Origin of the sequence: Ruegeria sp. HKCCE3926 (genome assembly GCF_017872515.1) — a bacterium.
Classification (GTDB): domain Bacteria; phylum Pseudomonadota; class Alphaproteobacteria; order Rhodobacterales; family Rhodobacteraceae; genus Ruegeria.
Genome location: NZ_JAEDOU010000001.1, coordinates 505,949 through 561,283 on the forward strand (window position 1 = coordinate 505,949; position 55,335 = coordinate 561,283).

A 55,335-nucleotide genomic window follows, 5' to 3' on the forward strand; every position below is an offset into this window, starting at 1 on the left:
ACTGATCGGGTCGCCCTGGCCGGTGGTCATGCTGGTCATCTGTGTGACGGCCTGGCGTGCGGCAGGACCAAGGGTTGCCATCTTCACCGCGTCTTCTCTGGCTTATATCGCATTGCTGGGGTATTGGGACGTGGCGATGGAAACGGTTGCTCTGGTCGGTGCGGCGGTGCTGCTTTGCGTCGTTTTCGGCATTCCACTGGGTATCTGGTTCGGCAAATCGCAGCGCGCGTATCGCGCGGCGGAACCGGTCCTGGACCTGATGCAGACGCTTCCCGCCTTCGTCTACCTGATCCCGATCATCGCCTTCTTCGGCACCGGCAACCCGCCGGGGATTCTGGCCACCATCATCTTTGGCATGCCGCCGGTGATCCGCCTGACGGCACTGGGAATGCGGGGCGTGCCTGAAAGCATCAAAGAAGCTGCCGTCGCCTTTGGCGCGTCGAAATGGCAACTGTTGAAGGATGTTGAAATCCCGCTGGCGCTGCCATCGATCATGACCGGTGTGAACCAGACGATCCTGATGTGCCTGTCCATGGTCGTGATCATCTCACTGATTGGCGGGGGCGGTTTGGGCAAGGAAATCCTCGAGGCGCTGCAATACGCGGCCAAGGGGCCGGGCCTGCTGGGGGGCTTTGCGATCCTGTTCCTTGCCATGGTCATGGACCGGATCGTGCAGGGCGCGTTCCGACGAGAAGACGAAAAACTCTGAACGCAAACGCCCCCGGTTCTGATCGGGGGCGCTTTTCTTTGATCCGAGGAAACCATGACAGATCCGTATGAACAATCGATGATGGACAACCTGTATTGGTGGGGCGTGCCCACACTGTTCCGGTGTCCCAATGTCGGGCCCGAAGGGCAGGATATCGCACTGGCGGGCGTGCCGCATTCGACGGGCAACGGCACGACCGAAAGGGACCAGCACCTGGGACCACGCGCGTTGCGGCATGTCTCGGCAGTACAACGCAGGGTGCATTCGGTCTTTGAAATTGATCCCTGGCAGAGTGCGCGGATCGCGGATGTTGGTGATGTGCCTTTTCCAAAGGCCAACGACAACGAAGATTGCATCGAACGCATCACTGAATTCTACAAGACCATAGACACGGCCGGAGCGCGCCCCGTTTCAGTCGGAGGCGACCATTCCATCACCGGTGGCATTGTTCAGGCCCTGGGTTGCGGCAAGCTTGCAGGCGGGCAGCCGGTCAGCTTTCTGCATCTGGACGCGCATACGGACGTCTTCACCAAGGTTGATCACTTTCTGGGGGCCAAGAAATCCGCGGCTCACTGGGGGGCCTATCTGGCTGATCAGGGGCAGGTGGATCCAACCCGGTCGATGCAGATCGGTCTGCGCGGCCATCCACGCAGTCTGGACTGGCTGCAACCGTCTTACGATTACGGGTACAATATCGTCACCATGCGAGAGTTCCGACAGCGCGGATTGCAGGACGTCGTGGCGCAGACCAAAGAGGTTTTGGGTGACCGCCCGGTTTACATCACCTTCGATCTGGATTGTCTTGACCCAACCGTCGCGCCGGCCGTGTCAAATCTGGAACCGGGTGAGAAGGGGTTTGACATCGATGAGGCGGTCGGCATCCTGCGTGCGGCGCGCGGTTTGAACATCATCGGCGGCGATGTCGTCTGCATGATGCCCACCAAGGACAACCCCAACAACATCACCGCGCTGACGACGGCGGCCGTGATGTTCGAGATGATTTCGATGATTGCCGAGAACGTCGCGCGGGCCTAGCGCCGCGCGTCGATCGCCTGTGCCAGAACGCAAAGCAGCTCGAACATCAGCGAGATGCCAAGCCACGCCGTTCCACCTTGGGGGTCGAATGGCGGCGACACTTCGACAAGATCGGCGCCAACAAGGTTCAGGCCGGACATCCTGCGAATGACCTGCTGGGCCTGAAAGCTGTTGGGCCCGCCGATTTCAGGTGTTCCCGTGCCGGGGGCGTAAGTTGGATCGACAAAGTCGATGTCATAGGTGCAATAGGTCGGCTGCATGCCAACGATATCGCGTACCTCGTTCATGACGTCGTCTATGCCCCGGTCGAACAGCTCTTCGACGCGAATGATGCGGATGCCCTGCGCCTCGCCCCATTCGATATCTACAGTGTTGTAGGCCGTGCCGCGGATTCCAACTTGTACAAAACGCTTTGGGTCCACCAACCCTTCCTCGACCGCGCGGCGGAACGGGGTGCCGTGGGTGAATTTGTGACCTCCGAAATAAGTGTCGAACAAGTCCGTGTGACTGTCGAACTGGATCAGGCCAACCGGACCCGAAGCGGCCAGGGCACGCAGGACGGGCAGGGTGGTCAGGTGATCCCCTCCGGCGGTCAATGGTGTGATGTTGCGGGTTCGAAGATCAGTGTAGAAACGCGTGACCCGATCCAGCGTGTCTTCTATGTCGACGGGATTGGGGGCGACGTCTCCTAGATCTGCGCAGTTCACCATTGAAAACGGTGCCACACCCGTAACCGGGTTCATCGCCCTGATCATCGTGGAATAATCCCTTAATTGCCGCGGACCATGCCGGGCGCCGGGGCGATTGGTGGTTCCGCCGTCCCAAGGGATACCGACGATGCCCAGTTCGACTTCCGAGATACGTTCGTGCGCCAGATCCAACATGGGCAGGCGCATGAATGCGGGTATGCCGGCAAATCGGGCCAGTTCCATGGCGGATACCGGTTGAAAAAATGAATCGGCCATGATGCCCCATCCTCTGCAAGTTTCCTCAGCGACCCTAACGGTTCAGGACCAGGCAGGAAATGCCCGCGGCTCTTCAAGACAGGATATGAAAACGCCGGCGGATTTCGGCGTCTTGTTCCGGGGTGAGATATTCGGGGTAATGCGTGCGCAACACCTCTTGAGCGGCGCGCCGTGCGGATGACCACGCATCCATCGCGCCATCGGTTTGCCAGGTGCGGGGCTCCTGACGATCGGCGAGTTTCGGATAGAAATAGTCTCGTTCCATGGCTTCATAGGTTTGCTCGCTGCCCAGAAAATGCCCATCGCCCAAAACCGAATGGCATATGGCGTCAAAGCCAAGATTGGCTTCGGTGACCTCGATCCCGCGCAACACGCGATACGTGTGCGAGTGCATTTCGTTGTCGAGAACGAAGGCCTCGAAGCTGACCCCGAGCAGAGATGCGGTCATGCCCGAGCTTTCATAGATCAGATTGCCTCCTGCCAGCGCTGCCGCCAGCGATGTGATGCCTTTTTCTGCCCCATGCTGGGCGTCGATGGCCTTGGCATCCGCCATCGAGGCGGCCACACCCGACGGCAAACCCAGCCAGTTCGTGATTTGCGCCGACGCCGCATTCAGGATTGCGGTCTCACCGCTGCCCCCTGCGAAAGAGCCGGTCCTGAGATCTACGATGAAGGGCCAGTTGGAAAAGATCATCGGAAAGCCGGGTTTGATCGCATTGACCATCACGAGACTGGCCAGCGTTTCGGCCAGTGACTGCGCCAGAAATCCGGCCAGAGTTGCCGGGGCGGTTGCGCCCGCCTGCGCGGCCGTGATGCAGGACATCGGAATGTTATGGCCGATGCATTCATAAACCACATCCACTGCATCCTCGCCGTATCGCATTGGCGAAATGATCGGACTTATATGCGCTTTCAGGAAGGGGCGTTTGGCGAATTCCCCGACCCCTCCGGCGACGATGTCCAGCATCTTGACGATCGGGCCGACATGTTCCGCCAACGTGAAAGACGTTGCCATTGGCTTGGTTGTGTTGCGTACCAAAGCGTAAACGGTGTTGACGTCCAGATCGAACACATCCGGGACATCGGTTGCCACGCAGCATCGGGTGAACCAACTGACATTGGCCAGCGTGTCCTGTAGCCGGGTGAAATCATGCAGATCGGCCAGGGTGGAGGGGCGATAAAGCCCACTGTTGATATCAAGGGTCTGAACCGCAGCACCGCCGGTGCCAAAATACACGCGGTCGCCACCCACCTCGATGGATCGTTTTTCATCCCGGCCATGAAAGGTAAAGCTCTTCGCGGCCGAGGCGATGGCCTGTTTGACCATTGAACGGGGAAAAACCAGCCGGTTCTGTTCCCGATCCTGGGCACCCGCCGCCCTGAGGTCGATCGCCAGCCTGTCCGGCACGTCTCCCATCCCCAGCTTTTCCAGCAAACGCAGCGCCGTGTCATAGATCTTCTCGATTTCCGATATGCTCAAGGGCTTGAATGCCCCGCCTTTCTGACCGGGGGGGCAAGGATCAATGACGGGCTTGGCCGCACGCTGTGCATGCCGTGCTTTGCGTCCGCTTCGTTTGATGCTGTCGGATGGCATGTGTTTTCGTCACCTAGCGTTTTCCTGCACCGTAGGACCCAAGTTGTCCCGGTATCAAAGAAGAAGTGCCGTTTTCAGAATCCGAAATCGCGGTTTCGATTTTCCGGCACCCGTATCTGCCCTGTTGTCTGCGCATCCCGTTATTCAGCAAGACTGGTGCCGAAGTTGAAGGAGCAATGCCATGAAGTCGCGTACCAGAGCCGTTGTGATAGGGGGCGGGATCGCCGGATGTTCGACGCTCTACCACCTGACCCGGGAAGGGTGGACCGACGTGGTTTTGGTCGAACGGAATGAACTGACCTCGGGCACGACTTGGCATTCGGCGGCGCAGGTCACCAATTTCGGCATGAACCAGACGATGGTCGGCCTGAAATCGCATTCGATCCGTCTGTACAAGGAGCTGGCTGACGATCCGGATTACCCGATCAACTATCATCACGCAGACGGTGGGATCCGTCTGGCCAACACCGAAGGGCAGATGCAGGGCTATCGTCACTTTGCGTCCATGGCGCGGGGGATGGACGTACATTTCGAGGTGATAGACGCGGATGAATGTGCCCGGAGACACCCGTTGATTTCGACCGACAATCTCATCGGTGGGCTTTGGGATCCGCTGGACGGCGACATCGATCCGGCGCAATTGTGCCAGTCCCTTGCGCGCCGGGCACGCAAGGCGGGCGCCGAGGTGTATCGAAATACGCCGGTGACCGCGCTGACACAGCACAGCGATGACACCTGGACCGTGCATACCGAGCACGGGGATATCGACTGTGATGTCGTCGTCAACGCCTGCGGCTACAGGGTCAACGAGGTCGGCGCCATGATGGGTGTTCATCATCCCGTGTCGTCCATGGAACATCAGTATTTCCTGACCGAAGAAATCGAGGCCATCCGGGATGCCGGACACCGGATGCCGCTGCTGCGCTGCCCGATCAGCGATTACTATTGCCGGCAGGAAAAGAACGGCCTGTTGCTAGGGTTCTACGAGCAGGGGTGCAAAACCTGGGGTATGGACGGGATTGATCCGAACTTCGTGAACGCATTGTGCCCGGATGATCTGGACCGCGTGACCGATGTGCTGGAAGGGGCCTTTGCGCGCATGCCCGCCTTGATGGAAGTTGGTATTCACACCGTGGTCAACGGACCGATCACCTATACCATTGATGGTGCCCCATTGGTCGGTCCGATTCCGGGCAAGCGCAACGCGTACTGCATCATTGGACTGCGGGCCGGGCTGGGTGAAGGTGGCGGTCACGGGTGGTTGCTGGCACAGCAGATCGTGCATGGCGATGCATGTTATGACACATGGTGCCTCGACCCGCGGAGGTTTTCGGGTCATGCCAATGTGGAACTCACCGCGCTCAAGGCGATTGAAGATTATCAGAACGAATTCAGGTTCCACTTTCCGCATGAACATCGCCCCGCGGGCCGACCCGCCAAAACGACCCCTCTGACGCCTGTTCTGGCATCCGAAGGGGCCGAGTTCACTGTGGTCAACGGATGGGAAAGGGTGGACTATTTCAAACCCGATCCCGATTTCTCGCCAACGCTCAGTTTCGATTTTGACGAAACCTTCGATTTGGTGGCCGCCGAAGTCGAAAGCATTCGAACCGGCGTCGGGCTTGCAGAGGTAAACGGGTTCAACCGTATCGAGATCACGGGACTGGACAGGCACGCATTCCTGGATCGGTTGTTTTGCGGGCTTGTTCCTCGGCGTGAGGGGCGTGTCGGGTTGGGATACCTGTTGAACGACCATGGTATGATCAAGGCAGAAGCGACGATTGCCAATCTGCCCGCCAGCCACAGGGGTCCGGCCCGCGTTTGGTATGGTTCCGCGGCGGCAAGCGAGTTTCACGACATGGATTGGTTGCGCCTGCATCTGCGCAGCGATGAGGACGTTCAGTTGCGCAGTCTGACAAATGATCAAACCATTCTGGTTCTGGCTGGCCCGAAGTCGCGTTCTGTCTTGTCAGCCTGCGCCAGAGGAGATTGGTCGGCAGATGCGTTCCCGTGGCTCAGCGTGCGCGAGTGCTTTGTCGGTATTGCTCCGGCGACGGTCATGAACCTGAGTTACTCGGGCGAGCTGGCCTATGAAATCCATGTTCCAAATGCCTCGCTCTATGCGGCCTATCTTGCCTTGCGCGAGGTCGGCGAAACGTACGGGTTGAAACTGTTCGGTGCCAGGGCCGTTGAATCCATGCGCATGGAGAAGAGCTTTTTGCACTGGAAAGCCGATCTGATCACCGAATTTGATCCTTTTGAAACCGGGCTGGATCGGTTTGTCCGACTGGACAAGGGCGTCTTCGTGGGGCGTGATGCCCTGTTGAGACGGAAGTCCGAAGGACAACGACGCAAGCTGGTCCCCTTGCGCATCGATTCAACCCTTGGCCCGGCGCATCCCGGCGCATCACTGATGCAGGATGATACTGTCGTTGGCACCATCACGTCGGGCGGATGGGGGTATCGCACGGAGCTGAATCTGGCGCACGCTTTCATTCATCCATCCCTGGCGCAGCTTGGCCGCGAAATGGAGCTGGACAGCTGCGGGAAACGGATTGGTGCGACGGTTATCAGCCCAAGCCCGTACGACCCGGATTTTATGCGAATGAAAGCCTAGAATCGACCGTTTTGATCAACTTCTTCATTGCCGCATGGGCAAAACTTTGCTTCGCTAGTTTCGAACAAATCGAAACAATGGTCGGTTGCCGTGTCCAAATCTCTGAGTCTTCGATGGCTGGAAGTGTTTCAGTTGATCGCCAAATCCGGATCGATTCAGCAAGTCGCATCAGAAACAGACTTGTCAATCAGCACGGTTTCGAACCACCTGCGCAGCCTTGAACGCGCGTTGGGGATTGAATTGGTCGACCATGGGCGTCGCCCGATGGGCCTGACGCCGGCGGGCGAGGTGTTTGCCCGCTATGTGCGTGAGGGTCTGACTGTGCTGAAGCGCGGTGAGGCTGAGATACGAACGGGAAACTGGCAGCATGCGACGGATCTGCGGCTGGCTTTGATCGATGACTTCGACAACCAGATCGCGCCCGACCTTGTTCGTTTTCTGGCGCAGGCTCTGCCGCGGTGCAATTTCCGCCATTTCACGCGCCCAAGCCACGAAATTCTTGCCAAACTTCAGGAACACAAGCTTGACGTGGGCGTCGCCACACGACCGCTGGGTCGTACCGAGGGGCTGATCGAATACCCGTTGATGAGAGACCCCTTCATCGTCGTGGTTCCCAACAAGTTCGAAGGATCCCCGGACGAGCTGTTCAACCCGGATGCCGATTTGCCATTGTTGAGGTATTCGCGTGACTATGTGATCGGCAAGCAGATTGAAACTCAACTGGCCCGAAGCAAGTTCAGCCTGCCCAACCGGTTTGAACTGGAGTGCAACCAATCCATCATCGGCCTGGTCGCGCAGGGCAGTGGCTGGGCAATCACGACCGCGGCGTGCTTTCACCGAACGCAGAGGTTTCACAACAGCGTAAAGGCCATGCCCTTTCCCGGCAGCAACTTCGTTCGCACAGTGTCGCTGTTTACAACCGAAGTATACCCGGCAACGACGTCGGAGCTGATCCAGAAGGCCATGAGCAAATTGATACGTCAGCATTTCACAAGACCGATGTGTGCCCGGCACAATTGGCTGAAGAATGAGTTCCGCACCATGGAGATAGAGGGCGTCTAGCCCAATCTGACCGGGTTGCCGAACAGCTGGTGGTTGAGGACGAATGCTCGGACGGCTTTGACTGGACAGGCCGTGCAGGTGTTTCGGAAAACCGGGCCGATGTTCAAATTGCGGTCTGCGCTGGTTCGGGTTCTTTCTGACGGGGTGTCGAATTCGTCTCGCCTCGGGCTCAAAGCGCTTTTAGTCTCTGAACGACAGGCAATTACGTCAACAGGAAGCCAAATGAGCTGGATCAGAACCATCCCCTTCGAGCAAGCCACAGGCAGGCTTAAGAAACTCTATGACCGCGTCACGGGCCCGGGCAACAATGTGGACAATATCATGATGGCGCATTCGTTGCGCCCGCATTCGATGGAAGGGCACATGGCGATCTACAAGGCGGTGCTGCATCACTCGGGCAACAAGACACCGAAATGGTTTCTTGAGGTGCTGGGCGTGTGGGTCAGCTCTCTGAACCGATGCGGATATTGCGTCGAACACCATTTCGCAGGGTTGCAGCGGTTGCTGGCCAACGAAGAACGGGGAAACGCGATCCGGGCGGCGATCGAAGCTCGCGATCCGGCCGCCGCGCCATTGGATGCAGCGCAGGTGGCGGCCATGACCTATGCGCGCAAACTGACCGAGGATCCGGGCGATCTGGTCGAAGCGGATGTGACGGCGCTGCGCACGGCAGGGTGGGATGATGGAGAAATCCTCGAGATCAATCAGGTCTGTTCCTACTTCTCTTATGCGAACCGCACGGTTCTGGGGCTGGGATGTTCGACGGAAGGCGACGAATTGGGTCTGTCGCCCAACAACTCTGACAACCCTGACGATTGGGGGCATAGATGAAGCCTGAAACAAGGGGATCAGCGATCCGGTGCGCCAAACGGGCGCCAGCTTTGGCCATGTTGGCCGAGGTCGATTAGACGATCCAATTGAGGATTCAGGCAAGGGCCGCTCGGGCATAGCTTGAAAAACGACGTTTGTATCGGACCCTTGTATCCAGTGCGGAATTTGTGGGTTTTTGAGGCATCAATTTGACCCCAATCAAAGCGCATCCATGGCCTCTCTGCTAGCTCCTTTCCGGGACAACAGAAAAGGAAAGATTTCATGGAAGCCATTGCTCGGGTCGAAACAAATTCAACTCAGGTCAAGACCGGGCCGACGCCGGTTGCAGACGTCGCAGAGCCCAGCCCTGAAAAGATCCGGCAGGCGTTTGAAAGCGGCAAGTACCCCTATGGCCGCAAGATGGCGCGGTCGGTGTACGAAGAACAGAAGGCCAAGCTTCAGGCAGAGTTGCTGAAGGTTCAGTTGTGGGCGCAGGAAACCGGGCAGCGTTTCGTTCTGCTGTTCGAAGGGCGCGATGCTGCCGGCAAGGGCGGTACGATAAAGCGCTTCATGGAGCACCTCAATCCGCGTCAGGCCAGGGTCGTGGCCTTGAATAAACCCACTTGGGAGGAAAAGGGGCAGTGGTATTACCAGCGCTATATTCAGGAACTGCCAACAGTTGGCGAAATGGTGTTCTACGACCGGTCCTGGTACAACCGCGCGGGTGTCGAGCGGGTGATGGGCTTCTGCTCTCCCAATGAATATCTGGAGTTCATGCGGCAGACGCCAGAGTTGGAGCGGATGCTGGTACGTTCGGGCATCCAGCTTTACAAATACTGGTTCTCGGTCACGCAGGAAGAACAGCAGCGTCGTTTCAAAAGTCGCGAGACGGATCCTCTGAAACAGTGGAAATTGTCACCGATTGACAAGGCCAGCCTCAGCAAGTGGGACGATTACACCGAAGCTAAAGAGGCCATGTTCTTTTACACCGATACCGCGGACGCGCCGTGGACGATCATCAAGTCGAATGACAAAAAACGCGCGCGGCTGAATTGTATGCGCCATTTCCTGTCGACGCTGGACTATCCGGGCAAGGATCACGACATTGTGGGTGAACCCGATCCGTTGATCGTGGGGCAGGCGCATCACGTGATTCACCGCTCCGAGCATATTCTGGGTACGACACTGCATCCGGACGCTCGTTAATCACGCCGGTGCCCGCCTGGACCGTGCAAGCGGGCACCGAGGTATCATGTTGACATTTTAGCGATCATCTCTTGTCTCGCGCCAAGCCCGCGCATATGGCTGGTGCGATGACAAAAGTGATGACATATCCGGCCCACTTTCGGGCAATTGCCGTGCTTGGCCTGCCGTTGATCGGCGGCCATCTGGCGCAGTTTGCCATCGGCCTGACCGACACCGTCATGCTGGGCTGGTACGGGGTCGAGGCGCTGGCAGCGGTTACCCTGGCCAGCAGCTATTATTTCGTTCTGTTTTTGTTTGGTGCGGGGTTTGGCTGGGCTGTCATGCCGATGGTTGCCACCGCAGCGGCAGAAGGGGACGAAACCAGCATTCGCCGCTCGACCCGCATGGGGCTGTGGTTGTCACTGCTATACGCTGCGGTGGTCATGCCGTTGTTGTGGTGGTCCTATCCGATCCTGATCGCCATGAAACAAGAGCCGCATATCGCTGAAACCGCGTCGGAATATTTGCGCATTGCCGGTTGGGGATTGTTTCCGGCTCTCATCGTTATGGTGTTGAAATCCTACCTTGCGGCCCTGGAGCGAACCCAGATCGTGCTGTGGATCACGGTTACGGCGGCGGTTGTGAACGGGTTTACCAACTATGCGCTGATCTTTGGCAACTGGGGCGCGCCGGAACTGGGTGTGATGGGCGCTGCGATCGCTTCGATCGCGACACAGGTCGTTTCACTGGTCGCGGTTGTCGTCTATGTCGTCCGGACCTTGCCGGAACACAGCCTGTTCCAGCGCTTCTGGCGTCCGGATTGGGAAATGTTCATCAGCGTGTGGAAACTGGGCGTGCCCATTGGCCTGACAACCCTGGCCGAGGTGTCGCTGTTTGCAACATCCGCCGTGATGATGGGCTGGCTGGGTCAGGTCCCGCTGGCCGCGCACGGGATCGCCCTGAATTTGGCGTCGGCCACATTCATGGTGCATCTGGGGCTGTCAAATGCGGCCACCATCCGGGCCGGCAACGCGTTGGGCCGCCGTGACAAGGCGCATCTGGAGAAAGGTGCGATTGCCGTGACAGGCATGTCGCTGGTCATGTCCGTCGTGACCGTCATCCTGTTCCTGACATATGCCGAGCCGCTGATTTCCCTGTTCATGGAGGCCGATGATCCGCAGCGCGGACAAATTCTGGCTATCGGGACAGGATTGCTGGCCATGGCTGCCCTGTTCCAACTGGTCGACGGGGCGCAGGTGATTGCGCTGGGACTGCTGCGTGGTTTGCAGGATGCCAAGATACCGATGGTTATGGCGGCGCTCAGCTATTGGGTGGTGGGAATTCCGGCGTCCTACTATTTCGGCTTCGTCCGTCAGATGGACGGCATCGGTGTCTGGCTGGGGCTGGTGCTTGGCCTGGCTTTCGCGGCGGTGCTGCTGATGGCCCGGTTCTGGATGCATTCGGTGCGGCAGATGCAGGCGCCGGCGGAACCGGCCTAGTCTTTGCTCAACCGGTCGGCCTTTTTCCGAACCAGAACCGTGCGCAGATCGTGCATCGCCATCAGCAACCTGTCGGTTACTTCCTCAAGCTGTTCGTCGCTTGCCTTGGACTGCGCCCATTGCGTTGTCAGATTCAGATAGTCGACAGCGCGGTGAATGTCGTCAATGTCGCGCTGGGCCAGTATGGCCCGGCGCTCGTTCATCCATTGGGCGATCTCTGCCTGATCCCGTTCGGACAAAACCCGTTGCCCGTGTGGCTTGACCTCACCGTTGCGGATGTTGATGACGGCGATCTGGTCCATCTCGATCCGGCGCTGGCGGTTTTCCGTATCGATCCGAAACACCGCGGCCCCGTTTTCACGGATGCGAAAATAGTATTCGGGCAGGTCGGCAGACATGTTTACCTCAGAGATGCACAAAAGCGCTGTATACGAGCGCAGGCTTCGGTCAGGGCTGCGTCGGACGTCGCATAGCTGACCCGGAAGTTGGGTGACAGGCCAAAGGCCGCGCCAAACACGACGGCGACATCCGCCTCTTCCAGCAGGGCCCTGGCAAAGGCTTCATCGTTTTCGATGACAGTTCCCGCGGGTGTCGTTTTGCCAATCAGCCCGGCGATCGAGGGGTAGACATAAAACGCGCCCTCGGGTGTCGGGCAGGTTATACCGTCAATCTCGTCCAACATGCGCACCACCAGATCACGGCGGCGTTTGAACGTTTCATTGTTCGGGGCCAGAAAATCCTGTGTTCCGTTCAGCGCTTCCACCGCCGCCCACTGGCTGATCGAGCAGGGGTTCGAGGTGGATTGCGACTGGATCTTGCGCATCGCCGAGATAAGTTCGACCGGACCGGCAGCATAACCGATGCGCCAGCCGGTCATGGCGTAGGCTTTCGAAACACCGTTGCAGGTAAGCGTCCTGTCATACAGGCCGGGCTCCACCTCGGCAGGCGTGCAGAATTCAAATCCGTTATAGGCCAGGTGTTCATACATGTCGTCCGACATGATCCAGACATGCGGATGGCGCATCAGAACATCGGTGAGGGCCTTGAGCTCATCCCGGCTGTACCCTGCGCCTGTCGGGTTCGAGGGCGAGTTGAAGATGAACCACTTTGTCCTTGGGGTGATGGCGGCTTCCAGTTGTTCTGCCGTCAGCTTGAAGTTGTTGGCCAGCGTTGTTTCAACAACAACCGGCGTCCCGCCTGCCAGCAAAACCATGTCGGGGTAACTTACCCAATATGGCGCGGGGATGATCACCTCGTCACCGTCATTCATTGTTGCCATCAAGGCGTTGTACAACGTCTGCTTGCCGCCCGTTCCAACCGAGATCTGCGCGGGCGTGTAGTCAAGCCCATGATCGCGCTTCATCTTGGCGCAAACCGCCTGCTTCAGTTCCGGAATGCCGTCCGGTGCGGTGTACTTGGTTTTTCCGGCTGCAATCGCTGCAACAGCGGCGTCCTTGATGTTTTGCGGGGTGTCGAAATCCGGCTCACCCGCGCTCAGGCCGATGACATCGCGCCCGGCGGCTTTAAGCTCGGCGGCCTTGGCTGTCATGGCGATTGTGGGCGATGGTTTGACGCGTGACAGTGTCGCAGACAGGAAACTCATGGATGGCCTCGGTTTGTATGTTCAACCCGACTGTCATAGGGTGCGCCGGAATGACGATCAAGCCGAATGGACAATGCGAATTGGAGACCCCGATGAATGATGAAAAAGACTGGTATGGACCTGAGTCTGCGACATTCGGGGACCGTTTGGCAGGCGCGCGCGAAGCGGCCGGAATGACCCAGGCAGAGCTGGCGCGCCGCCTTGGCGTCAAGAAGACGACGATTGTCGATTGGGAAAACGATCTGTCCGAGCCGCGTGCGAACCGGTTGTCGATGATGGCGGGGCTGGTCAATGTCTCGATCATGTGGCTGCTGACCGGTGAGGGCGAAGGCATGGATGCCCCGGTGGAAGAGGGCGAAGGTGGAATGGAACTGTCGACCGCGGTGGCCGAATTGCGCGCCATCCGAGGAGAGATGCGGGTTTGCGCTGAACGTGCGGCGCGACTGGAAAAGAAAATGCGTCTGATGCTGGAGCAGAAGAATTGAGTGAACCCCGGGACGTACGCATCAAGCGAATGAAAATGCGATCCATGCGGCGCGGGATCAAAGAGATGGACATCATCCTTTCCGCTTATGCCGATCGCAACCTGGCCGATATGGATGCCGCCGGGCTGGATGTCTTTGACGCGCTGCTGCACGAAAACGATCAGGACCTGTATCAATGGGTCACAGGTCAGGTGCAGCCGCCGGCGCAGTTTGCCAGTTTGATTTCAAACATAGCGCAGACCTTTCAGAAATAAGACAATACCGGCTTAACCGATTTTTCGGACTTTCAGGTCATCGTGTCTCAAACAGCACGACTGAATCGGAGGTTCGGATGAGTATCGAAATGCAGGTCTCCGGGCTGGGAGCCAAGGGGTTCATGACCAGCTATCTTGAGGCGCTGGCCCTGGTGGAGCGGCTGCACCGGTTGCTGCTGGACGTCATCAAGGATGAATTCGAGCGTGTTGGCGTGCTGGAAATCAACGCGGTTCAGGCGTTGCTGCTGTTCAATATCGGCGATCACGAAGTGACGGCGGGTGAGCTGAAAAGCCGCGGCTACTATCAGGGCAGCAATGTCAGCTACAACCTCAAGAAGCTGGTTGAGATGGGGTATATGCACCACCAGAGATGCGAGATTGACCGCCGCTCTGTCCGCGTGCGTCTGACTCCACGAGGCGGGGAAATCCGCAATATCGTGTCCGACCTGTTTGCGCGTCACGCCGAAGGATTGCAAAGCAGAGGCGTGTTGGAGTTGGAAGGTATCGAAGACATCACCACGTCGCTGCGCCGGGTGGAGCGATATTGGACCGACCAGATCCGATACATCTACTGACCGCAGCTGTGCGTCGCGCAGAACCAAATCCGTCCTGCACTGATGCACAGGCCTGGCGGCCTTGTTCAAATGCGGGTCCAGAGAGCAGGCCCGCAAAAGCAGCACTCAGGCGCGGATTTATTGCGGGTCTTCATCAAGCGCACCAATCTGCAAACCGCTCAATTCCCGTTTCAGCTTTTTCCGCATGGCCCGTTCGAAATCTTCGAACCCCTGAGCGACCTCCAAAAAGGCACCGGGACCATGCAGGACGTTGTTTTCAAAAAACGGGATCAGAAAAAGTTCGCCTTCAAAATCCGCCGCGTTGATTACGAGGCCATTGACCACCACATTCTGAAAAGCGAAGTGCCGATAGGCTATCCGTGGTCCGTAGCCATCATTGTTGGAACCATCTCCGGACAGGTCAATCGTTTGAAACAAGCAGTCGGGTGCCTGGTTCATCAAGGTTGACCCGTAAGCCAGGGCATAGCCCATGGCGGTCGCTGATCCGGTATCTGATCTCACAGAGGCACTTATCTGACCGGAGGCGAAAAGTAGGTCGGCAACATCTTCTATCAGCATCCAATTCAAAATGACGTGCTGGGTGGAACGACCGCTCCATTCGTAAACAGCCAATGCAACCGGCATGGGAGAGGAAAAAAAGGCCTCCTGCACTTCGGGTGCGATCAGCGCAGCCGCCAAACCCTGCCGTTGCAGCACGTCCTCGGCCTCATCGACCGACACTGAAATGTCCATGGCCAATGCAAGGGCCAAACGACACGTTTCGGCCTTGATCGGGCTGGCCAGCACGGCCAGCCCAAGCGTTATGACCCACCGGATCACCAGTGGCCAACGCTTTCCATGCTGGCCCAGGGCTCCTTCGGCTCCAGAGCATCGCCGTTTTGCAAAAGCTCGATCGAGATATTGTCGGGTGAGCGTACAAATGCCATGCGACCATCACGCGGAGGGCGATTGATCGTGACACCATTATCCTGAAGGTGCTGGCAAACCTCGTAGATGTTGTCGACGCCATATGCGAGGTGACCGAAATGGCGGCTGTCGCTGGGAAGGCCGTCATCACCGTCCCAGTTGTAGGTCAGCTCGATCGGCGCATCCTCCTGCCCCGGAGGGGCCATGAAAATCAGTGAAAACCGCCCGGCGTCGCTGTCATAGCGGCGTGTTTCCTTCAAGCCCAGAAGCTTGTAAAACGCCATGGATTTTTCCAGATCCTTCACGCGGACCATGGTGTGAAGATATGTCAGCGCCATTTTGGCCATCCTTTTCGACTCAGTTTGCATTGAGCTTAGCGCGCCGACCTAATGTGTCGAGACCGCCGGGTCTGGCGAATTGAAATTTGCGTGGGTTGCGGCATATATCGCGGTTTCGATGTTGCGGCTGGCGAGATATAGTAGGGGGCGACTCATTGCCAGAAAGGAAAACCTGATGCCGCTGTCCGCTGACCAACAGGCCGAGATCGAAGCGCAACGTGCGCAATCGCATCCCACTCGTCGCGTCGTTTCAGCGGGAATGGAAGATCACCTGTACACCGCGCATCAGGTTCTGGATCACGGCTTTGTCCGCGTGATTGATTACATGGGCGATGATGCGGCCATCTGTCAGGCCGCGCGTGTGTCCTACGGCAAAGGAACCAAATCGGTTCAGAATGACGAAGGTCTGATCCGGTACCTGATGCGGCACTGGCATTCGACCCCTTTCGAAATGTGCGAGGTCAAACTGCATGTAAAGCTGCCGGTCTTCGTGGCGCGGCAGTGGATTCGGCACCGTACGGCCAATGTGAATGAATACTCGGCGCGATATTCGATTCTGGATCGTGAATTCTATATTCCCGCACCCGAACATGTGGCCGCCCAATCAGAGGTGAACAATCAAGGTCGTGGTTCTGCTCTGGAAGGTGAAGAGGCCGCGCGTGTTCTGGACATCCTCAAGGCTGACAGCGCCCGGTGCTATGACAATTACGAGTCGATGATCAGCCAGGACGGGCAACAGGGGCTGGCACGAGAATTGGCCCGGATGAACCTGCCCGCAAACATCTATACGCAGTGGTATTGGAAGGTCGACCTGCACAACCTGTTCCATTTTCTGCGGCTGCGCGCTGACCCTCATGCTCAATATGAGATCCGCGTCTACGCTGATACGATGTGCAAGATCGTCGCCGACTGGGTGCCCTTTGCCTATAAAGCCTTCGAGGATTACCGTCTTGGGGCCGTCAACCTGTCGGCTCAGATGGTTGAAAGCCTGCGCCGCATGCTGACGGGTGAGGACGTCACGCAGGAAAGCTCGGGCATGACGGCTCGGGAGTGGCGCGAGTTCGAAGAGATCATTCGCAAATAGAATTCGAATTACCGCGCGCCGATTTTTTCGGATTGTCATGCCAAGCGATCCATCGCCTAAGCAGAGTGTGGGCTTTTGCGACGCATGCACGATGACCTGAAACCGGAACGAAGGGCGTCGCAACGTGCCAGCGTCGCCCCGAGCGCACAATGAAAGCCTGGGAAGTCCGGTTTGCGGGCGGGGCTGGGATCTGGTTGCGGGAAACCGGGGTATCCGACACCACTGCAACGGATATACACCATTGACGCCGCGCAAATGAAAAATCCGCGCGCGGGTAATGGAACAGGCCCGGTAGGGGGTGGTTGACGGCCGGAAATTGGCCGCCAACCTTAATGGATTCATCCCGCAATCAGCGGGGATGTCGTTACAACGGCTTCAATTCCGCAGCCATTTGTCGGCCGTCGCGCCCGTCCTGCAACTCGTACGAGACTTTCTGATTGTCTGCGAGTCCGGTGAGGCCGGACCGTTCTACGGCCGAGATATGTACAAACACATCTTTGCCCCCTTCATCAGGGGCAATAAAACCATAACCTTTAGTGGTATTGAACCATTTCACGGTGCCGGTTGGCATGTCCCGTGTCTCCTTCTACTTGCGCATTGTCCCACAAATTGGTGGGGCTGTGTTCAGCGTCGCCACAAAAAAGACTGTTTGGCACTTTCTGAACAGTCCGTTTCGTGTGTTTCGCCTTTTTCAACATTGCACGGTGAAGTAAAAAATCAAGAATAACCGCCGGAAACTGGCAAGTTTGCCTAAAATGCAATCAAATGCAGGAGCAGTAAAAACATGCGCCTTTATGGATTGAAAACCTGTGACACCTGTCGCAAAGCATTGAAAACGTTACCAGACGCAGAGTTTGTGGATGTCCGCAGTGATGGCGTGCCGGATGCTGTGCTGTCGCAGGCTCTTGCTGGCTTCGGCGAGGCTTTGCTCAACACCAGGTCAACGACATGGCGCGGATTGGATGACAACCAGCGCGCGAAAGCACCTTTAGAGCTTTTGAAACAGCATCCCACCCTGATGAAGCGCCCGTTGATCGAGAAAGACGGAGAGCTGTTTCTTGGCTGGACCGCGGAAACTCGCACGCAGCTTGGTATTTCTTAAGGAATGCTTATGTGCCTGCAAGCAACAGTGAGGACGTTCAATGCGTAATGCCGCCATGATCTTGGGCGTGATTGCCGGGCTGATCGGGATGATCGTCGGGTTTTTCGGGTATGCGAAGGTGGTCGTCATCGATCACGTCGGCGAGATAGACGGCGTTCTGAGGCAGGTAGACAACCCTGATTTGATTCAGACTGTGTCGATCATTGCGCCTTTGTTGGCCATTGCCGGGGGCGCGATGGCGCCCGCGCGCGCCCTTGTTGCCGGGATTCTGCTGCTGATTTCAGCGGGGGCGATGTATTACGCATTCGGATTTGGTGTGTTCACCATGTTCCCGATCGCGTTTGCCGGGGTTGCCGGGGTGCTTGGGCTGGCAGCAGGTAAACCGGACCAGCCCAAAGCGCATTTCTAGGTCACTTCAGGCGCAGGATCCGATCAAGTGAGATGGGGCCCGCACCGTTGATTACGATCACCAGCATCAGGAACGTCCACATCGTGCGCTGATCCATAATGGATGGCGCCGCGTCGAACAGGCTGCCCAGTTTCACGCCATGGCCGGTGACATCGACCAGGGTCTGCACCCAGATGAAACCGATCATACCCAAGGCCGCCAGGCGGGTGAACAGACCGACCAGCAGCAGCGCGGGAAGGACGAATTCTGCAACCGTGCCAAAGAAAATGACCACCCGTTGAAAGAGCGTCATTTGGGATACGTCGTAAAGGACGGCTTCGGCGGCTTTGGGAAAAATCTGACCGAATGCACCGGCCGAAGGTGAAAAGATCGAGCCGTCGATCTTCAACATCGCCGAGTTCCAGTAGTAGACCAGAAGAACCGCGACAAAGACCAGTCGCGCCAGCGTGGGTGTAAGCCAGTTGGACGCCAGGTCCACTTTTCCCAGAACGTTGTTGTGAAGTGAGATCAGGGCAGTCATGTCTCCAGCCTTTCGATAGTCACAGAAGTTATTGCACCGCCCTGCAAAAGCAGTGCCAGAGTGGTTCCAAGGTCAAATTCAGGTTGCGCCGCAGCGGTTTTTTCAAACGCTTCGCCGATCATGTCGCCGCCTTGCATATTAGCGATCCAATCGGCGCCGCCGGCTGGCAGCAACTGGGCAACCGGGTCGAATTCCGGGCGTGTGATCAAAACATCCTCAGCTCGCGCATCTGGTTTCGGCGCGTTGGTTTCGGTGTTGAAACGCCAGATCGCGTGAATGGGCCAGTCCGAGCGTACCACCCGCATGGCCGGGGCAAAACGCAGCCGGGCTCGCATGACCTGTTCGGGGTCTACGGCCAGCGCGTCTGCCGGGGCGGGTTGGCTGTCGGCGGCGTGGTACGACTTGCGCAACGCAAGTTCCAGCCGCGCCACATCCGGCAGGTAACCAAGATGGGAAAGCTGCTGCATTCCGGCCAGAAATTCGGGAAAGGCTTCACCGTAGAACATCATCAGCGATGATGATGGCGGGTGCTGGCGCAGAAATATCCCGGCCAGCCCGTCCATGTTCTGTGGCCCCAGCAACTTGGTGATGACTGGGAACGCCTGATGCATCGCTTCGGTCAAGGACACGGCGACATTGTTGCGATAGACGCTGAACCGACGACCGGCTGGCTGCGCCTGAGCGTCCAGCAAACCTTCGGGGACAGGGGCTGACGCATCCATCATGGCCGCGCGAAATTCGGATTGCGAAACGCTCATGCCGGGATCCGTTCCAGGGCGGTCTGCGCGCGAACGGCTTCTTCCCGCAAAATGGACCAGTCCGGTACGTCGGTATCCCACTCGATCAGGACGGGTTTCGGCCCCGTACGTTCCAGCACGTAATCCAACAGCGCCCAGACCGGATCGACGACTTCACGCCCGTGGCTGTCGATCAGCAGCGGGTGGCCGTGATCGTCTTCATCCTCGTCATGGCCTCCAAGGTGAATTTCCCAAACTTTTTCAAGTGGATAGGCATCGATGTAACCCTGAGGAGAGAAATCCAGATTGGTGGCAGAGACAAAGACGTTATTGACATCCAGCAACAAGCCACATCCGGTGCGACGTGCAATTTCGCGCAGAAAGTCCGGCTCGGACCAGGTGCTTTCGTCAAAAGCCAAATAGCTTGAGGGGTTTTCCAACAGCATCTGCCGTCCGACGGTGTCCTGAACCTGATCGATATGATCGCAAACGCGCGCCAGTGTTGCGTCGGTATAGGGCAAGGGCAGCAGGTCGTTGTAGAAATGGGTGTCATGTGTGGACCAGGCCAGGTGCTCGGAAAAGCTGGCGGGATTCAGCCAGCCCACCAGATGTTTCAGCCGGGCCAGGTGATCAGGGTCCAGCGCGCCTTCGCCGCCGATGGACAGGCCAACGCCATGGACCGAGATCGGGAATTGTTCGGAAAGGTGGCGCAGCTGCGCCAGAGGCCGCCCGCCGTCGCCCATGTAGTTCTCGGCATGGATTTCCAACCATGCGACGGGCTGTGCGTGTTCAAGTATCTGAGCGAAGTGTTGCGGCTTGTAACCAACGCCCGGCGCTGCGGGCAGACGGTTCGACCGGTGGGCATCATCCAGCATGGGTCAGTTCCTTGATCACGAAAGGGAAGGGGCGGGCGATGGTGCCCGCCCCTGAATTCGTCAGGCCATTCTTATGCGGGCAGATCGCGATCCAGGGCTTCCAGCGAGCCTTTGCGCGGGCTGCCGTCTGCCTGCGCGGGCAGTTCGATATCCGCGCAGGTGCCTGCGTCAACCAGGGTCCATGCATTGCCCTGATAATCAACGGTCGAGGTGCCCGCGCAGGTGGTGCCGGGGCCCGCGGCGCAGTCGTTCTGACCGGCCAGCGATACGCCATAGCATTTTTCCTTTGCCTGAGCGGATGCAGTGGTTGCGGCGCCCGATACGGCGGCTGCGACTGCGGTTGCGATAACCAGGGACTTGGCTGTGTTCGACATCTCGGTAATCCTCTTGATGACTGGGTATGTCTGCTTGTGACAATGACAAAGGTAGTAGCTTGGTAGACAGAGTTGAATTCACGAGCCCGTGTCTCACAAGCACGTCAAAGGGCGGCGCGCCCTCTTGCAGCGTAAAGCATTGTTTTTGATGAAGAAAGAGTGAATTGTTTCAATCTGGCCCCAATTCGGGGGCCAGATTCCCAGCAATATGCTGCCGATTGTTACAGCAAATCCGGTGGGGTGGCTGCCTGCGACAGCTCGTTTGTTACAACGTCAAGCGGTTGAACCTGCGTCTGTTTTTCACCCAGACGTCGGACGCTGACGGTGCGCTCTTCAACCTCGCGGTGGCCGACGGCCAGAATGACCGGCACCTTGCCGACCGAATGCTCGCGGACCTTGTAGTTGATCTTCTCGTTGCGGATATCCGCCTCGGCGCGGACACCCGCAGCTTTGAGCGTTTCAACCACTTCCAGAACATACTCATCCGCTTCGGAGGTGATCGAGGCCACGACGACCTGACGCGGGGCCAGCCAGAACGGCAGTTTGCCCGCGTGTTCTTCGATCAGGATACCGATGAACCGTTCGAAGGATCCCAGCGTCGCGCGGTGCAGCATGACGGGGCGGTGTTTGCCGCCGTCGGCGCCAATATAGGTGGCGTCCAGGCGTTCAGGCAGAACGAAGTCCACCTGGAAGGTGCCGCACTGCCAGTCGCGACCGATGGCATCTGTCAGGACGAACTCCAGCTTTGGACCGTAGAAGGCGCCTTCACCCGGGTTCAGTTCGGGTTCGATCCCGGCTGCTCGGGTTGCAGAGAGCAGGGCGGATTCTGCCTTGTCCCAGACCTCATCTGAACCAGCCCGCGTTTCAGGACGGTCCGAGAATTTCACCGCAAACTTTTCGAATCCCAGATCCTTGTAGATCACGCTGAGGAAACGGATGAACTCGGCGGTTTCGGCCTCGATCTGTTCCTCGGTCGAAAAGATGTGGGCGTCGTCTTGCGTAAAACCGCGCACGCGCATGATGCCGTGCAATGCGCCCGAGGGTTCGTACCGGTTGCACGACCCGAATTCGGCCATACGCAACGGCAGATCGCGATAGGATTTCAGGCCCTGTTTGAAGATTTCAACATGGCAGGGGCAGTTCATCGGCTTGAGCGCGTTAACGGCTTTCTCGCGGGCATGTTCTTCGTCCACTTCGACGATGAACATATTCTCCTGATACTTGTCCCAGTGGCCGGACCGTTCCCACAGCTTGCGGTCAACGACCTGCGGCGTGTTCACCTCGACATAACCGCCCTTGCGCTGCTGTCGGCGCATGTAGTCCTGCAGCAGGGTGTAGATGGTCCAGCCGTTGGGATGCCAGAAGATCTGACCGGGCGCTTCCTCCTGCATGTGGAACAGGTCCATCTCGCGGCCCAGCTTGCGGTGGTCGCGTTTGGCGGCTTCTTCCAGCATATGCAGGTAGGCTTTCAACTTTTCCTTGCCGGTAAAGGCCACGCCGTAGATGCGCTGCAACATCGCGCGATCGCTGTCGCCGCGCCAATAGGCACCCGCGATGGACATCAGCTTGAACGCATCCCCCGGAACCTGCCCGGTATGTTGCAGGTGCGGACCTCGGCAAAGATCCTGCCAATGGCCGTGCCAGTACATGCGCAGCGGCTCGTCGCCGGGAATAGCCTCGATCAGCTCGACCTTGTAGGGCTCGTTATTGGCCTTGTAGAACTCGATCGCGCGCTCGCGGTCCCAGACCTCGGTGGTGACGGGATCACGCTTGTTGATGATCTCTTTCATCTTTTTCTCGATGAGGCCGAGATCTTCGGGCGTGAACGGCTCTTCGCGGTCGAAGTCATAATACCAGCCGTTTTCGATGACGGGGCCGATGGTGACCTTGGTGGCGGGCCAGATCTCCTGAACCGCGCGCGCCATGATATGGGCCAGATCGTGGCGGATCAGCTCATTGGCCTGGGCCTCATCCTTCATAGTGTGGATAGCGATCTGTGCGTCGGATTCGATGGGCCATTGCAGGTCCCAGTGCTGGCCGTCAACGGTGGCCGAGATGGCCTTTTTGGCCAGCGAGGTTGAGATGTCGGCAGCCACCTGCGCGGGCGTGACGCCTGCGGCGAAGGTGCGTGCATTGCCATCGGGAAAGGTGAGAGAGACGGATTGAGAATCCAGGGCCATATCGGCTCTCCTCGTCGGTTTGGCGCCCACTGAACGCCCGGTTGCGGGTTATGTGTGTTCGGCCCATGTGGCAGGTGGATGGGCCTGTGTCAAGAGTGGGGCGAGGGGCCAGCCCCTCGCGCTCCCCGGAGTAATTGGAATAAGATGAAGTGGGCGGAATTGCACTCGGGGGTGGGGCGTGCATGATGCTGGAAAAGGAAAGAGGGTTTCATGGCAGCGACGGATTTTCTGGAGACGCCGCAGGGGCGGCGACTGGCTTATCACAAGACCGAAGGGGCAGGACCGACCATCGTTTTTCTGGGCGGGCTCAAATCGGACATGGAAGGCACCAAGGCCGTGCATCTGGAAGCCTGGGTACAGGCGCGGGGGCAATCGTTCTTGCGGTTCGATTATTCCGGCCACGGGGAAAGCTCGGGCGCGTTCACCGAGGGCTGTATCGGTGACTGGCATCAGGACACATTGGCTGCGGTAAAGGCATTGACGGACGGACCTTTGATCGTGGTTGGCTCATCAATGGGAGGATGGCAGGCATTGCTGCTGGCCAAGGTCATGCCCGAGCGAATTGCGGGCATGGTCACAATCGCCGCCGCGCCGGATTTCACCGAGGACGGGTACTGGGCTTCGTTCAGCGACGAACAAAAAGCTGCGCTGGACTCTGTCGGCCATGTCGAGCTGCCGTCCGACTATATGGAACCCTATATCATCACCAAGCGCATGATCGAAGACGGACGCCAGAATTTGGTTCTGCGGGACGCTCTGGATCTGCCGTTCCCGGTTCGTTTCCTGCAAGGTACCGCAGACACGGCGGTTTCGACCGAAACAGCCGTGCGGCTGCTGGAACATGCTGCGGGTCCTGACATGCGGCTGTTGTTGGTCAAGGGGGCTGATCATCGCTTCTCGGACGAGATGTGCCTGGGTTTGATCGAGACCGCGGTTCTTGAAGTGTTGGGAGAAGCCTGATGCGGCGCTTTGGTTGGTTTCTGGGGCGCGCTCTTCTGGCGCTGGTTGTTCTTGGCGGCCTGGTCTACTGGTTCGGCCCGCGCGAGGAAGTGAACCTGCACCCGACCTTTGATCCTCGGAAATTTGGTGAAGGTGTTCAGGTTTTTTTTGAAAGTACCGAGTCTGCCTATGATGACATCGTTCCGGGTGTCGAAAAGCGCGTGATCTGGCAGGACGGGTTCAAGGAACAGCGCACGCCGTATTCTGTTCTGTACATCCACGGTTTTTCAGCAAGTTCCGAGGAAATCCGCCCTGTTCCTGATCTGGTGGCTGACGCTTTGGGCGCCAATCTGGTCTACACGCGGTTGCAGGGTCACGGTCGGGATGGGCCGGCGATGGCCGAGGGTACGGCCTCGGGCTGGATGCAGGACACCGCCGAAGGGCTGGCAGCGGCGCGTGCGGTCGGGGAAAAGGTGATCGTCATTTCCACCTCGACCGGAGGAACGCTGGCGGCGGCCGCTGCGTTGGATGCCGACCTCAGCCAGGATGTGGTCGGCATGGTTTTTGTCTCGCCGAACTTTGGTGTGAATACCGTCGCGGCGTCGGTGCCTTCGTTGCCTTGGGCAAGAAGTTGGTTGCCCGTTCTCATGGGGCCGGAACGCGATGTGTCAGGGCCGGACCCCGAGAAGAACAGGTACTGGACGTCGGTCTACCCGTGGGAAGCCGTCGTGCCGATGTCCGTGCTGGTGGATACGGTCTATGCGCTGGATTTCTCTGACGCCCTAATACCCGCCTTGTTCTGGTTTTCGGATGATGATCAGGTTGTGCGGCCGGACCGGACGCGCAAGGTTGCCGAGGCCTGGGGCGCTCCGGCAACGGTCAGGCTGGTGACGATGGGGCCGGGTGACGATCCGTCTTCACATGTTATCGCGGGGCGGTTGATGTCGCCGGGTCAAACCGATGCCACCGTTGCTGGTATTCTGGAGTGGCTCAAGGGCTTGGGGGTGGAATAAACCCTGATCGGAAAAAAGGATGCAAGATGCGTAAGCCGGGCAGTATGTGGAGCCTTGAGACCTTGGGTCGTGTCCGCTTGTCCCGGCACTTCTTCATGCGCGATTTTATGTATTCGGAAATCGGCAACTTCCACCAAAAGCAGAATATTCCGGACAACCCGGATCTGGCGATCGAAACAGGCCGCGCCTTTTGCGAAACTCTTCTTGACCCTTTGGAGGAGACATTTGGCCGGGTCGCGGTCAGGTCGGGTTATCGTTCATCGTCCTTGAACCGGTTTGGCAATGAAAACAAGCTGAACTGCGCCCGAAACGATCACCCGCTGGAATGCCACATCTGGGATCGCGGGGAAGGGGATGCGCGGATCGCCGGGGCATCCATCGTCATCCCGTGGTTCGCGGATCAATATGCGCAGGGCAGGGACTGGCGGGATCTGGCGTGGTGGATGCACGATTATCTGGAGTATTCCGAAATCTGGTTCTTTCCCAAGCTCTGTGCGTTCAACCTTGTGTGGCGGCCCAGGCCGCAACGCCGGATCGACAGCTATATTGCTCCGCGTGGGTGTCTGTTGAGGCCCGGCGCTGAGCCCGGTGAAGACCTTGCGGCCCGGCAATCCCGTTACGCCGATTTCCCGGCGTTTCGGGCCATCGCCTACCCGTGAAGTTTTCCTTGCCCGGCTGTGGCAAAACTCTCATCCTGACAACAACTGGAAGGACTCGGACAAACCGAGCAGATGGAGCCCCCGCGTGAAGGAACCGCTGGTTTTATTGCCTGGGTTGATGTGTGATGCCCGGCTGTTTCGACCTCAGATCGAGGTGTTGTCACGGTCACGGCCTGTCACTGTTGCACCTGTTTCCGGAGGCGAGCGCATTGAAGAGATCGCCTCTGGGCTGTTGGATCAGTTGCCACATCGGTTTGCATTGGTGGGCCTGAGCATGGGCGGTGTGGTGGGGTTGGAACTGACCCGGCGGGCACCGGAACGGGTGACGCGCCTGTGTCTGATGTCGACGGACGCACTGGCGGATACACCTCAAATCGCGGCCAGTCGCGAGGACCTGATCATTGGGGCCCTGGGCGGGCGGCTGGAAGAGGTCATGCGCCAACTGGTCGGCACCGATACTTTGGCGCCGGGGCCCCGGCGAATCCCCATTCTGAATGATCTTTTGGCAATGGCGAATGATCTGGGCGCCGAGGCATTCGTGCGTCAAATGCGTGCCTTGCAGCGCCGGCCCGACCAACAGGGAACGTTGCGCCGCATCAAGGTTCCCACTTTGATCATGTGCGGCGCCCATGACACGCTAACCCCGGTCAAACGGCACTCTTTCATGTCTGACCTGATACCAGAGGCCGCATTGGAGATCGTCGAAAATGCCGGACATCTGCTGCCGCTTGAAGCGCCCGATGCCGTCAACAAAGCCTTGGAAACCTGGCTGAATATCCCGCAAAAGTTTGTCTAGGGGTAAAGCGCCGCCCGCGCGTCTTTCGAAATGACATTCGGTACGACCGCAGGATCGCCGGTCTCGGGGTCGAAAAACGGCGTATTCATCCAGCGTCCTGACAGGCGCGATTGCAGGGCGCGGCGCAAAAGGCCAAACGCCGCAAACCTGACCTTTTCGTGTTTTTGTTTTCCATCGGGTCGAGGGACAAACCCACGGGTCGTCACCGGCCCCAATGCGGAAACATCACCGGTAATCCTGCCGACGATAAACCCTGCAAAGGGCAAACGTGCAGTCTGTGGCGTTGTCGCCAGCGGGGCGTTGCAGCAGCTGGCATACCATCGCAGCATACCATTTGGGCTGAGTTTCATGGCCGAAAGGAATTGGCTTCCGGCGGTGATTTCGATTTCATCCGGTGCCATCTGGAAAATGTCCACCGGGCCGGGCGCCGGGTCGGGCTGCCCGAAATACAGTTGCGCCGCACGGCAGTCATGACAAAAACACTCGACATGGGTTCCAAGCCGAACGCCCCGGTCCGAGATTTGACCCTTCAACTGGCCGCAACAGCAGGAAAAGGCGAGGCCACCATGTAATGGCCCGCCCATGTTCATCAGGCTACCTTGTTGGTGTTCGCAGCGCGGCGACGTTTCTTGCGGCTGTTTTCGTTCATGAAATCAATCACAAGCGGGCGAATGTTATCGCGCCAGCTGCGGCCCGCGAAAATGCCATAGTGGCCCGCGCCGGGTTCTACGTGGCTGGCCTTTTTGCTGTCTGGCAAACCGGTGCACAGGTCCAGTGCAGCAATACATTGTCCGGGCGCCGAGATATCGTCATTCGCACCTTCGACCGATTTCACGGCAACATCGGTGATTTTGCCGATATCCACCTTGTGGCCGGCGACAACAAATTCGTTGCGTGCGATCTCGCGGTTCTTGAACACGCGTTCGACCGTCGACAGATAGAACTCGGCCGTCATGTCCATCACCGCAAGATATTCGTCATAGAAACGGTTATGGGCATCCAGGTCCGAGGCTTCGTTGCGGATAACACGCTGAATCTGATCGGAAAACGCCTTGGAGTGGCGATCGGCGTTCATCGACATGAACGACGCCAGTTGCAGCAGGCCGGGATAGACCATACGCCCGACACCTTTGTACTTGAATCCGACCCGTTGAATCATGGTTTCTTCCAGCTGACCCATCGTAACACGTCGTCCAAAGTCGGTGACGTCGGTCGGGGTCGCGTCCGGGTCCACCGGCCCGCCAATCAGTGTCAGAGTGCTGGGTTGAGCCTTGGGTTCGACTTCGGCCAGATAGGCGGTCGCTGCCAATGTCAGCGGGGCCGGCTGACACACCGCCACGACATGCGTGTCCGGCCCCAGTTCCTTCATGAAATCTACAAGGTAGAGCGTGTAGTCTTCGACATCGAACTTGCCGGCAGACACAGGAATATCGCGCGCATTATGCCAATCGGTGATGTAAACTTCGCAATTGACCAGCAGGCTTTTGACAGTCGAACGCAGCAGCGTGGCGTAATGGCCGGACATGGGCGCAACCAGCAGGACCTTGCGCGGTTGTTCTTCCCGGCCGTTGACACGGAAATGAACCAGATCGCCGAAGGGGCGTTCCAGAACGGTCGTAATCTCGACCAGATGGTCTTTGCCGTCCTCGCAGGTGAAGGTTCGAATGCCCCAGTCAGGTTTGACGACCATTCGCTGGAAGGTCCGTTCGGTGACTTCACCCCATGCGGCCATCCAGCTGAACGCCGGGTTAGGTGTCATGGAAAACAGGGGGTAGGACGCCATCGCGCTTGCGGTTGCACCAAGCCATTGGTTGGTGTTACGCATGGACTCCATAAGGTCGTAGGTCATCATGTAGCGCATAAATGGGGCCTCCTGAGTGTCAGCCTGAGAGTTCGGACCATTCGCCGCTTTGCCCCCCAGCACCCACGACGTTATTCTGCATGGCAGCGAGGTTAGGGTGGAATTGTTAAAATGACAACAAGTGAAGACCAAATGCCAAACGTGTCCGAAGAACATATTGAACGCATTAAAGAAAATATGGAAAGGGTCGAGCAGCTCGCGAAGCGCCTGGTCGAGATCATGGCGTCAAAAAAGTCGCACACGCCCGCGCTGGACGGCCCGAATCAAGAGCTTTTTGCACGAGCAGCAACAGCCTATTGGGCCGAGGCATGGCAAAATCCCGCCAAGTTGTTGGAGCAACAGATAGAATTCTGGGGCAAGTCGGTTCTCAACTTTGCCGAAGCGCAGAAAGCGCTGACGACCGGAGAGGTGGAAACCGAGGAAACCAAGCCCGGTGACAAGCGTTTTTCCAATCCCCTTTGGGAGACAAACCCTTATTTCCGACTGATCCGGCAGCAATACCTGACGAACGCGGAAGCGATTGCGCAGGCTGTCTCGTCGGTTGATGATCTGGATGCCAAAGACAAACGACGCCTACAGTATTTCTCGCAGCAGATCATCGACATGATGGCGCCCACGAATTTTCTGGCGACTAACCCGGATGCCCTGCAAAAGGCGGTCGAGACCGAAGGTCAGTCACTGATAAAAGGGTTGGAGAACCTTGTTTCAGACCTTGAGGCCAATGATGGCGAGTTGGTCGTCAAACTGGCGGATGAAAGCGCGTTCGAGGTTGGTGGAAACCTGGCGACAACGCCGGGAGAAGTCATATATCGCAACCGGATGATGGAGCTGATCCAATACAAGCCGGTGACTGAAACGGTTTATGAGACGCCCATCGTTCTGTTCCCGCCCTGGATCAACAAGTTCTATATTCTGGATCTGAAAGCCCAGAACAGCATGATCAAATGGATCACCGAACAGGGCTATACCCTGTTTGTCGTAAGCTGGGTGAACCCGGATGAAAGCTATGCCGAAACCGGCATGGAAGACTATATTCAGGACGGTTTCCTGACCGCAATCGAAACGGCCAAGAAGATCTGCAAGGTCAAACAGGTCAACGCTGTGGGTTATTGCATCGCGGGCACGACGCTGAGTCTGACCCTGTCCTTGCTGAAACAGCGTGGCGACAAATCGGTCAAATCCGCAACGCTGTTCACGGCACTGACGGATTTTTCCGATCAGGGTGAGTTTACGCCATTCCTGCAAAACGACTTCATCGACGGAATCGAAGAGGAAGTAAAAAAGGAAGGCGTTCTGCGATCGTGGATCATGGCGCGCACCATGTCGTTCCTGCGATCACGCGACCTGATTTATGGTCCGGCCATTCGCAGCTATATGATGGGGGAAGTGCCTCCGGCCTTTGATCTGCTTTACTGGAACGGCGATGGTGCAAACCTGCCAGCAAAAATGGCCGTGGAATATCTGCGAGGCCTCTGCCAGCGCAACGAGTTCGCGACCGACGGTTTCGAGTTGATGGGGCACAAGTTGAAACTCGAAGACGTGGATGTGCCGCTGATGGCCATAACCTGCGAAACCGATCACATCGCGGCATGGAAAGACTGTTACCGCGGCGTGCAGAAAATGGGCTCGCGGTCCAAAACCTTCGTGGTTTCAGAATCGGGTCATATTGCGGGTATCGTGAACCCGCCCAGCAAGAAGAAATATGGCCACTACACCAACCCGGATATGAAGTCGGATGCCAGCACCTGGCTGAAAGAAGCTGATTTTCACGAAGGATCCTGGTGGCCCATGTGGGACGCGTGGTTGAAGAAGCGGTCTGGCAAGCAGGTTCCGGCCCGTGAGCCGGGTGATTCGAAGCACCCAAGCCTTGCATCCGCACCCGGGACTTACGTTGTGGCGAAACCAAACGACTGATTTCATTTTGAAACTTAAAAATTCTGCGACGCAGCAAGAAAAAACTTGCAATGCTGCGGTGCAGCAATCATATTGTCCTCAAGCTGATGAAACCCGGGGTGGGCCCGGACCGGCTAAAAGGATTAGGACAATGGCAAAGACCCAAGACTTTACCGCGATCATGAAAGACATGATGGGTGCATTTCCGGTGGACACCACCGCAATGGAAGGCGCATTCAAATCGACCGCTTCGCTGAACGAGAAGCTGTCGGGCGTTGCTCTGGACGCTGCTGAGAAATCGGCCGAGATCTCGAACAAATGGACCAAGGACACCCTGGCCAAGCTGAGCGAGATGTCGAAAGCCAAGGCAGAGCCTGCTGACTACGCAAAAGCCGCAACCGACTTCGCAAGCGCGTCGGCTGAAGTTGCAGCTGAAAACCTGGCCGCTTTCGCTGAAATCGCGAAAAAAGTTCAGACCGAAACCGTCGAGCTGCTGATGGCTGCCGGCAAAGACGCCGCGGAAGAAGCAACCGCTGCCGTCAAAAAGGCGACCAACGAGGTCACCACCGCAGCCAAGAAAGCTGCAACTGCAAAGTAAGAAACGTCCGCGAAGCGCACCCAACCCTCCCATTAGGTGCAATCGCGTTGGGCAGGTCCATTGACCTGCCCTTTCTTTTTGTGCTGCACTCGCATAACCTGTGCTGCAACGCATCATCCTTGGGGAGGGAACCCGGTGTCGGACCAAGAAAAACCGCTGCTTATCAAGCGCTATGCCAGCCGTCGACTATACAATACCGAGACCAGCGATTACGTGACGCTCGAAGATATCGCGGGCTTCATCCGCGACGGGCGAGAAGTGCAGATCATTGATCTGAAAACCGGCGATGACCTGACTCGCCAGTATCTTCTGCAAATCATTGCCGAACATGAAAGCCGGGGTGAAAATGTGCTGCCGGTGAATGTACTGAATGATCTGGTGCGCAGTTACATGCTGCCGGGCGGGGGGGTGATGCCCCAGTTTCTGCAAAGCTCGTTCGAGATGCTGCGCGAAAGCCAAAACAAGATGATGGAAAATATGAGCGCGATGAATCCGATGTCTCAGATGCCGGGTTTTGACGCGTTGCAGGCGCAGCAACAGGCTTTCCTGAAGGCGATGACCAGCGGGCTGTCCAGCGGATGGTCCAGCCCGGAAAAGGAAGAGGACAAGTCCGAACCGAAAGAGGATCTGGACGACATCAAGAAACAGCTGGCCGAGTTGCAGCAAAAACTGTCCAAGCTGAACTGATCCGTTCCGAACAAAGAATCAGGCCCGCATCGTGCGGGCCTTTCTTGTTCAAAGTGCCGCTGTCTTAAGTGCCATAAACCGGCATCGGACCGGTCACTTCGCCAACCGATGCCAGCAGGATGTCTGCAATCACGTCCAGCTCTTCGCGGGTCAGGCGGACTGGCAGGCGCACGTCACAGGCCTTCATCAGCATGTCGCGCGTCTTGGGCAGGTCGAAAGTTTCCGGAAGGAATTGCCAGTTCCAGAAAGCGCGGGCGTTGTCTTCGCTCAGACCAAAAACCTGAACCTTGACGCCGCGTGCTTCGGACGCTGCGGCAAAGGCGCGGATCTCATGTTCCTGCATTCCGACAAGATTGAACTGGATTGAATCCGGCGCACGCTGCTCGGGGGGCAGGGGGGCGGGAACTTCGATATGAGACGAGGTGTTCAGGCGACCGGCCACGTAATCGTGGTTTGCCAGGCCATCGCGGACACGGCGTGCCAGTTCCGGAAGTTGAGGGCGGATCACGGCGGCGCTGAGGTTGCTTAGGCGAAGGTTGTACAGCGGCAGCTTGTTCTGCCAGCGGGCAAAGGCCTCTTCCAGTTCGGGTGAGTTGTCGCCCTGCGGACCTTTGTGCTTCTTCCAATTGTGTTCATACGCGCCCGACATGATGACGGCACGCGCGACAAGATCTGCATCATTCGTGATCAGGGTGCCACCTTCGCCGGCATTGATCATCTTGTAGGATTGGAACGAGAAACATCCGACCTTTCCGATCGTACCGATATTGCGGCCATGCCATGTGGTGCCCAGCGAATGCGCGGCATCCTCGATCACCGGAATGTTTCGTGCGTCGCACAAGGCCATGATCGCATCCATGTCGGATGTATGCCCGCGCATGTGGCTGATGATGACTGCCTGAACGTTGTCCAGCTTGGCCTCGAAATCGGCCATGTCGATGCGATAGTTTTCACCCACTTCGCACAGAACCGGAATGCAGTCGGCGTGGACGACCGACGACGGCACGGCCGCGAAGGTGAAGCCGGGGATCAGAACACGCGCATCGCGGGGCAGGCCCAGTGCTTTGAGCGACAGAAACAGCGCGGCCGAGCAGGACGATACCGCCAAAGCGTATTTCGTGCCCAACAATTCCGCGAACTCGGCTTCCAGCAGGGCCACCGGGGCATCCTGCGGTGCGGTATAGCGGAACAGGTCACCTGATTGCATCAGGGCCTCGATCGCGTCCTTGGCGGCGGCAGGGATGGGTTCGGCGTCGTGAACGTTGGGGGGCAGCGTCATATTTGGAATTCCCGAATTCTATCTTTGGGAAAGATAAAGATAATCAGGAGGCAATCCAAGCCCCTAATCGCCGGGCAGGCAAAAATTTACCAATCTGTCGCAATTTACGTGGATCAGACCCCAAGCCGGTCGCGCAGTGCGAACCATGTCATGGCCAGCACCAGAAGCGGGCTGCGCAGGGCAGGGCCGCCTGGAAAAGACAGCGCGGGCACCCGTGCCATCGTGTCAAACCCTTCGGCCTGACCCTGAATCGCCATCGCCATGAGTTGTCCGGCATGGGTCGCAGTGCCGACACCGTGACCGGAATATCCCGAAGCCGAAAGAATATTAGGTGCGACACGGGCCAGATACGGCATCCGCCGCATGGTGATGGCCAGCGTTCCGCCCCAGGCATAGTCGATCTTCACATCCCGCAAATGCGGGAAAATCTCGGTCATGGGTTTGCGGACCTTGGCGGCGACATCTGATGGAAAGCGATAGCCATAGCTTTCGCCGCCTCCGAACAAGAGGCGACCATCGGCGCTGAGGCGAAAATAGTTCACCACGAATTTCGTGTCCGCCACCGCAACATCCCGGGTCAAAACCTGGGCGGTGTCCTCTCCAAGGGGTTCGGTGGCCGCAATGAAATTGTTGATGGGCATGACCCTGGCGGCGACGGAACGATTGAGGTCGCCCAAATACCCGTTGCAGGCCAGAATGACGTGCTCGGCCCGAACGTTGCCGTGTGCAGTTCGGATCACAGCCGTCTGGCCCTCGTCAATCCCGGTCACTTCGGTGCTTTCATGGACGCGAACGCCCGCTTTGGCCGCGGCTTGCGCCAATCCCAACGCAAAGTTCAGAGGGTGCAGATGCGCCGCACCCATATCCAGATACCCCCCTTGATAGGCTGGTGACGGGCACAGCGAATGACCCGCGTTTTCGTCCAACAGCTCGATCTGGTCGTATCCGTACCGCTCGGAAAGATGGCCGGCGTGGTCATGCAGTTCTTTTTGCTCGGATTTGCTCAGGCCCAGAACGGCGACACCGGGTTTCAGGTCACAGGCGATCTGGTGTTTTGCAATCAGGGATTTGACCAGATCCTTGGCGTCTTCAGCCAGTTCCCAAAGCCTGGCGGCGTCGGCATCGCCTACAAGACGCTCGAGGTCTTCCTGGTCCACCCGCTGCGCGCTGCCCAACTGCCCGCCGTTTCGGCCCGACGCGCCAAAGCCGACGCGGTGCGCTTCAAGCAGCGCGACGTCGAACCCGGCTTCGGCCAGATGAAGGGCCGCGGACAGCCCCGTATAGCCGCCACCGACAACGCATACATCCGCCCTGGTGTCTTCTGACAACGCGGGAAAGCGATCCATCGTATGTGCCGTCGCGGCATACCAGCTGTCAGGGTACTCGCCCTTGCGGTCATTGGAATAGAGCAGGTTCACGGAAGGTCTCAGACGTTGATCAGCAGATGTTCACGTTCCCACGGAGAGATGACCTGTAGGAACTCCTCATACTCGGCCCGTTTGACGATGCCGTAAACGCGGGCGAATTCGGGGCCCAGAACCTCGTGCAGGGCGGTGGCTTCGTCGAACAGATCCAGCGCTTCGCCCATGACCTGCGGGATATCGCCCTCGCCTTCATAAGCGTCGCCATAGAACTGACGACGTGGGCGTTCCTGCTCGACCAGGCCAAGATAGCCGCAGGCCAGCGACAACGCGATGCCCAGATACGGGTTGCAATCCATCCCGGCGATGCGGTTCTCGACGCGCCGCGATTCCGGGCCGGACAGGGGCACGCGAATGCCGGTGGTGCGGTTGTCACGGGCCCATTCCAGGTTGATTGGTGCCGCGTGATCCTTCACATAGCGCCGGTAGGAATTCACATAAGGCGCCATGACCGCCAGACCGGAGGGCAGGTGGTTCTGCAAACCGGCGATAAAGTGGTAAAACGCGTCCGTCTCACCCCCTTGAGGACCAGAGAAGATGTTCTGGCCGGTTTCCATGTCGATGATCGAGTGATGGATATGCATGGCCGAGCCCGGCTCTTCCTCGATCGGTTTTGCCATGAAGGTGGCAAAACAATTGTGGCGCAGCGCGGCCTCGCGGATCAGGCGTTTGAAATAGAAGACTTCATCGGCCAGTTTCACCGGATTGCCGTGACGCAGGTTGATTTCCAACTGCCCGGCGCCGCCTTCCTGGGTGATGCCGTCGATCTCGAACCCCTGATGCTCGGCGAAATCATAGATGTCGTCGATCACCGGGCCAAACTCGTCCACGGCCGTCATGGAATAGGCCTGTCGCGCTGCGGCCGGACGGCCGGAACGCCCCATCATGGGTTTGATGCCCTGCGCCGGGTCCACGTTGGGGGCAACCAGAAAGAACTCCATCTCTGGTGCAACAACCGGCTTCCACCCCTTGTCATGATAAAGCTGGACAACACGCTTGAGCACGTTGCGCGGGCTGTAAGGGATCGGATTGTCATCCCGGTCGTAGGCGTCGTGGATCACCTGCAATGTCCAATCCCCCGTCCACGGCGCAGCGGAAGTGGTCGAGAAATCGGGCTTCAGGATCATATCCTTTTCGATGAACCCGTCATCGCCGGCAGCTTCGCCCCAGCCCCCTGTGATGGTCTGGTAGAAGATGCTGTCGGGCAGGTGGAAATAGGATTGCTTTGCGAATTTTGATGCAGGCACCGCCTTGCCGCGCGCAATACCCGGCAGGTCCGAAATGATGCATTCAACTTCGTCCAGTCGTTGCCCATGGAAATATGCCTTTGCGGCTTCCGGCAGTTTATCAGTCCAATCAGCCATCAGGCTCTCTCTTTCTTTAGAAACTCGGCCATGTGGCGCGCAATTTTGGCGTTGTCGTCCGGGGCCGTCTCGCGATTTGCGGCTTCGCGCATCAGGTCTTCGGGTACCACGCCCTTGCCCCGTGTCCGCATCAGGCCTGTCACGAATCCGTTGGTGAATTCCGGGTGGGCCTGAACTGTCCAGATTGTATCCCCATAAGCCAGCATCGCGTTTTTGCAGAAGGCATTCCGGCCCAGAACCCGCGCTTCTTTCGGCAATTCGACAACCTGATCCTGGTGCCAGGCATTCAGCCATAGTCTGTTGCCGTCATATTCGTATTCCGTACGACCTACGGCCCATCCTTTCGAGAATTTCTCGACCTTGCCACCCAGTGCCTGAGCAATGATCTGATGGCCAAAGCAAACGCCGATCAGGGGTTTTCCACTTTCCCAGATCTCGCGCACCAACGCTTCCAGCGGGGCGATCCAGGGAAGGTCCTCGTAAACCCCGTGGCGCGATCCGGTAATGATCCATCCATTCGCATCATCCGCACCATCGGGGAAGGTGCCGTCCACGACGGCGAAGGTTACGAACTCGAACCCGTTGTCACGCAGCAACGCGGGGAAAAGTTCGTCATAATCCCCGAATTCTTCCTGTAGCACTTCGGGGGTGTGGCCGGTTTGTAGGATACCGATTTTCATGTGTCACCAAATTTGATCAAATTAATCCTAGCCGAGACTGGTTGACGCGGCAAGGGGGTCAAACCGTCTCGAGGTAGCTCAACCAGTGATCCTCGGGTGGGATGTTCGCAAATCGGGTGATCTCTTGACGTTTGGTCATGGTCAGATAGCGGATCAGGTCAGCGGGGAACAGCCGGGCCACCAAAGGATCCGTGGAGAACCTGTCAATCGCGCACGACCAATCCGGCATCAGTTGAGGCAGGTCCGCGATGTCATAGGCGTTCCCCGTAATCGGGGCAGGGGGGATCAAGCCGTCCTCGATGCCGACAAGTGCCGCGCCCAGAACCGCGGTCAACATCAGATACGGGTTTATGTCCCCGCCGGCGACACGGTGTTCGATGCGCCGTGCGGCCGGGGCCCCGCCCGGGATGCGAATGGCAGCGGTTCGGTTTTCATACGCCCAGCAGGCGCCCGTGGGCGCATGTGCACCCGGTATGAGCCGTGTGTAGGAGTTGCCGTGGGGTGCAAATATAAGCGTACTGCCCGGCATGGCCGCGACACAGCCAGCTACGGCAGACCGCAATATCTCGGTGCCTTCCGGCCCGTTGTTGTCGAACACATTGTGCCCGTTCTGGTCCACCACCGAGAAATGCACATGCATTCCGTTGCCTGCGTCATCGGCATAAGGTTTGGACATGAAGGTGGCCGCAAATCCGTGCCTGCGCGCCAACCCACGCGTCAATGCCTTGAAAAGCCACGTATCATCGGCACAGCGCATGGCGCCCTGATGGTTCAGGTTGATCTCGAACTGGCCGATGCCGCTTTCGGAAATCGCCGTCTGCGCGGGGATGCCCATTGCGGCGCAGCCATCGTACAGGTCGGTAAAGAACGCCTCGAACGCGTCCATTTCGGCAACCGACAGAACGGCCTCATCCGCAAGGCGCCGCCCTGTGATCGGATTCACCGGTGGTTGCGGCTGCGCGCCAGAAGCGTCAACGAGTGTGAACTCCAACTCTGTCGCGGCAACAACGGACCAGCCGCGTTGCGCATAGCGGTCGAGTATGGCGGACAGGGCATGCCGCGGGTCGCCCGGGAAGGGCACGCCGTCATCATCATACAGACACATCGGAACCAGCGCTGTTTCCGTATCCAGCCAGGGCACGGGGACCGGGCCGCGTTCGGTCGGGCGCAGCACCCCATCTGCGTCGCCGGTTTCAAAGACCAGCGGGCTTCCTTCGATATCAGCGCCCCACAAGTCTACGTTCAGTGCCGAAAACGGCATTCGCACGGCGCCTTTTCCCAGTTTGTCGGCATAGCCAGGGGGCACGCGTTTGCCACGCATTTGACCGTTCAGGTCACATGCGGCGACGCGAAAATTGTGCAGGGCTCTCAGATCCATTGGGGGCTCCGTCGGTGAAACTCCCCAGTGATTTACTTCAATGGATGTGCTTTGTCACCAAATTTGATCAAATTTTGGCTTGGGTTTTCAAGGAACGCCCCGCGCCGGTACAGACCGGCGCGGAGAGCTGTTTTCAGGCAAAGCTTACGCCATGTTCTTCCATGGGCAATTGCGCCACATGCAAACCTGACAGGGCTTTGATCGCATTGGCCAAAGCCGGTGCTGACGGTGGCGTGCCGGGTTCTCCGACGCCGGTCGGTGCTTCGGCCGATGGCACGATATGCACGTCGATTGCGGCAATATCCCCGATGCGCAGCGGTTCGTAATCCGGGAAGTTGTATTGATCCACCGCCCCACTTGTCAGGGTGATCTGGTCACGCATCACATGGCCAATGCCATAGCCGATGCCGCCTTCCATCTGGGCCCGCACGATATCGGGGTTCACGGCGATACCGCAATCCGCGGCACAAGTGACCTTTTCAATCCTGATGCCATTTTCCGGATCGCCCGAGATTTCGACCACTTCAGCCGCGTAAGACCCAAAGGACTTGTGAACGGCAATCCCCTGCGACCGGCCCTCTGGCGCATTGCCCCAGTTTGCCTTTTCGGCCGCCAGCTTCAAAACAGCTGCTTTGCGCTGCTGGTCCAGGTTGCTGCTGTCGGAAAGATGGGCCAGACGGAATTCCACCGGATCACGACCGGCGGCCTCGGCCACCAGATCCATCATGGTTTCCATCGTATAGGCGGTGTGGGTGTGCCCGACCGAGCGCCACCACAGAACCGTCGTCGCCTTTGGCGTGTCGGTCAGACCCACCGCCATGCCGGGGATGCTGTAGGGGCTGTCCGAAACGCCTTCGACCGAGCTGTGGTCGATGCCGTCATGAACCAGAACAGCCTCGAACGGGGTGCCCTTGATCACGGATTGGCCGGCAATCTGGTGCTGCCACCCGACGATGTTGCCTTCGGCGTCCAGACCCACACGAACCTTGTGGCCAAAGGCCGGTCGGTAATACCCGCTGCGAATGTCGTCTTCGCGCGTCCAGACCAGTTTCACCGGGCGAGAGCGGTCAGTGACGACAAAGGCCAGGGCGGCCTCGACCTGATAATCCGCATCCGGGGTGGCGCGGCGCCCGAAAGACCCGCCTGCCAGCATGGTTTTGATGTGGATCTTCTCGGCGGGCAGGCCAAAGATTTGCTGGTAGGCCATATGAGGACCCGTCGGCATCTGTGCCCCGTCATGCAGAACGATGTCTCCGTCTGCGGTCTGCTCGATGGTGCAGTTCAGCGGTTCCATCGGGGCATGGGCCAGCAGTGGGAAGTAGAACGTTTTTTCGACGACCTTGTCCGCTCCGTCGATGGCGGCTGCCACAGCGGCAAAATCCGCCTTGTTGACATTATACGTGGGCTCAGCCTCCAGCGCGTCCATGATCTCGGCCTTGATCTGGTCCGAGTTGCGGGTTTCCGCGCCGGACATGTCCCATTCGACCTCAAGCGCATCGCGTGCCTGAATCGCGGCCCAGGTGTTCTCGGCGTACACCGCGACGCCCGCCTGATTGGGCAGAACAGCGGCGCTGATATAGCCTTTGACCTCTTTCGATGCGCTGTCATCAAAGCCCAGCGCGATGCCGCCCTTCGCTTCGGGGCGTTTGATCATGGCGATCATCTGGTTGGGCAGGTGAACGTCCATGGCAAACATCGCCTGGCCGTTGCTTTTGATTGCCGTATCCTTGCGGCGCACCGTTTCATTTCCGATCAGACGGAATTCGGACGGGTCCTTCAGGCGTGGCTCTGCCGGAGCGTCCAGTTGCGACGCAGCAGACACAAATTCAGCGATCGGAGCCGACTTGTCGCCTGCCTTCACGATGCCGTCTTCGATGGTGATGCCAGATGAATCCACGCCCCAGCTTTGCGCGGCGGCGTTGATCAGCATTTCGCGCGCGGCAGCACCGGCCTGACGGTATTGCAGCCACGAATTCGCCATCGCGGTCGAACCGCCGGTGCCCTGGAACGGGCCGAACAGCAGGTTGTTGTAGACATTCGGATCCGAGGGGGCGAACTCGTACTCGATCTGATCCATGGTCAGGCCGATTTCTTCGGCAATCAGCGTCGGCAGTCCGGTCGCCGGGCCCTGACCTTTTTCAAAATGTTTGACGATGGCGGTCACGGTGCCATCGGCATCGATCTTCACAAATGGATTGAACTGCGCGGTCTCGGACGAGGCCGCGGCCAGCACACCATCAGGGCGGGCGCCAACCAGCAGGACGGCACCGGCAGCGGCGGCGCCTTTCAGAAACCAACGGCGAGAGGTGTTGATGGTCATGGATCAGGCCTCCAGAATTTCAGACGCGCGTTGGATGCCGGCGCGGATGCGTTGATAGGTGGCGCAGCGGCAGGCATTGCCGGACATGTACTCGTCAATCTCCTGGACCGACGGCTTCGGGTTCTCGGACAACAGCCCGACAGCCGACATCACCTGACCCGACTGGCAATAGCCGCACTGGACGACATCCAGTTCGACCCAGGCCTGTTGTACGGCAGCACCGATCTTGTCGTCACCGACAGCTTCGATAGTCGTGACTTCGGCGTCTTCGACGTCTTCAATGAATGTCTGACAGGAACGGACGGGCTCACCATTCACGTGCACGGTGCAGGCCCCGCAGGATGCCACGCCGCAGCCGAATTTTGTGCCGGTCAGTTTCAGTTCGTCTCGGATCACCCAGAGAAGAGGCGTTCCGGGTTCGGCATCAACCTCGAGGGTCGTGCCGTTCAGGTTCAATTTAAGAGCCATGATGAGGGGGTCTCCTGTTGGTGCTGGTTTCCGTAACTGGTAAACTCGCAGGTTTACTTATGGCATATGGTTTTGCCTCTGTAAACTCCTGCGTTTACCTAGTGTTTGACCAGGGCACGTCAATAGGTCTATAGCTCTGACATGAACGAATGCAGCGCACAGAATGCGTCCAAGCGCGCACAGATCATCGAAGCTGCCGTGGCCGAGTTCCAGGAAAAGGGCTTTGCCGCGGCCAGTATGGATCGCATTTCAGCAAGGGCCGAAGTGTCCAAGCGTACGCTGTACAAGTACTTTGAAAGTAAAGAAAACCTGTTCCGCTCCATCGTGGTCGAATTGTCCAGCCGCTTTGCTGAAGTGCTGGAAATTCGGTATGAAAAAGGTCGCGATATTCGTACGCAACTGACTGAACTGGCCTGGGCCGAAGGGCGCATTCTGATGCGGCCCGATGTTATCGCGATGGCCCGGATGGTGATCAGCGAAACCTTGCGCAACCCGACGCTTGCGGCGGAAGCGCAGGGCAAGCTGGACAAGACAGCGACATTCATTGCCATGCTCAAAGATGCGGCAGAGGATGGGCAGCTTCGGATCGATGATCCGGAACGGGCCGGGCGCGAATTCATCGGCCTGATCAAGGCGCGCGCCTTCTGGCCACTGCTGTTTACGGGTGGGGCGCTCAGCGAAGCCGAGATGACGGAAACGATCGAAAGCAGTGTCCAGATGGTGATGAGCCGATATGGTGTCTAATCGATAGCAACTCACTGATGATGGTCGCAGTCGGGACGGCGTCAGAGGAATGTGTTAGGGCTTTTCGACTTGATTCGGGTGGGCAAAGCCACTGACAGTCCATCGGATTTCGAAGCATAGCAGGACGGAGGCGTTGCTGTGACATGCAAGGCAACACAGGCTGCGCGTTTAAGCGTGGCACCCATGATGGATTGGACAGACCGCCACTGCCGCTATTTTCATCGGCTCCTCAGCGCGGAAACGTTGCTGTATACCGAGATGGTGACGGCGCCGGCGCTCGTGCGGGGCGGGGCGTTGCATCTGTTGGACTACTCTCCCGAGGAACACCCGGTTGCTTTGCAACTCGGCGGCTCCGACCCGGAAGAACTGGCGCAGGCCGCGAGACTGGGGGCTGAGGCCGGGTATGATGAGATCAATCTGAACTGCGGCTGTCCGTCGGATCGGGTGCAATCCGGCACTTTTGGCGCGGTCTTGATGAAAGACCCGGCCCGCGTTGCCGACTGCGTGACTGCCATGCGCGAAGCGGTGAATGTGGATGTCACCGTTAAATGCCGCATCGGAGTCGATGATCAGGAGCCCGAAGATGTATTGCCCGCGTTTCTTGAGCACATCAGCGCGGCAGGTTGCCAAAGGGTGACAATCCATGCCCGCAAGGCGTGGCTGCAAGGGCTGAGCCCAAAGGAAAACCGGGATATCCCACCTTTGGACTATGACCTTGTGAATCGGATGAAGGACGAGTTTTCGGATCTTCACATATCGATCAATGGCGGCATCAACACGCTGGACGAGGCAGCCGCACATCTGGAAGCCGGTCTGGATGGGGTGATGATCGGCCGGGCCGCTTATCATCAGCCGGGCGATGTCCTGTCGGATGCTGACCGACGCATCTTTGGTACCGGAACGACGCGTGATCCGTTCGCGATCGTTCAACATATGGTACCTTATGTGGAACGGCACCTTGCCAATGGCGGGCGTCTGCACCAGATCACGCGTCATATGTTGGGCCTTTTCGCAGGTCGTCCCGGAGCCCGCGCATGGCGGCGCGCCTTGTCGGAAGGGGCTGTGCAGGATGGGGCCGGACCCGAGGTGATGCTGCGGGCGCTGGATCATGTGGCGCCCATGGCAGAAGTTTAAGCGGCAGGGGGAACTATGCCCGAGACGATGTTGCTGGCCCAGATGCTGGGCCTTTTGCTTGCGATCGGAGCGCTGGCCGGCGTGCTTGCCGGATTGCTGGGGGTCGGCGGTGGAATCGTCTTGGTGCCTGCCTTTTTCTATGCGTTTCAAACTCTTGGCTATGGCGGCCCGCAGTTGATGCAGCTGTGTCTGGCCACGTCGCTGGCCACGATCATCGTGACATCGGTCCGATCCGTTCTTGCGCACAACAAAAAGGGTGCGGTGGCTTGGGATATCCTGCGCGGTTGGGGGCCGGGGATCGTCGTCGGTGCGATCATCGGAGTTCTGGTTGCCTCGGCCCTGCGGACCGAAGCCTTGCAGGCGCTGTTCGGCATATTGGGAATGGTGATCGGGGCCTATCTGGGGCTGGGTCGTTCGGAATGGCGGCTGGGTGATGTCATGCCCGGTGGAATAAAGCGGGCCATCCTGTCTCCTGCGGTCGGGTTTCTTTCGGTTCTGATGGGAATCGGCGGCGGCAGTTTTGGTGTGCCGCTGATGAGCCTCTACAACACGCCGATCCATCGTGCCGTCGCAACCGCCGCCGGGTTTGGTGTGATTATCGCCGTGCCCTCGGTCATCGGGTTTTTGTTTCTGGATATCGCACCGGAACACCGGCCTCCGCTGACCATTGGGGCGGTCAATCTGGTGGCCTTCGGTATCGTCGTGGCAATGACGATGATCACCGCGCCCTGGGGGGTGAAGCTGGCCCATGCGATGGATCCGAAACCCTTGAAGCGCGTATTCGCAGTGTTCCTTACGCTGGTGGCGCTCAATATGCTGCGCAAGGCGGTGGGTTTGTGAAGGATTTTGACGTCAGGGGGTGGGTGAAATTCCCGTATGATCCAGTGCTTGCGGCCTGGGTGGGACATGCGCTGCCTGCCGCACGGGCCGCGGTAACGGACCCGGCCCATGCTGACTGGCTGGATTGTGACGGGACGTGGTTCATCGGTGTTGACGCGTTGCCCAATGACGCGCAGGGCAGGGTTGGCCAATCGGGGCCTTTGGCCGGAACCGCCATGTCATTCATTGCAGGGCGTTACGAGCAGTTGCCGCTTCACAAAGGCCAAGTCTCGGTCACGCATCCTGGGTATCCACGCCCGCGTCGGGGGGAAAACGAAGCCGCCGCGCGGTATCGCAGAAATCGGGACGCGGCCCATGTGGACGGTTTGCGCCCGATGGGGCCGGATCGTCGCCGCCGGGTGGATGAACCGCATGCGTGGGTTTTGGGCATACCGCTGACCGAGGCCAGCCCGGATGCGTCGCCCATGGTGTTGTGGGAAGGCAGCCATCATATCCTGGGTGCGGCTTTCAGGCGCGCCCTTGCGGGGACGCCACAAGAGCGCCTGCATGAAGTCGACGTTACGGATATCTACCAATCCGTCCGTCGCGAGGTTTTCGAAACCTGCCCGCGAATCGAATTGCCTGCAAAACCGGGCGAGGCTTACGTGCTGCACCGCCACTGCCTGCACGGGGTTGCCCCCTGGGCGGAAACGGCAAGCGCAGGGCCGGATGGACGGATGATCGCCTATTTCCGCCCGGAATGCGTCGGGGGTGTGGCGGAATGGATCGAATCCACTTAACCTCCTGTCATTGTTTGGCTTTGGAGGTTTTGACCGATGATTACGGTCCATACGAATTCTGATGGTGCGTTGATAGAAGTGGAGTTGTCGGGGCAAGTCACCAGCGCCGACTATGCCGATGTCCTGGTTCCTGCAATCGAAGCAGCGCTGACCGAACATGATTCCGTTCGGCTTTTGGCCATCGTGCAGCCCGAGTTCAAGGGGTATGATTTGGGCGCGGCCTGGTCCGACACCAAGCTGGGGCTCAGCCACTGGCGGGGGTTTGACCGGATCGCGGTTGTTGCCGATCAGGGCTGGGTGCAAACCAGCATCCGATTGGCCGCCCCGATCCTGCCATGCCCCGTTCAGGTCTTTGAATTGGCCGAGCTTGAGGCCGCCCGGCGCTGGATGCGCGAGTCGCTGGGATCCATTCACGTGACCGATCTTGAGGGCCCATGTGTGCAGATCAGCCTTTTGGGAAAACTGGACCCCGAGGAGTACAAGCAAGCCGAACGCGACCTGGACGCTTTGTTGCATGATCGATCCGGATTTCGGTTGCTGATCGACCTGCGGGAATTCGACGGCTGGCAGGGGTTGTCCGCTCTTGCAGCACATTTTCGTCTGGCCAGCCGCCACATCGGACAACTGGATCGCGCGGCCATCGTCGGGGACAAAAGCTGGCAGCACATGGCACAACGTGTCGCCAGTCATGTATTGGGCACACGGACTCAGTTCTTTCCGTCCGAGGAAATCGAAAACGCCAAAACTTGGCTGGCTGCCGGGTAAGGATCTGCTCTGCGTGCCAACCTGCATCTTGTGATCTTGCTGCCAACAGGCGGCTTGCGTGCTTTGTTCTCTGGTCAGAACAAAGCACCCTTGAGCGCGAATTGACCAAATCTGATTGGCTTATTTCGCGGAACGACACGCATCACATGTCTTGAAACCGGTCTTGATACCGTGCCGGTCAAGAATTGTGACGTAAGGGAACTGGTGGGTTTTTCTGTGGAATTTCTGACCTTAAGGTCAACACGGACCAAAAACCGCGTGTTTTCCCCCTAAATTTGACCGGAAATGCCCTTACCTACGCCGTGTCGCTGCGGGCCTCCACTCACGTTGAACAGATGCGTTCATGAGCTGGCCCCTTTTAGGAGCTCGAACTCGGCCCGCGGCGGCACAGTTATTGGAAGCGGGAAGTTTGCGATGACACTTAGGTTATTGATGGAAAGATTTGCGGCACGCAAGACGCCAGTATTCAAGGCGGACAAGACCGGCACGAAGCGTGTCCGACGTGCAGCGAAAAAATACGGGACTGCAAAAACAAGCAGATCCGAAATCGCAGCTCTGTTCGAGTCAGAGCTGCGCGGGCAAGACACAAACAGGTCGGCCCGCGACGAATCCAATGACCACAGGGATACGTCCCCAAAGCAGGCTGGCTGACTTCAGGAACCGTTTATGCGCGCTGCACGCCCGCCTCGGCGTTTGCTGAGGCGCGGCTTTCTGGTTGGTAGATCTTCCATGATTTCGGCGCGTTCGCTGCTGTCCATCTTGGACCAACGGGTGATTTCGTCAATCGTGCGATAGCAGCCGGTACAGATGCGTTCAGTCGGGTGAACGACACAGATCTGGACACAAGGGCTTTCGACCTCATTCCTTTTCCAAACCATATTCGTCATCACTGGTCTCCGACCCGTTACAAAAAGCGCAGCCTGTCCAGCGCCCCTTGCAAAATATAGCTGGCCGCAACGTGATCAATAACCTGTCCGCGACGTTTTCGTGTCGTATCCGCCTCAAGTAGTGCTTTTTCTGCCGCAACGGTACTGAGCCGTTCGTCCCAAAACCCGATGGGCAGATCGGTCAGGCGGGACAAATTGCGCGCAAATGCCCGCGTTGACTGGCATCTTGGCCCTTCGCTGCCATCCATGTTCTTGGGCAGGCCCAGCAAGATGCCCCCGATCTCGCGATCGGTGACAATTTCGATCAGGCGCGCGGAATCGAGCGTGAATTTCTTGCGCCGTACCGTTTCCAGCGGGCTGGCGACACCGCGCATCCGGTCGGACACGGCGACGCCGATTGTCTTTTCCCCAAGGTCCAGCCCCATCAGGGCACTCATCGGTTGCAAGGCTGCTGCAAATTCTTCGATAGCGTCATGGATCATTGAGCGATCCCGGCTTGAAGGGCCGCCGCATCGATGATCTGCAACGCCTCTGAATCGCCGGCAAAGACTTCCATGGCCTCATCGCGAATATCGATGGCGCGCTGACCCTGGCCAAGAACGCCCAAGGCCGCGATCAGGCGGGCCCATTCCTCGGGGGATCCGCCCTCTGCCGCCAGCCGATCAGACAGCTGGTCCACCATGCCCTGAATCATCTGCTGCCGCTCTTCGGGGCTCAGCTCTGCGGCGGCGGCCATGTCTTCCTGGCTGGGGCCGGGTGCGGTGCTCAAATCCGGTGCATTGAAAACGCCGGCCCTAAAGGCCAGTTCATCGATCTGAGCCCGAATTGCTTCGGCCCAGGGCGCACCTGCGGGGGAATCCTGCAACGTTTCGACCCACATGCGATAGGCAAGGTCCGGCCGCCCGATCTGAGCCAGCATCTGCCCCCAATAATAGCGCGCCGGGCCGTGACGGGGGTCACGGTTCAGCGCTTCGATCAGCGCCTGTTCCGCTTCGGGTGAGACATACCCACCTGCGGCCAGAATCATCATTTCAGCCAGGTCCGCATAGGTATCAGCCGTGGCGCTGTCTTCGGACAGCTCGATCACCTTTTGCTGCGCGGTGTACCCATCCTTGAAGTTGCCCGCATTCGTCTCGTGTTGCGCCAGCAACATCTGACCCTGCAAATCGTCCGGCCGGCTCGCAACGGTTTCCCGCAACTGCTTCAGCAGGTTGGCATAGCTTTCTTCCAGCTGCGCAGGTCGAGGTGGGGTCGCCAGTTCTTCCGCGGCGCTTTGGGATGGCCGGTTGGCGCGCACTTCCTTGGCCAGTTCAAGCCGTGCGGTCAGCGGCATGTCAGGCAAACCCACGGCCCCGGTGCGATGATACATCGCCAACGCTCCACCGATCAGAAGCAACGAGATTGCCAGGATCGACAACACCGAAACCGCACGAGATGGCCCGGCGCCGGCACCCTCTTTCTTCATTTGATCATCTGCGGCCAGAATGCGACGGGAAATTTCCGTGCGCACCCGTTCGGCGTCGGCCTCGCCAATGACCCCGCGCGCCAGATCCCGGTCCACACCGGCCAACTGTTCGCGATAAACCCGCAGATCGTATGCCGCCGCGGGTTCATCCCCACGGCGTTTGCGCAGCAGGGTAAAGCTGAGAAAAGCTGCGATCAGCAGCGCGACAAGAAAAATCAGAACCCAGAACGTCATGGTCCCTCCGAGGATGCTGCCCTGACTTAGACCTGTGAGGCGTCCGACAAAAGGGACAAATGGCCGCGAATGAGCGACATGTCGCAATAGTGCGATATTGCGGCGTTGCACGGCAGGGTTAAAATGCCGTCACACGGCATATCTGCGCCCAATCACCGAACCGGATGGATTCGCACATGAAACACTATTCAGCCTTTGCTGTGGCGCGGGAAGCTCTGCGCTATCACACCGGATGGGAGCGCGCCTGGCGCTCACCCGAACCCAAGAAGCGCTATGACGTCATCATCGTTGGTGCTGGCGGTCATGGTCTGGCGACCGCGTATTACCTTGGCAAGAACTATGGCATCCAGAATGTCGCGGTTATCGAAAAAGGCTGGCTGGGCGGCGGCAATACCGGTCGCAACACGACGATCATCCGTTCGAACTATCTGCAAGACCCGTCGGCGGCGATCTACGAGAAAGCGCGCAGCCTCTACGAGGACCTGAGCCAAGAACTGAACTACAACATCATGTTCAGCCCGCGCGGTGTCATCATGCTGGCGCAGACCCAGCACGAGATCCGCGGCTATCAGCGCACGGCCCATGCCAACGCGCTGCAAGGTGTGAAGACGGAATGGATCGGCCCCGAACGCGTCAAGCAACTGGTGCCAATCATCAATCTGGATGGTCCCCGGTATCCGGTTCTGGGCGGCCTTTGGCAGGAACGCGGGGGCACTGCGCGCCATGATGCGGTGGCGTGGGGCTATGCGCGTGCCTGTTCGGCGATGGGGATGGATATCATCCAGCAATGCGAAGTCACCGGTGTGCGCTCGGACAACGGGCGCGTTGTCGGGGTCGATACCACCAAGGGTGCCATTGATTGTGACAAGCTGGGCATCGTCGTCGCCGGCCATTCGGGTCAGTTGGCCGAGATGGCGGGCTTCCGCCTGCCGCTGGAAGCCGTCGCGTTGCAGGCGCTGGTGTCCGAGCCCATCAAACCCTGCATGGATGTGGTCGTGATGGCCAACACCGTGCACGGCTACATGTCGCAATCCGACAAGGGCGAAATGGTGATCGGCGGGGGGACCGACGGGTTCAACAACTTCACGCAGCGCGGGTCGTTCCATCATATCGAGGAAACGGTGCGGGCGCTGGTCGAAACCTTCCCGATGATTTCGCGCCTGAAAATGCTGCGCCAGTGGGGCGGGATCGTGGACATGACCGGTGACCGCTCGCCCATCCTGTCGAAAACACCGTTGCAGGGCTGCTTTATCAATGGCGGCTGGGGCACCGGTGGTTTCAAGGCGATTCCGGGCTCGGGCTGGGGGATGGCGCAGTTGATGGCGACGGGCCATTCACCGCTGACCGAAGCCTTCTCGATGGACCGCTTCAAAGAAGGCCGCTTCATAGACGAAAGCGTGGCCGCCGGGGTGGCGCACTAGGGAGATTCCCGAAGGTGCCAGAAAACAGAATTCAGGTCGGCCCCCGCGCTGACCGACCGCCAAAAGGATGACAACATGCTAATCCTGAATTGCCCCTATTGCGGCGTAGACGCCGAAGAATCCGAACTGGCCGCCGGTGGCGAAGCGCATCTGAAGCGTTTCGGCCCGGGCTCGTCGGATGACGAATTCCACGACTATCTGTTCATGCGTGAAAACCCGAAAGGTGTTCATTTCGAGCGCTGGCGACACGCCAATGGTTGCGGCAAGTGGTTCCACGCCGCGCGCTGCACGCAGACACTCGAAGTGTTCGGAACCTACACGGCTCAGACCTCCGAACCGCCGCAAGACATCAAGGATGCCATCACTGCCAAACGGCCCGGCTGGACGTGGAGAGAGTTCTCCTGATGCTTCATCTTTTCAATAATACTCCCGCCGGAGGCTTTGACGCCTCCACATGCGAAAGGTCCGCACAATGAGCACCCGTCTCGCAAAACAAGGCCGGCTGATTGACCGGTCGAAAAAGGTCACATTCACCTTCAACGGAACCTCGATGCAGGGCTATGAGGGGGATACGCTTGCCTCGGCCCTGTTGGCCAATGACCAGATGATGGTTGGCCGGTCGTTCAAATACCACCGTCCCCGCGGCGTTGTCGCCAGCGGCGCGGAAGAGCCGAACGCGCTTGTCGGCCTGGGGCAGGGCAACCGGTTCGAGCCGAACCAGCGCGCCACGACGACCGAGGTGTTCAACGGCTTGACCGCGATTTCACAGAACCATTGGCCAAGCCTTGAATATGATATCGGTGCGGTGAACACGGCCTTTGCCCGGTTTTTGCCGGCCGGCTTCTACTACAAGACGTTCATCCACCCCAAACCCTTCTGGAAACACGTCTACGAACCGTTCATCCGGCAGTCGGCGGGATTGGGCAAGGCGCCCGACAAAGACAACCGGGATGCCGACACTTATGAACATTTCTACGCCTTTACCGATGTTCTGGTGATCGGCGGCGGTGTGGCTGGTTTGCAGACAGCCAAGGCGGCGGCACAATCCGGTGCCAAGGTCCTGCTGATCGAGCAGACCGCGCATTGGGGAGGTCGCGCGCCGGTAGACGGCGGCACCGTGGATGGTGAGCCTGTGGATAAGTTCGTGGAACAATTGGTTTCCGAACTCGAAACAATGGACAACGTCATCATGCGCACGCGCTGCATGGGAGCGGGTGTTTATGACCATGGTTATGTGCTGGGATACGAACGTCTGACGGACCACACGCCGGGCGTGCAGGGCCCGCGCCATCGTTTGTGGCGCATTCGCGCCAAGCAAATTGTAACGGCAACGGGTGCAATTGAAAGACCATTGTCCTTTGCTGGCAACGATGTTCCGGGCGTGATGCTGGCATCGGCCATGCGCGACTATGTCGTGAACTGGGGGGTTACCCCGGGCGAACGTGTCATCGTCGCCACCAACAATGACGACGCCTATCGTACCGCGATTATCCTGAAACAGGCAGGTGTGGATGTTTTGCGCATTGTTGACGCCCGGGCAACGGCCGGACCTTTGGCGGAAGAAGCCCGCCAGTTGGGTATCCGCGTCGATCCGGGCAAAGCCATTGCCAAGGTCAAAGGCGGCAAGCGCGTCAAAAAGGTAGCCATCTGCAATCAGGAAGGCGTCGGCGGCGCGCGTGAAGAAGTTGAGGCGGATGCAGTCGCCATGTCCGGCGGCTGGTCTCCGGTCGTGCACATGTGGTCCCATTGCGGGGGCAAGCTGATCTGGGATGAGGCGAACGCGCATTTCCGGCCGGATCCCGAGCGTCCGCCGCTGGGGGTGGACGGCAAAGGGTTCGTTGTTGCTGCTGGCGCGTCCAACGGCCCTCTGGCGTTGCAGGATGTTCTGACAGACGCCCATGCGGCCGGTAAGGCGGCCGCCAAGGCGGCTGGCTTCAAGCCCAAGAACACCAAGGCGCCCGCAGGGGACACAACCGCCGAAGCGCCGATGGAAGCGGTCTGGCTGATGCCGGCAAATGCAGAAGTCCAATTGCGTATGAAATCCTGGCTGGATTTCCAGAACGACGTCAAGGTTTCAGACGTCCAACTGGCCGCGCGCGAAGGGTATGAAAGCGTCGAACACACCAAGCGCTATACCACGCTGGGCATGGCGACCGATCAGGGTAAGTTGAGCAACATCAACGGATTGGCGATCCTTGCTGATGCTCTGGAATCCGAAATTCCCAAGGTTGGGACAACCACTTTCCGTCCGCCCTATACGCCCATCTCGATGGGTGCGATCGGTGGTGAGGCACGGGGTGAGGTCTTTCAGCCGATCCGTCGGACACCGATGCACAACTGGCACGACAGGAACGGCGCCGATTGGGAGCCGGTCGGCCACTGGCGCCGGACCTATGCCTATGTCCGCCCCGGCGAATCCGTGCATGACGCGGTGAATCGCGAGGTGAAAAACACCCGCGAGAACCTCGGCCTGCTGGATGCCTCGACGCTGGGCAAGTTGATCGTCAAAGGCCCGGATGCCAGCAAGTTTCTGGACATGTTGTACACCAACATGATGTCCACGCTGAAGGTCGGCAAATGCCGCTATGGCCTGATGTGTTCGGAAAACGGCTTTCTGATCGACGACGGCGTTGTCGCCCGCATCGATGAAGACACCTGGCTGTGCCACACCACCACCGGCGGGGCCGAGCGTATCCATGGTCACATGGAAGAATGGCTTCAGACCGAATGGTGGGACTGGAAAGTCTATGTCGCCAACGTGACCGAGCAATACGCGCAGGTCGCCGTGGTCGGCCCCAATGCCCGCAAGGTGCTTGAAAAGCTGGGCGGCATGGATGTCAGCAAAGAGGCGCTGCCCTTCATGGAATGGCGCGATGGCAAGATCGGAGGCTTCGATTGCCGGGCCTACCGCATTTCGTTCTCAGGCGAGCTGTCTTATGAAATCGCCGTTCCGGCCAGCCAGGGGCAGGCGTTCTGGGATGCCTTGATGGAAGCAGGCAAAGAGTTCGGCGTGATGCCTTACGGAACCGAATGTCTGCACATCCTGCGGGCCGAGAAGGGCTTTATCATGATCGGGGACGAGACCGACGGCACCGTGATCCCGCAGGATCTGGGGCTGCACTGGGCGCTGTCCAAGAAGAAAGAGGATTATCTGGGCAAACGCGCCCATTCGCGGACCCACATGGCGGATCCCGAGCGCTGGAAACTGGTCGGTCTCGAGACTGTGGACGGATCGGTTCTGCCGGATGGTGCTTACGCGGTGGGCGAGGGCGTCAATGCCAACGGTCAGCGCAACATGATCGGCCGTGTGACGTCGACATATTACTCGGCCAATCTGGGCAAAGGGATCGCCATGGGGCTGATCAAGCACGGCCCCGACCGCATGGGCGAGATCGTCGAGTTCCCGGGCACGGACGGCAAAACCTACAAAGCCAAGATCGTGGACCCGATCTTTTATGACAAGGACGGGGAGAAGCAGAATGTCTGAACCCATCAGCGCATTGAACCACGCCAGCTATGACGGCATCGCCAAGGTCCAGGAATGCGGCCTGCAAGGCATGATAACCCTGCGCGGCGACCTGTCCGACAAGGTGCTGGCCAAGGCTGTCAAGGATGCAACCGGTCAGAAAGTGCCGGGTCAGCGCGAGGTGCTTGTGACCGGCGATACCGGCGTGGCTTGGATGTCGACCGACGAGTTGCTGGTTCTGGTGCCTTATGCCGAGGTCGAAGCCAAACTGGCCGACATGGTCGGTGCCCTGAGCGGCACCCATGCTTTGGCGGTCAATGTCTCGGATGCCCGCGCCGTCTTCAGCGTCTCTGGTGCCAGCGCAAGAGAGGTGCTGGGCAAGGTCGCGCCCGTCGATCTGTCGGCGGATGCATTCCAGCCCGGCCAGATTCGCCGCACGCGTCTGGCGCAGGTGGCTGGTGCTTTTTGGATGGATGATGAACAGACCTTCCGCGTGGTCTGCTTCCGTTCCGCTGCGGATTACGTGTTCAAACTGCTCAAGGTGGCAGCACAGCCCGGCAGTGAGGTTGGGATCTACTGAACAAAAAAAGCCCCGGTTCATCCGGGGCTTTTTCTTACTTGACTGTCGAACAGGTCCCGACTCCGAAAGGTTTGTTCGCGAAATTTCCCTGAACGAATGCCATGCGGACGGCGACCGTATTGTCGGTTGTTTTCAGGTTCGCCTGATATCGAACGCGGACATTGCCGCCGGCAACCATTTTCTGATCGAGATTCCAGATAATACGATATCCCTTGGCGCCGCGGTCTTTGAATTTTGCCTTGGCCCAATCCTGGTACGAAGTGGCGGCCATCGCCGAAGATGCGGCGGGGTCGATCCGGAACGCATACTCTGGCGCAATCCAGCCATGGGCGTCCTGTTTGGTCATCTTGCAATGATAGGTAACCGTTTCTGCCGCAGCGGTATGTGCAAGAAATGCGGCGACTGCAATCGGTAAAAGTCTTTTCATTTTATCCACTTGGGCATGATTCTTGGTGTGTGCAATCAAACTGATACACCTCAATGCCGCAAGCGGGACCTCGCGTGAACGAAGAAAAAAATGCCAGACGTTCTACCCATGCAAGAGAACGGTGTGAAAACGGCTCAGGCCATCTTCGGTCAGCAAGTCCGAAATCTCTACAGGCTGTGACTTGTCATCCGACAGGTTTGCGTAATAACCCAGTTCATCCATCAATGCGCTGACACGTTCGTGCCTCTGGTCTTCCGGAAGCAGAGGTGCGTGAAGAGACAGAAGAAGGGCGGGGCGGCGTTCCTTCAGCCACGCGGACAAAGTTGGGGCAACAATGAATTCCGCGCCCTCGATGTCCATTTTGACCAGCGAAACCCTTGACAGGTCGTTTGTTTTCTCAAATTGGTCCCAGGCGATTGTCAGCGCATCAGACCCATGCGCCCCGTCGTGCAGAAGCGAACTGGTGGAATCCCCGGGTTCACCGCGCACAGAGGCCATGCGTGCCACGCCAAATCGATCTGACAGGGCGACCCCGAATGCCGAAACGTTCTGAATACCGTTCAGATCAAGATTCCATGCCAGATGCCGAAACGCGGTCGGGTCAGGCTCAAAACACCAGACATGCCGTGCCCTTCGCGCACCGTACAGCACCGTCGGGCCAATCCACGCGCCGATGTCCAGATAGTCGCTTTGAGGGGACAGGAACCGGTCAAGAACTGCAAATGTTTCAGGCTCCCAAGCGCCCGCAGTGGCCTTGCGCCAGAATTTCGAATGGTACGGGTCCAGACGAAACGGCTTGCCGTTCAGATTGCCCGCATAATATCCGCGGGCGCGATAGAACATCTTGCGCGCCTGTGTCAGCATCGCCTGCCTCCGGGTTTTCTTGCCACGCCCCTTGACCTGCGGCGGTTGCCAAAGCATTTAACCTTGGGAACCGCAACTTACATTTAAACAGGGGGCCGACATGGCTTTTGAACTTCCTGATCTTCCTTATGCACATGACGCGCTGGCAGCCAAGGGTATGTCCGCGGAAACGTTGGAATATCACCACGACCTGCACCACAAGGCCTATGTCGACAACGGCAACAAGCTGATCGCCGGCACCGAATGGGACGGCAAGTCGCTGGAAGAGATCATCGTTGGTACATACGACGCAAACGCCGTGGCACAAAACGGTATCTTCAACAACATCAGCCAGTTGTGGAACCACAACCAGTTCTGGGAAATGATGGGGCCGGGCGAGTCCAAGATGCCGGGCGAGCTGGAAAAGGCGCTGACCGAAAGCTTCGGTTCGGTGGATGAATTCAAGTCGCAATTCAGTGCCGCCGGTGCGGGTCAGTTCGGTTCGGGCTGGGCGTGGCTGGTCAAGAACGCCGATGGCTCGCTGGCCGTCACAAAAACCGAGAATGGCGTGAACCCACTGTGCTTTGGTCAAACCGCGCTGCTGGGTTGCGATGTTTGGGAGCACTCCTACTACATCGATTTCCGCAACAAGCGCCCGGCCTACCTGTCGAACTTCCTCGACAATCTGGTGAACTGGGAAAACGTCGCATCGCGGATGTAACGTATTGAACCGACGTCGGTTCATAAAGGGCCTGCTGGCGGCGACGCTGGCAGGCCTTGTCACGGCCGCCTACGGGTTCATCATTGAACCCGCAGTTCGGCTGCGCGTGCGCAAATGGCGCATTCAGCGGGACGACTGGACAGCGCCGCCGCTCAGAATCGCCGTACTGTCCGATATGCATGTGGGCGAGCCCTATGTCGGCCTGAACCGCGTAAGGCAGGTGGTCCGCCGAACCAATGCGCTGGCTCCGGACGTGATCCTGCTGTTGGGTGATTTCTTTGCAAGCCACAAAGGTGTCTCGGACACGGTCAAGATGCAGGACCTGGCCCCTGTGCTTGCCGGGCTTGAGGCGAAGAATGGTGTCTTTGCCGTTCTGGGCAATCACGACTGGTGGGATGACAGGTCGGCACAGCGGCGCGGGTCCGGGCCCAATCGCTATGCCGAAATTCTGGAACAGAACGGAATTTCGGTGTTGTCCAATGCCGCGATCAAACTCGAAACTCAGGGCATCTGGCTGGCCGGTCTCGAGGATCAGCTGGCGATCTGGCGCAACGGCAAGCCGCAAGGATTGGACGATCTGGAAGGTACTCTGGCGCAGATCACCGATGACGCTCCGGTTGTGATGATGGCGCATGAGCCCGATGTGTTTCCCACTGTGCCCGGGCGGGTGGCCTTGACCCTTTCAGGGCACACACATGGTGGCCAAGTGCGCCTGTTCGGCTGGTCGCCCGTGGTGCCATCGAAATTCGGCAATC

At 58.5% G+C, this 55,335-nt stretch carries 57 protein-coding genes (2 of these 57 only partly in view); 31 read left to right on the forward strand and 26 right to left on the reverse strand.

Annotated elements, in window-relative coordinates:
* Together I9184_RS02565 and I9184_RS02570 are read left to right on the forward strand one after the other, a co-directional pair.
* Positions 1-709: the final stretch of an ABC transporter permease subunit gene (locus I9184_RS02565; RefSeq protein WP_171631236.1), read on the forward strand. It extends 881 nt beyond the left edge of the window; 709 of the gene's 1,590 nt are visible here — the last part of the coding sequence; the start codon falls outside the window, past its left edge; it ends in the stop codon at positions 707-709.
* 54 nt (positions 710-763) lie between these two features.
* Positions 764-1,744 carry an arginase family protein gene (locus I9184_RS02570; protein WP_209832638.1) on the forward strand — a complete coding sequence of 327 codons (981 nt, stop codon included), beginning with the start codon at positions 764-766 and terminating at the stop codon, positions 1,742-1,744.
* On the opposite strand, the gene I9184_RS02575 is transcribed toward I9184_RS02570, so the two are convergent.
* A complete protein-coding gene (locus tag I9184_RS02575) occupies positions 1,741-2,709 on the reverse strand; it encodes an agmatinase (protein ID WP_209832639.1) in 969 nt (322 codons plus the stop codon). The genes I9184_RS02570 and I9184_RS02575 overlap by 4 nt on opposite strands.
* 73 nt (positions 2,710-2,782) lie before the next feature.
* Entirely contained in the window at positions 2,783-4,303 is a 1,521-nt protein-coding gene (locus tag I9184_RS02580) for a trimethylamine methyltransferase family protein (protein WP_209832641.1), read from the reverse strand.
* Between the two features lie 181 nt (positions 4,304-4,484).
* On the opposite strand from I9184_RS02580, the gene I9184_RS02585 reads away from it, so the two are divergent.
* The 5 genes from I9184_RS02585 (at position 4,485) to I9184_RS02605 (ending at position 11,476) form a co-directional block, all read left to right on the forward strand.
* Positions 4,485-6,920, forward strand: coding sequence for an FAD-dependent oxidoreductase (locus tag I9184_RS02585; RefSeq protein ID WP_209832643.1), 2,436 nt, complete (start codon positions 4,485-4,487; stop codon positions 6,918-6,920).
* Between the two features lie 90 nt (positions 6,921-7,010).
* Positions 7,011-7,982 (forward strand): LysR family transcriptional regulator, encoded by a 972-nt coding sequence (locus tag I9184_RS02590; RefSeq protein ID WP_171631246.1) that lies wholly within the window; start codon positions 7,011-7,013, stop codon positions 7,980-7,982.
* Between the two features lie 222 nt (positions 7,983-8,204).
* Entirely contained in the window at positions 8,205-8,813 is a 609-nt protein-coding gene (locus I9184_RS02595) for a peroxidase-related enzyme (protein ID WP_209832645.1), read from the forward strand.
* Between the two features lie 261 nt (positions 8,814-9,074).
* Complete coding sequence (gene ppk2, locus I9184_RS02600; protein ID WP_171722987.1) at positions 9,075-9,998, forward strand: polyphosphate kinase 2; 924 nt, start codon at positions 9,075-9,077, stop codon at positions 9,996-9,998.
* A gap of 119 nt (positions 9,999-10,117) precedes the next feature.
* On the forward strand, positions 10,118-11,476 hold the full coding sequence (locus I9184_RS02605) for an MATE family efflux transporter (RefSeq protein ID WP_348539499.1): 1,359 nt from the start codon (positions 10,118-10,120) through the stop codon (positions 11,474-11,476).
* Here the strand turns inward: I9184_RS02605 and I9184_RS02610 are convergent.
* Both I9184_RS02610 and I9184_RS02615 read right to left on the reverse strand, forming a co-directional pair.
* Positions 11,473-11,874, reverse strand: a complete 402-nt coding sequence (locus I9184_RS02610) for a hypothetical protein (protein WP_209832649.1) — start codon at positions 11,872-11,874, stop codon at positions 11,473-11,475. The two genes, I9184_RS02605 and I9184_RS02610, sit on opposite strands and share 4 nt — an antisense overlap.
* 2 nt (positions 11,875-11,876) lie before the next feature.
* Complete coding sequence (locus I9184_RS02615) at positions 11,877-13,079, reverse strand: pyridoxal phosphate-dependent aminotransferase (protein ID WP_209832651.1); 1,203 nt, start codon at positions 13,077-13,079, stop codon at positions 11,877-11,879.
* A 92-nt stretch (positions 13,080-13,171) separates the two neighbouring features.
* On the opposite strand from I9184_RS02615, the gene I9184_RS02620 reads away from it, so the two are divergent.
* The 3 genes from I9184_RS02620 to I9184_RS02630 all read left to right on the forward strand — a co-directional run bounded on the left by I9184_RS02620 (position 13,172) and on the right by I9184_RS02630 (position 14,393).
* Positions 13,172-13,564, forward strand: a complete 393-nt coding sequence (locus I9184_RS02620) for a helix-turn-helix transcriptional regulator (protein ID WP_152458492.1) — start codon at positions 13,172-13,174, stop codon at positions 13,562-13,564.
* Positions 13,561-13,818, forward strand: coding sequence for a succinate dehydrogenase assembly factor 2 (locus I9184_RS02625; RefSeq protein WP_224853117.1), 258 nt, complete (start codon positions 13,561-13,563; stop codon positions 13,816-13,818). Before I9184_RS02620 ends, I9184_RS02625 begins: the two co-directional genes overlap by 4 nt.
* 77 nt (positions 13,819-13,895) lie before the next feature.
* A complete protein-coding gene (locus I9184_RS02630) occupies positions 13,896-14,393 on the forward strand; it encodes a winged helix DNA-binding protein (protein WP_209832653.1) in 498 nt (165 codons plus the stop codon).
* A 117-nt stretch (positions 14,394-14,510) separates the two neighbouring features.
* Here I9184_RS02630 and I9184_RS02635 read toward each other — a convergent pair whose 3' ends face one another.
* On the reverse strand, positions 14,511-15,212 hold the full coding sequence (locus I9184_RS02635; protein ID WP_209832655.1) for a DUF1194 domain-containing protein: 702 nt from the start codon (positions 15,210-15,212) through the stop codon (positions 14,511-14,513).
* Complete coding sequence (locus tag I9184_RS02640) at positions 15,209-15,637, reverse strand: VOC family protein (RefSeq protein WP_171631261.1); 429 nt, start codon at positions 15,635-15,637, stop codon at positions 15,209-15,211. Before I9184_RS02640 ends, I9184_RS02635 begins: the two co-directional genes overlap by 4 nt.
* A 175-nt stretch (positions 15,638-15,812) precedes the next feature.
* Here I9184_RS02640 and thyX point away from each other — a divergent pair, with 175 nt between their 5' ends.
* Positions 15,813-16,721: an FAD-dependent thymidylate synthase gene (gene thyX / locus I9184_RS02645; RefSeq protein WP_209832657.1), complete on the forward strand. Its 909-nt coding sequence runs from the start codon at positions 15,813-15,815 to the stop codon at positions 16,719-16,721.
* Between the two features lie 364 nt (positions 16,722-17,085).
* Here the strand turns inward: thyX and I9184_RS02650 are convergent, their stop codons facing one another.
* On the reverse strand, positions 17,086-17,292 hold the full coding sequence (locus I9184_RS02650; protein ID WP_152458488.1) for a cold-shock protein: 207 nt from the start codon (positions 17,290-17,292) through the stop codon (positions 17,086-17,088).
* Positions 17,293-17,505: 213 nt separating this feature from the next.
* Here I9184_RS02650 and I9184_RS02655 point away from each other — a divergent pair, with 213 nt between their 5' ends.
* Positions 17,506-17,823: an ArsC/Spx/MgsR family protein gene (locus tag I9184_RS02655; RefSeq protein ID WP_171631264.1), complete on the forward strand. Its 318-nt coding sequence runs from the start codon at positions 17,506-17,508 to the stop codon at positions 17,821-17,823.
* 40 nt (positions 17,824-17,863) lie between these two features.
* On the forward strand, positions 17,864-18,232 hold the full coding sequence (locus I9184_RS02660; protein WP_209832659.1) for a hypothetical protein: 369 nt from the start codon (positions 17,864-17,866) through the stop codon (positions 18,230-18,232).
* Position 18,233: 1 nt separating this feature from the next.
* Here the strand turns inward: I9184_RS02660 and I9184_RS02665 are convergent, their stop codons facing one another.
* From I9184_RS02665 to thrS, 5 genes are all read right to left on the reverse strand, one after another.
* A complete protein-coding gene (locus tag I9184_RS02665; RefSeq protein WP_171631268.1) occupies positions 18,234-18,752 on the reverse strand; it encodes a DoxX family membrane protein in 519 nt (172 codons plus the stop codon).
* The gene (locus tag I9184_RS02670) at positions 18,749-19,510 is read right to left on the reverse strand and encodes a DNA-binding domain-containing protein (protein WP_209832661.1); all 762 of its coding nucleotides are present in this window, start codon (positions 19,508-19,510) and stop codon (positions 18,749-18,751) included. Before I9184_RS02670 ends, I9184_RS02665 begins: the two co-directional genes overlap by 4 nt.
* Positions 19,507-20,364: a DUF692 domain-containing protein gene (locus tag I9184_RS02675; protein ID WP_209832663.1), complete on the reverse strand. Its 858-nt coding sequence runs from the start codon at positions 20,362-20,364 to the stop codon at positions 19,507-19,509. The genes I9184_RS02670 and I9184_RS02675 overlap by 4 nt, the downstream gene beginning before the upstream one ends.
* Positions 20,365-20,435: 71 nt before the next feature.
* Positions 20,436-20,738: a DUF2282 domain-containing protein gene (locus tag I9184_RS02680; RefSeq protein WP_171631275.1), complete on the reverse strand. Its 303-nt coding sequence runs from the start codon at positions 20,736-20,738 to the stop codon at positions 20,436-20,438.
* 221 nt (positions 20,739-20,959) lie between these two features.
* Complete coding sequence (gene thrS, locus I9184_RS02685) at positions 20,960-22,918, reverse strand: threonine--tRNA ligase (RefSeq protein WP_171631277.1); 1,959 nt, start codon at positions 22,916-22,918, stop codon at positions 20,960-20,962.
* 210 nt (positions 22,919-23,128) lie between these two features.
* Between thrS and I9184_RS02690 the strand changes: the two genes are divergently transcribed.
* The 4 genes from I9184_RS02690 to I9184_RS02705 all read left to right on the forward strand — a co-directional run bounded on the left by I9184_RS02690 (position 23,129) and on the right by I9184_RS02705 (position 26,325).
* Positions 23,129-23,878, forward strand: a complete 750-nt coding sequence (locus tag I9184_RS02690; protein WP_209832665.1) for an alpha/beta hydrolase — start codon at positions 23,129-23,131, stop codon at positions 23,876-23,878.
* Positions 23,878-24,870 carry an alpha/beta fold hydrolase gene (locus tag I9184_RS02695; RefSeq protein WP_209832667.1) on the forward strand — a complete coding sequence of 331 codons (993 nt, stop codon included), beginning with the start codon at positions 23,878-23,880 and terminating at the stop codon, positions 24,868-24,870. Before I9184_RS02690 ends, I9184_RS02695 begins: the two co-directional genes overlap by 1 nt.
* Before the next feature lie 44 nt (positions 24,871-24,914).
* Positions 24,915-25,529 carry a hypothetical protein gene (locus tag I9184_RS02700; RefSeq protein ID WP_209833689.1) on the forward strand — a complete coding sequence of 205 codons (615 nt, stop codon included), beginning with the start codon at positions 24,915-24,917 and terminating at the stop codon, positions 25,527-25,529.
* A gap of 85 nt (positions 25,530-25,614) precedes the next feature.
* Entirely contained in the window at positions 25,615-26,325 is a 711-nt protein-coding gene (locus I9184_RS02705; RefSeq protein ID WP_209832669.1) for an alpha/beta fold hydrolase, read from the forward strand.
* Here the strand turns inward: I9184_RS02705 and I9184_RS02710 are convergent.
* Both I9184_RS02710 and phaZ read right to left on the reverse strand, forming a co-directional pair.
* Positions 26,322-26,909 (reverse strand): DUF6151 family protein, encoded by a 588-nt coding sequence (locus tag I9184_RS02710; protein WP_209832671.1) that lies wholly within the window; start codon positions 26,907-26,909, stop codon positions 26,322-26,324. The two genes, I9184_RS02705 and I9184_RS02710, sit on opposite strands and share 4 nt — an antisense overlap.
* Positions 26,910-26,914: 5 nt before the next feature.
* Complete coding sequence (phaZ, locus tag I9184_RS02715; RefSeq protein ID WP_171631288.1) at positions 26,915-28,186, reverse strand: polyhydroxyalkanoate depolymerase; 1,272 nt, start codon at positions 28,184-28,186, stop codon at positions 26,915-26,917.
* Positions 28,187-28,297: 111 nt separating this feature from the next.
* On the opposite strand from phaZ, the gene phaC reads away from it, so the two are divergent.
* The 3 genes from phaC (at position 28,298) to phaR (ending at position 31,364) form a co-directional block, all read left to right on the forward strand.
* The gene (gene phaC / locus I9184_RS02720) at positions 28,298-30,100 is read left to right on the forward strand and encodes a class I poly(R)-hydroxyalkanoic acid synthase (protein ID WP_209832673.1); all 1,803 of its coding nucleotides are present in this window, start codon (positions 28,298-28,300) and stop codon (positions 30,098-30,100) included.
* 130 nt (positions 30,101-30,230) lie between these two features.
* Positions 30,231-30,677 carry a phasin family protein gene (locus I9184_RS02725; protein WP_171228035.1) on the forward strand — a complete coding sequence of 149 codons (447 nt, stop codon included), beginning with the start codon at positions 30,231-30,233 and terminating at the stop codon, positions 30,675-30,677.
* A gap of 135 nt (positions 30,678-30,812) precedes the next feature.
* On the forward strand, positions 30,813-31,364 hold the full coding sequence (phaR, locus tag I9184_RS02730) for a polyhydroxyalkanoate synthesis repressor PhaR (RefSeq protein WP_171631294.1): 552 nt from the start codon (positions 30,813-30,815) through the stop codon (positions 31,362-31,364).
* A gap of 64 nt (positions 31,365-31,428) precedes the next feature.
* On the opposite strand, the gene I9184_RS02735 is transcribed toward phaR, so the two are convergent.
* The 7 genes from I9184_RS02735 to I9184_RS02765 all read right to left on the reverse strand — a co-directional run bounded on the left by I9184_RS02735 (position 31,429) and on the right by I9184_RS02765 (position 40,274).
* On the reverse strand, positions 31,429-32,643 hold the full coding sequence (locus I9184_RS02735; protein WP_209832675.1) for an aminotransferase class I/II-fold pyridoxal phosphate-dependent enzyme: 1,215 nt from the start codon (positions 32,641-32,643) through the stop codon (positions 31,429-31,431).
* A 113-nt stretch (positions 32,644-32,756) separates the two neighbouring features.
* Positions 32,757-34,061: an FAD-binding oxidoreductase gene (locus I9184_RS02740; protein ID WP_209832677.1), complete on the reverse strand. Its 1,305-nt coding sequence runs from the start codon at positions 34,059-34,061 to the stop codon at positions 32,757-32,759.
* Positions 34,062-34,069: 8 nt separating this feature from the next.
* Entirely contained in the window at positions 34,070-35,428 is a 1,359-nt protein-coding gene (locus I9184_RS02745) for a glutamine synthetase family protein (RefSeq protein WP_171631301.1), read from the reverse strand.
* Positions 35,428-36,108 (reverse strand): type 1 glutamine amidotransferase, encoded by a 681-nt coding sequence (locus I9184_RS02750; protein WP_209832679.1) that lies wholly within the window; start codon positions 36,106-36,108, stop codon positions 35,428-35,430. The genes I9184_RS02745 and I9184_RS02750 overlap by 1 nt, the downstream gene beginning before the upstream one ends.
* A gap of 58 nt (positions 36,109-36,166) precedes the next feature.
* Complete coding sequence (locus tag I9184_RS02755; RefSeq protein ID WP_209832681.1) at positions 36,167-37,486, reverse strand: glutamine synthetase family protein; 1,320 nt, start codon at positions 37,484-37,486, stop codon at positions 36,167-36,169.
* Positions 37,487-37,619: 133 nt separating this feature from the next.
* Positions 37,620-39,806 (reverse strand): xanthine dehydrogenase family protein molybdopterin-binding subunit, encoded by a 2,187-nt coding sequence (locus I9184_RS02760; protein WP_209832683.1) that lies wholly within the window; start codon positions 39,804-39,806, stop codon positions 37,620-37,622.
* 3 nt (positions 39,807-39,809) lie between these two features.
* The gene (locus I9184_RS02765) at positions 39,810-40,274 is read right to left on the reverse strand and encodes a (2Fe-2S)-binding protein (RefSeq protein ID WP_171631310.1); all 465 of its coding nucleotides are present in this window, start codon (positions 40,272-40,274) and stop codon (positions 39,810-39,812) included.
* Between the two features lie 141 nt (positions 40,275-40,415).
* Between I9184_RS02765 and I9184_RS02770 the strand changes: the two genes are divergently transcribed.
* From I9184_RS02770 to I9184_RS02790, 5 genes are all read left to right on the forward strand, one after another.
* Positions 40,416-41,018: a TetR/AcrR family transcriptional regulator gene (locus I9184_RS02770; RefSeq protein WP_171723003.1), complete on the forward strand. Its 603-nt coding sequence runs from the start codon at positions 40,416-40,418 to the stop codon at positions 41,016-41,018.
* A 138-nt stretch (positions 41,019-41,156) separates the two neighbouring features.
* Entirely contained in the window at positions 41,157-42,152 is a 996-nt protein-coding gene (dusA, locus tag I9184_RS02775; protein WP_348539500.1) for a tRNA dihydrouridine(20/20a) synthase DusA, read from the forward strand.
* Between the two features lie 15 nt (positions 42,153-42,167).
* Entirely contained in the window at positions 42,168-42,992 is an 825-nt protein-coding gene (locus I9184_RS02780) for a sulfite exporter TauE/SafE family protein (RefSeq protein WP_209832687.1), read from the forward strand.
* Positions 42,989-43,771: a hypothetical protein gene (locus tag I9184_RS02785; RefSeq protein ID WP_209832689.1), complete on the forward strand. Its 783-nt coding sequence runs from the start codon at positions 42,989-42,991 to the stop codon at positions 43,769-43,771. The genes I9184_RS02780 and I9184_RS02785 overlap by 4 nt, the downstream gene beginning before the upstream one ends.
* A 36-nt stretch (positions 43,772-43,807) precedes the next feature.
* The gene (locus tag I9184_RS02790) at positions 43,808-44,536 is read left to right on the forward strand and encodes an STAS/SEC14 domain-containing protein (protein ID WP_171631323.1); all 729 of its coding nucleotides are present in this window, start codon (positions 43,808-43,810) and stop codon (positions 44,534-44,536) included.
* A 653-nt stretch (positions 44,537-45,189) separates the two neighbouring features.
* Here I9184_RS02790 and I9184_RS02795 read toward each other — a convergent pair.
* The 3 genes from I9184_RS02795 to ccmI are packed head-to-tail and all read right to left on the reverse strand — an operon-like array spanning position 45,190 to position 47,122.
* Positions 45,190-45,423, reverse strand: a complete 234-nt coding sequence (locus I9184_RS02795) for a DUF1289 domain-containing protein (RefSeq protein ID WP_152458393.1) — start codon at positions 45,421-45,423, stop codon at positions 45,190-45,192.
* 17 nt (positions 45,424-45,440) lie between these two features.
* Positions 45,441-45,905 (reverse strand): Holliday junction resolvase RuvX, encoded by a 465-nt coding sequence (ruvX, locus tag I9184_RS02800; protein ID WP_171631328.1) that lies wholly within the window; start codon positions 45,903-45,905, stop codon positions 45,441-45,443.
* Entirely contained in the window at positions 45,902-47,122 is a 1,221-nt protein-coding gene (gene ccmI / locus I9184_RS02805) for a c-type cytochrome biogenesis protein CcmI (RefSeq protein WP_171631330.1), read from the reverse strand. Before ccmI ends, ruvX begins: the two co-directional genes overlap by 4 nt.
* 176 nt (positions 47,123-47,298) lie before the next feature.
* Here ccmI and I9184_RS02810 point away from each other — a divergent pair, with 176 nt between their 5' ends.
* The 4 genes from I9184_RS02810 (at position 47,299) to I9184_RS02825 (ending at position 52,589) form a co-directional block, all read left to right on the forward strand.
* Positions 47,299-48,543: a sarcosine oxidase subunit beta family protein gene (locus I9184_RS02810; protein WP_171205004.1), complete on the forward strand. Its 1,245-nt coding sequence runs from the start codon at positions 47,299-47,301 to the stop codon at positions 48,541-48,543.
* 75 nt (positions 48,544-48,618) lie between these two features.
* Complete coding sequence (locus I9184_RS02815; RefSeq protein ID WP_171631333.1) at positions 48,619-48,948, forward strand: sarcosine oxidase subunit delta; 330 nt, start codon at positions 48,619-48,621, stop codon at positions 48,946-48,948.
* A 67-nt stretch (positions 48,949-49,015) separates the two neighbouring features.
* Positions 49,016-52,030 carry a sarcosine oxidase subunit alpha family protein gene (locus I9184_RS02820; RefSeq protein WP_209832691.1) on the forward strand — a complete coding sequence of 1,005 codons (3,015 nt, stop codon included), beginning with the start codon at positions 49,016-49,018 and terminating at the stop codon, positions 52,028-52,030.
* A complete protein-coding gene (locus I9184_RS02825) occupies positions 52,023-52,589 on the forward strand; it encodes a sarcosine oxidase subunit gamma family protein (protein ID WP_209832692.1) in 567 nt (188 codons plus the stop codon). Before I9184_RS02820 ends, I9184_RS02825 begins: the two co-directional genes overlap by 8 nt.
* A gap of 34 nt (positions 52,590-52,623) precedes the next feature.
* Here I9184_RS02825 and I9184_RS02830 read toward each other — a convergent pair whose 3' ends face one another.
* Both I9184_RS02830 and I9184_RS02835 read right to left on the reverse strand, forming a co-directional pair.
* Positions 52,624-53,016, reverse strand: coding sequence for a hypothetical protein (locus I9184_RS02830; protein WP_171723012.1), 393 nt, complete (start codon positions 53,014-53,016; stop codon positions 52,624-52,626).
* 102 nt (positions 53,017-53,118) lie between these two features.
* Positions 53,119-53,937: an FkbM family methyltransferase gene (locus I9184_RS02835; protein WP_245217963.1), complete on the reverse strand. Its 819-nt coding sequence runs from the start codon at positions 53,935-53,937 to the stop codon at positions 53,119-53,121.
* A gap of 43 nt (positions 53,938-53,980) precedes the next feature.
* Between I9184_RS02835 and I9184_RS02840 the strand changes: the two genes are divergently transcribed.
* Both I9184_RS02840 and I9184_RS02845 read left to right on the forward strand, forming a co-directional pair.
* Positions 53,981-54,580, forward strand: a complete 600-nt coding sequence (locus I9184_RS02840) for a superoxide dismutase (protein WP_171228054.1) — start codon at positions 53,981-53,983, stop codon at positions 54,578-54,580.
* Positions 54,581-54,584: 4 nt separating this feature from the next.
* Positions 54,585-55,335, forward strand: partial view of a metallophosphoesterase gene (locus tag I9184_RS02845; protein ID WP_209832694.1) — the 5' portion only. It continues 128 nt past the right edge of the window; the window shows 751 of its 879 coding nt (coding positions 1-751); the start codon lies at positions 54,585-54,587; the stop codon falls past the right edge of the window.

What these genes read in the sequence shown, in the direction of transcription:
- I9184_RS02570 (WP_209832638.1), top strand. Translation starts at nt 764, where the DNA reads ATGACAGATCCGTATGAACAATCGATGATGGACAACCTGTATTGGTGG.
- I9184_RS02575 (WP_209832639.1), bottom strand. Translation starts at nt 2,709, where the DNA reads ATGGCCGATTCATTTTTTCAACCGGTATCCGCCATGGAACTGGCCCGA.
- I9184_RS02580 (WP_209832641.1), bottom strand. Translation starts at nt 4,303, where the DNA reads ATGCCATCCGACAGCATCAAACGAAGCGGACGCAAAGCACGGCATGCA.
- I9184_RS02585 (WP_209832643.1), top strand. Translation starts at nt 4,485, where the DNA reads ATGAAGTCGCGTACCAGAGCCGTTGTGATAGGGGGCGGGATCGCCGGA.
- I9184_RS02595 (WP_209832645.1), top strand. Translation starts at nt 8,205, where the DNA reads ATGAGCTGGATCAGAACCATCCCCTTCGAGCAAGCCACAGGCAGGCTT.
- ppk2 (WP_171722987.1), top strand. Translation starts at nt 9,075, where the DNA reads ATGGAAGCCATTGCTCGGGTCGAAACAAATTCAACTCAGGTCAAGACC.
- I9184_RS02605 (WP_348539499.1), top strand. Translation starts at nt 10,118, where the DNA reads ATGACATATCCGGCCCACTTTCGGGCAATTGCCGTGCTTGGCCTGCCG.
- I9184_RS02610 (WP_209832649.1), bottom strand. Translation starts at nt 11,874, where the DNA reads ATGTCTGCCGACCTGCCCGAATACTATTTTCGCATCCGTGAAAACGGG.
- I9184_RS02615 (WP_209832651.1), bottom strand. Translation starts at nt 13,079, where the DNA reads ATGAGTTTCCTGTCTGCGACACTGTCACGCGTCAAACCATCGCCCACA.
- I9184_RS02620 (WP_152458492.1), top strand. Translation starts at nt 13,172, where the DNA reads ATGAATGATGAAAAAGACTGGTATGGACCTGAGTCTGCGACATTCGGG.
- I9184_RS02630 (WP_209832653.1), top strand. Translation starts at nt 13,896, where the DNA reads ATGAGTATCGAAATGCAGGTCTCCGGGCTGGGAGCCAAGGGGTTCATG.
- I9184_RS02640 (WP_171631261.1), bottom strand. Translation starts at nt 15,637, where the DNA reads ATGGCGCTGACATATCTTCACACCATGGTCCGCGTGAAGGATCTGGAA.
- thyX (WP_209832657.1), top strand. Translation starts at nt 15,813, where the DNA reads ATGCCGCTGTCCGCTGACCAACAGGCCGAGATCGAAGCGCAACGTGCG.
- I9184_RS02650 (WP_152458488.1), bottom strand. Translation starts at nt 17,292, where the DNA reads ATGCCAACCGGCACCGTGAAATGGTTCAATACCACTAAAGGTTATGGT.
- I9184_RS02655 (WP_171631264.1), top strand. Translation starts at nt 17,506, where the DNA reads ATGCGCCTTTATGGATTGAAAACCTGTGACACCTGTCGCAAAGCATTG.
- I9184_RS02660 (WP_209832659.1), top strand. Translation starts at nt 17,864, where the DNA reads ATGCGTAATGCCGCCATGATCTTGGGCGTGATTGCCGGGCTGATCGGG.
- I9184_RS02665 (WP_171631268.1), bottom strand. Translation starts at nt 18,752, where the DNA reads ATGACTGCCCTGATCTCACTTCACAACAACGTTCTGGGAAAAGTGGAC.
- I9184_RS02670 (WP_209832661.1), bottom strand. Translation starts at nt 19,510, where the DNA reads ATGAGCGTTTCGCAATCCGAATTTCGCGCGGCCATGATGGATGCGTCA.
- I9184_RS02675 (WP_209832663.1), bottom strand. Translation starts at nt 20,364, where the DNA reads ATGCTGGATGATGCCCACCGGTCGAACCGTCTGCCCGCAGCGCCGGGC.
- I9184_RS02680 (WP_171631275.1), bottom strand. Translation starts at nt 20,738, where the DNA reads ATGTCGAACACAGCCAAGTCCCTGGTTATCGCAACCGCAGTCGCAGCC.
- thrS (WP_171631277.1), bottom strand. Translation starts at nt 22,918, where the DNA reads ATGGCCCTGGATTCTCAATCCGTCTCTCTCACCTTTCCCGATGGCAAT.
- I9184_RS02690 (WP_209832665.1), top strand. Translation starts at nt 23,129, where the DNA reads ATGGCAGCGACGGATTTTCTGGAGACGCCGCAGGGGCGGCGACTGGCT.
- I9184_RS02695 (WP_209832667.1), top strand. Translation starts at nt 23,878, where the DNA reads ATGCGGCGCTTTGGTTGGTTTCTGGGGCGCGCTCTTCTGGCGCTGGTT.
- I9184_RS02700 (WP_209833689.1), top strand. Translation starts at nt 24,915, where the DNA reads ATGTGGAGCCTTGAGACCTTGGGTCGTGTCCGCTTGTCCCGGCACTTC.
- I9184_RS02710 (WP_209832671.1), bottom strand. Translation starts at nt 26,909, where the DNA reads ATGGGCGGGCCATTACATGGTGGCCTCGCCTTTTCCTGCTGTTGCGGC.
- phaZ (WP_171631288.1), bottom strand. Translation starts at nt 28,186, where the DNA reads ATGCGCTACATGATGACCTACGACCTTATGGAGTCCATGCGTAACACC.
- phaC (WP_209832673.1), top strand. Translation starts at nt 28,298, where the DNA reads ATGACAACAAGTGAAGACCAAATGCCAAACGTGTCCGAAGAACATATT.
- I9184_RS02725 (WP_171228035.1), top strand. Translation starts at nt 30,231, where the DNA reads ATGGCAAAGACCCAAGACTTTACCGCGATCATGAAAGACATGATGGGT.
- I9184_RS02735 (WP_209832675.1), bottom strand. Translation starts at nt 32,643, where the DNA reads ATGACGCTGCCCCCCAACGTTCACGACGCCGAACCCATCCCTGCCGCC.
- I9184_RS02745 (WP_171631301.1), bottom strand. Translation starts at nt 35,428, where the DNA reads ATGGCTGATTGGACTGATAAACTGCCGGAAGCCGCAAAGGCATATTTC.
- I9184_RS02750 (WP_209832679.1), bottom strand. Translation starts at nt 36,108, where the DNA reads ATGAAAATCGGTATCCTACAAACCGGCCACACCCCCGAAGTGCTACAG.
- I9184_RS02755 (WP_209832681.1), bottom strand. Translation starts at nt 37,486, where the DNA reads ATGGATCTGAGAGCCCTGCACAATTTTCGCGTCGCCGCATGTGACCTG.
- I9184_RS02760 (WP_209832683.1), bottom strand. Translation starts at nt 39,806, where the DNA reads ATGACCATCAACACCTCTCGCCGTTGGTTTCTGAAAGGCGCCGCCGCT.
- I9184_RS02765 (WP_171631310.1), bottom strand. Translation starts at nt 40,274, where the DNA reads ATGGCTCTTAAATTGAACCTGAACGGCACGACCCTCGAGGTTGATGCC.
- I9184_RS02770 (WP_171723003.1), top strand. Translation starts at nt 40,416, where the DNA reads ATGAACGAATGCAGCGCACAGAATGCGTCCAAGCGCGCACAGATCATC.
- I9184_RS02780 (WP_209832687.1), top strand. Translation starts at nt 42,168, where the DNA reads ATGCCCGAGACGATGTTGCTGGCCCAGATGCTGGGCCTTTTGCTTGCG.
- I9184_RS02790 (WP_171631323.1), top strand. Translation starts at nt 43,808, where the DNA reads ATGATTACGGTCCATACGAATTCTGATGGTGCGTTGATAGAAGTGGAG.
- I9184_RS02795 (WP_152458393.1), bottom strand. Translation starts at nt 45,423, where the DNA reads ATGACGAATATGGTTTGGAAAAGGAATGAGGTCGAAAGCCCTTGTGTC.
- ruvX (WP_171631328.1), bottom strand. Translation starts at nt 45,905, where the DNA reads ATGATCCATGACGCTATCGAAGAATTTGCAGCAGCCTTGCAACCGATG.
- ccmI (WP_171631330.1), bottom strand. Translation starts at nt 47,122, where the DNA reads ATGACGTTCTGGGTTCTGATTTTTCTTGTCGCGCTGCTGATCGCAGCT.
- I9184_RS02810 (WP_171205004.1), top strand. Translation starts at nt 47,299, where the DNA reads ATGAAACACTATTCAGCCTTTGCTGTGGCGCGGGAAGCTCTGCGCTAT.
- I9184_RS02815 (WP_171631333.1), top strand. Translation starts at nt 48,619, where the DNA reads ATGCTAATCCTGAATTGCCCCTATTGCGGCGTAGACGCCGAAGAATCC.
- I9184_RS02820 (WP_209832691.1), top strand. Translation starts at nt 49,016, where the DNA reads ATGAGCACCCGTCTCGCAAAACAAGGCCGGCTGATTGACCGGTCGAAA.
- I9184_RS02825 (WP_209832692.1), top strand. Translation starts at nt 52,023, where the DNA reads ATGTCTGAACCCATCAGCGCATTGAACCACGCCAGCTATGACGGCATC.
- I9184_RS02830 (WP_171723012.1), bottom strand. Translation starts at nt 53,016, where the DNA reads ATGAAAAGACTTTTACCGATTGCAGTCGCCGCATTTCTTGCACATACC.
- I9184_RS02835 (WP_245217963.1), bottom strand. Translation starts at nt 53,937, where the DNA reads ATGCTTTGGCAACCGCCGCAGGTCAAGGGGCGTGGCAAGAAAACCCGG.
- I9184_RS02840 (WP_171228054.1), top strand. Translation starts at nt 53,981, where the DNA reads ATGGCTTTTGAACTTCCTGATCTTCCTTATGCACATGACGCGCTGGCA.